Raw genomic sequence first — 56,283 nt, 5'->3', positions numbered from 1 at the left:
CCAGAGGACCAAAGCTCCTCCAGCAGATTCTTTTCACGCAGCGTGTCCATGGGCTGCCAGAAGCCGGTGTGCTCGTAGGCGCGCAACTGGCCTTCCTCGGCCAGACCGGCCAGCGGCTCGGCCTCCCAACTGGTGCTGTCGCCAGCAATGCGGTCCAGCACCTGGGGCGAGAGCACGAAGAAGCCGCCGTTGATCAGCCCCCCGTCGCCGCGCGGTTTTTCGGTGAAACCCTGCACCACGTCGCCCTCCATGCGCAGCGCGCCGTAGCGGCCCGGGGGCTGTACGGCAGTCACCGTAGCCAACTTGCCGTGCTGCTGGTGGAAGGCGATGCTGGCGCTGATGTCCACGTCGGACACGCCGTCGCCATAGGTGAAGCAGAACGCGGGCTCGTTTTTTACGTAGTCGGCCACGCGCTTGAGGCGGCCGCCGGTCATGGAGTCGTCGCCGGTGTCCACCAGGGTCACCTTCCAGGGTTCGGCGTGCTTGTGGTGCACTTCCATACGGTTCTGCGCCATGTCAAAGGTCACATCGGACATATGCAGAAAATAGTTGGCGAAGTACTCCTTGATGATGTAGCCCTTGTAGCCGCAGCAGATCACGAAGTCGTTCACGCCGTGGGCGGAATACATCTTCAGGATGTGCCAGAGGATGGGCTTGCCACCGATCTCGATCATGGGCTTGGGACGGAGGTGGGTTTCCTCGGAAATCCGGGTACCCAGGCCGCCGGCCAATATCACTGCTTTCATAGGTCTCTCCTCTCCCAGCGCTGGAACATCTGAGCATAGGCCTGCTCCACGTTGCGGGCAAAGCCCAGCTCGTCCATCAGCCGGCTATCCCGCATCTGCTGGCGTAGCGTGGCACGCTGGTGCGCCAAAGCCGGCAGGTCTGCCGCCAGGGCCACTACTTTGTCCACGTACTCGTCTTCCGTCCGGGCGATCCATTCCGGGTGGCCTACGCCCTCAAGAATAGCGCTGCCGATGCGGCCCACGCTGGGGCGGCCCGCCAGGGTCACAAACGGTAATCCCATGTACAGGGTCTCGAACAGCGTCGTACCCGAGTTGTGCGGAAAGCAGTCGAGCCCGATGTCGATGCCGCGCAGCACGTCCCATGGCGGGCTGTGGTAGCCGATATGCAGGCGCTCTGGCTCTATGCCGTGGGCCGTGAATTTGTCCACCGCCGCCTGCTGGACGCTGGCGTCGGTAAAGGAGCTGCTGTCGATGACGATATGGGCCGTAGGCAAGCGCTGCAAGATGGCGGACCAGACACGGATGGTGCGGTGGTTGATACGCACTCCCCGGGTCAGGGTGCCCAGGGTGATGTAGCCGCGTGTCAACGCTGGCAGGGGGCTGGGCTCACCGGTGGTGGTGGCAGGACGGTAGGCGGTGTAGCTGCCGGGCAGGCGCCAGGGTTGCTCGGAAAACAGGTGTTCGCAGCCCTCTGGCGCGCTGGCCTTGTCGGTCAGGTAGTAGTCAATGGCCTTCAGGCCGGTGGTGTAGCCGTAGCCCATCCAGCTCATGGATACTGGGGCCGGTTTGCGGGCGAACACACCCAGGCGGTTGCCGGCGGTGTGGCCGGCCAACTCCACCAGAATGTCGATACCGTCGGCGCGGATACGCGCCGCCAAGGCCGCATCGCTCATGCCACGCGTGGGGACCCAGTGCTCAACGTAGCCCTTGTAGCGTTGGGTGGCACCGTCTTCCTGGGTAAGTTCGGCGTAGGCGTACACGTCCACCATGCTGGGGTCGTGGTGCGCCAGCAGGGGCTCCATGAAGAAGGTACAGGCGTGGTTCTTGAAGTCGGGCGAGACGTAGCCGACCTTCAGGCGACGGCCGGCCGCCGGTGGGTTGCTGTGGGCAGGCCACTCACTGCGGTGCGGTGCACCATACCGTCGCTCGAAGTCCGCATAGACCTCGTAGATGGCCTCGGCACTCTTGTCGGCGTCGTAGTTCAACGCGAACAACATGCTGGAATACACCGGGGCGGCGTAGTCGCACAGCTCCAGGGCACGGTAAAAGCTGGTGATGGATTCCGCCAAACGCCCCTGCATGAGCAGCGTGACGGCATAGTTGGACCAGGTCGGCATGAAGCCCGGGTCCAGCGCGATGCCCTTGGCCAGGTATTCCTCCGACTCGGTCAGGCGCCGCTGCTCCTTGAGGCTGGCGCCCAGGTTGCACAGCACCGCCACTGCATCGGGCTTGATCTCCAGGGCACTGCGGTAATCGGCCTCGGCCTGGGTTTGCAAGCCCAGCTCGCCCAGGAAGTTGCCACGGTGGAAATAGCTTTCGTAGTCGCCCTCTTTGACCTTCACGGCACCACGTATGCAGGCCTCGGCCTCGGCGCCCCGGCCCTGGCGCTGCAACGCGCGGCTCAGGTGCAGCGATATCTGCACGTCGTCCGGTGTCCAGCGCAACAGGCTGCGCCAGACCGACTCGGCCTCGACAAAATTGCCGGCGTCCTGCAGCAAGGTGCCCAAAATCTGGTGGGCGGAAACGAAGTCTGGCTTCAGGCGCAGGGCCTCGCGGTAGCAAGGTATCGCCTCGACCCGGCGCCCCTGGCCGCACAGGGTGTTGCCCAGGTTGTGCTGGGCTTCGGCGTCGTCCGGCTGCAAGGCGATGACCTGGCGGTAGTAGTGCTCCGCCTGCTCCATCAGCCCTTGCTGCTCGTAGGTCCGCGCCAGGTTGAACAAGGCCTCGGTGTCGTCCGGCAACAGTTGGACGGCACGCCGTTTGGCCTGCAGCGCCTCTTCCAGTCGCTCCTGTTTTTGCAGCAAAGAACCCAGCAATTTCCAGCTGTAGCCATGCCTTGGATAACGCGCCACGAGGGCGCGGGCCGCCTGGGCGCCCTCTTCCCATTGGCCCGCATTGAAGCTGCGTACCAGTGCGTCCATGGCTTCCACGGGCGGCGTGGCCTCTACCGTGCCCGGCGCCACATCGGCCAGCCAGCGCGTGAACATCTGCGCATAGGCCTGCTCGACCTGGCGGGTGAAGCCGGCCTCGTCCATCAGGGGGCTGGCCTGCATCTCCGCACGCAATGTGGCACGCAAGCGGGCCAGGGCCGGCAGGTCGGAGGCAAGGGCCACCACCTTGTCCACATACGCATCTTCGCTCTGGGCGATCCACTCCGGCCGGCCCAGGCCCTGCAGGATGGCGCTGCCGATGCGGCCCACGCTGGGCCGGTCGGCCAGGGTCACATAGGGCAGGCCCATGTACAGGGTTTCAAACAGCGTGGTGCCGGAGTTGTGCGGGAAGCAATCGAGTCCGATGTCGATGCCGCGCAGCACGTCCCAGGGCGGGCTGTTGTAGCCGATGTGCAGGCGCTCGCGGCCAATGCCGTGGGCGATGAACTTCTGCACAGCAGCCTCTTGCACCGGGCCGTCGCCAAACGAGCGGCTGTCGATCACGATATGGGCCGTGGGCAGGCGCTGCAGGATGCGCGCCCAGACGCGGATGGTGCGGTGGTTGACGCGCACGCCCCGGGTCAGCGTGCCCAGGGTGACGTAGCCACGCTCCAGCGCCGGCAGAGCATTCACCTCGCCCATGCCGGTACCAGGACGGTAGGCGGCGTAGCAGCCCGGCAGGCGCCAGGGCTCCTCGGAGAACAAATGCTCGCTACCCACGGGCACGCTGGCCGCATCGGTCAGGTAGTAGTCGATGGCGCGCAGGCCGGTGGTGTAGCCGTAGCCCATCCAGCTCAGGGAGATGGGAGCGGGTTTGCGGGCAAACACGCCCAGGCGGTTGCCCACGGTGTGGCCAGCCAGATCGACCAGGATGTCGATGCCATCGGCACGGATGCGCTCGGCCAGGGCCTGGTCCGACAGATGGCGGGTCAGCACCCAGTGGTCTACATAGCTCTGGTAGCGCTGGCTGACGTCATCTTCACGGCCCAGGTCGGCATAGGCCCACACCTCTACCTGCGCAGGGTCATGGTGCGCCAGCAGCGGCTCCATGAAGAAGGTGCAGGAATGGTTACGGAAATCAGGCGACACATAGCCCACCTTGAGGCGGCGCCCGGGCGTGCGGTTGTTGGTGTGCGGTAGCCAGGTGGCGCGCTGCGGTGCGCCAAAGCGGCGCTCATAGTCCTGATAGCTCTCGTACACCTGCTCGGCCGTATGGCCTGCGTGGTAGTTCAGGGTGAATAGCAGGTTGTCGAAAATCGATTTGTGCTCGGGCGTCAGCGCCAGCGCGGAACGAAAGTTGGCCTCGGACTCCTCCAGCCGACCCATCTTTTGGTAGGTGATGGCCAGATTGTTGAAGGCTTCGGCGTAGGCTGGTTTGAGCTGCAAAGCACGCTTCAGCGCAATCTCCGCCTGCGAGTAATGCTCCAAATCTTGTAGCGAATGGCCCAGATTGCAGGCAGCCTCGGCGTCCTGCGGCAGCAGCTTGGCGGCCTGGCGTTTGGCATCCAGGGCCTCCACCGCGCGCCCCGACGCCTGCAACAGCGCGCCCAGGGCCTTCCAGCCAAAGCCGTGCTGCGGGTAGTTGTGCACCATGGTCTGCGCGGCCTTGATACCGGCATCGAAGTCGCGGGACTCGAAGAACGAGGTCAGCAGCTTCATATCGTCCATGCTGGGATGCGCACCCAGCGCCTTGCGGCTCTGCTTCTTGCTGGTCTTGGGCGCCGCCTCCCATTGGGCGAACATGGCCTGGTACGCAGCTTCCACATTGCGGGCAAAGCCCAGCTCGTCCATCAGCCGGCTATCCCGCATCTGCTGGCGCAATGTGGCGCGCTGGTGCGCCAAAGCCGGCAGATCCGCCGCCAGGGCCACCACTTTTTCCACGTACTCGTCTTCCGTCCGGGCGATCCATTCCGGGTGACCTATGCCTTCCAGGATGGCGCTGCCGATACGGCCCACGCTGGGGCGGCCTGCCAGGGTGACAAACGGCAGGCCCATGTACAGGGTTTCAAACAGGGTGGTACCCGAGTTGTGCGGGAAGCAGTCCAGCCCGATGTCGATGCCGCGCAGCACGTCCCAGGGCGGGCTGTTGAATCCAATATGCAGCCGCTCCGTGGCAATGCCATGGGCGGTGAATTTATCTACCGCCGCTTGCTGGACGCTGGCATCTTTGAAGGAGCTACTGTCAATAACGATGTGTGCCGTGGGCAAGCGCTGCAGTATGGCAGCCCAGACACGGATAGTGCGGTGGTTGATGCGCACGCCCCGGGTCAGGGTGCCCAGGGTCACATAACCGCGCTGCAGTGCAGGCAGGGGGCTGGGTTCGCCGGTGGTGGTGGCCGGGCGGTAGGCGGTGTAGCTACCGGGCAGGCGCCATGGCTTTTCTGAGAACAAATGTTCGCAGCCCTCCGGTGCGCTGGTGGCGTCGGTGAGGTAGTAGTCGATGGCTTTCAGGCCGGTGGTGTAGCCGTAGCCCATCCAACTCATGGATACCGGGGCCGGTTTGCGGGCGAACACACCCAGGCGGTTGCCGGCGGTGTGGCCGGCCAGGTCCACCAGAATGTCAATGCCATCCGCACGAATACGCGCCGCCAAAGCCGCATCGCTCATGCCACGCGTGGGAACCCAGTGCTCAACGTAGCCCTTGTAGCGCTGGGTGGCGCCGTCCTCCTGGGTAAGCTCCGCATAGGCATAGACATCGACCACGCGGGCATCATGGTGGGCCAGCAGGGGTTCCATGAAGAAGGTGCAGGCGTGGTTCTTGAAGTCGGGCGAAACATAGCCGACCTTCAAGCGCCGACCTGTGGCCGGTGGGTTGCTATGGGCTTGCCACTCACTGCGGTGTGGCGCTCCAAAGCGCCTCTCGAAGTCCGCATAGATCTCGTAGATCGCCTCCGCACTCTTGTCCGGATGGTAGTTGGCGACGAACAGCAGGTTGTCAAACGCGACACGGTGGTCGGGCTTGGAGGCCAGCGCGTGCTGCAGGGCGTCTATGGCCTCGTCCACCTGCCCGTGGGCATTGAAAATGCCGCTCAGGTTGTTATAGGCCTCGGCAAAGTCGGGCTGCAAGGCAATTGCCCGCTCAAAGCAGGCATGCGCATCATGGATCTGGCCGTTCGCGTTGAAGGCCAGGCCCAGGTTGTTGAAAGCCTCTGCGTAATCGGGTTTGACCGCCACAGTGGCGCGAAACACGGCGATGGACTCGGGAATCTGCCCCAACTCGAAATGCGCGCGGCCCAGGTTGCAAAGACCCTCGGCATCATTCGGCAGCAGTTGCACAGCCCGTTTCTTGACCTCCAGGGCCTCTTCCTTTTTGCCTTGCGGCTGCAGCATGGCTCCCAGCGCCTTCCAGGCAAAACCGCTTTCCGGGCAGCGCTCCACCAAGGCCCGGGCATAAGCCTCACCCTGTACATAGCTTTTCTGCTGGAAGTAGACAACCAGGGCTTTTTGCTCTGCCGGAGTGGGCTCCAACGCCACATGCGGCTCCACGGCTTCGCCTGCTGCCAGCACAGGCAGGCGCTCAAACAGCGCATTGAACATCGCACGCGACAGACCCTGGGCTTGCGCCAAAGGCAAGACCTGGCGCGCCATATCGAAATACTGGCAGCGGATCAGTCCATCGATATAGCTGAACCAGAACTGGGTGCTGGAGGCATCTACATTCAGCGCTGCCTCGAAATACGGCAGGGCCTCCAGGGGCCGCAGCAGCTGTATGGCCAGCAGCACCCCCAGATTGTGGTTGGCATCGGGGTTGAGAGGCTCATCCTGCAGCACGGCGCGGTAAGCCGCTTCGGCCTGCGCATACTCCATCCGGCGGTGCGCATCCATGGCCTGCGCCAGCAAGCCCTCGGCCACGGAGTCGTCCGTGCGCGGCAGGCTTGCGGTATCGGTGGTCGCGAGAGTCATGGTCGTGCCGCCCTGGGGCACAGGGCCTATGGGATATTCGTACCCTGGAAGAATAACCAGCACCGAGCGAATGCAAAGGCCGATTTGACGTCGTTTTGCGCCCCTTCTCCCCGTGCAAACATCTTTAAATCCGATACATTTACACACAGGGTCAAACCGCTGGCACCGGCACTATCGGCCCAGCCTATCGCCACAACGCTTGCCAACATCCAAACATGATTGTCCTCATCGGCTACGCCGTCTCCATGGGTTGCATTTTCGGCGTGTACGTCTTCCACGGTGGCAATATCAGCGTAATCCTGCATGCCCTGCCGTTTGAGTTGATCACCATTTTTGGTGGCGCACTGGGCGCCTTCGCAGTCAACAACCAACCCAAAGTGCTCAAGGCCACCATCGCCTTGCTGCCCCAGGCACTCAAAGGGTCCAAGTACACCAAGACCCGCTACATGGAGCTGCTGTCCCTGCTCTACGACATCCTGCAAAAAGCACGCAAGGAAGGGCTGATGGCCATTGAAGGCGACGTAGAATCCCCCCACGAATCTGAGCTTTTCAAGAAATATCCGACGGTCGGCAGCGACCACCATGTCGTGGAGTTCATGACGGACTATCTGCGCATGATGGTGTCAGGCAATCTGAATGCCCATGAAATCGAGTCGCTGATGGACAGCGAAATCGATACCCACCACGCAGAAGCCCATGCCCCCGTCGCAGCCATTGCGCGCCTGGCCGGCGCACTGCCCGCCTTCGGGATCGTGGCCGCCGTGCTGGGGGTGGTGAACACCATGGGCTCAGTGGGCCAGCCACCGGCTGTGTTGGGTGGGATGATCGCGTCCGCCCTGGTCGGAACCTTTCTGGGGATTCTGCTGGCCTACGGGGTGGTAGAGCCCTTGGGTGGCCTGTTGGAGCAAAAATCCGAAGACAGCGCCAAAGAATTGCAGTGCATGAAAACCACGCTGCTGGCCAGTATGCAGGGCTACAACCCCGCCACAGCCATCGAATTTGGCCGCAAAGTGCTGTTCTCCCCTGACAGACCCAGCTTTTCCGAGCTGGAAAACCATGTGCGCGGCAAGAAATAACCTGAGCAAAGACCGGCATGGCGACTGAGGGCAAAAAACTTCAACCGATCATCGTCAAGAAGATCAAAAAAGGCGGCCACGCTGTGCATGGCGGCGCCTGGAAGATTGCTTACGCCGACTTTGTAACCGCCATGATGGCGTTCTTCCTGCTGATGTGGCTGCTGGGCTCCACCACGGAGGGCGACAAAAAAGGGTTGTCAGACTACTTCACGTCCCCCCTCAAGGTGGCCATGCAGGGCGGTAGCGGCGCCGGTGCCAGCAACAGCCTTCTACCCGGCGGAGGTGCGGACTTAACCAAAACAGTAGGACAAGCTGCACGCGGCTCAGGCGACGACCCGAAGAAAAAGAAGATGGACGAAACAGCCGCCAAGGCCGAAGCCGCCAAACAGGACGCCAAACGCATGTCCACGTTGCGCGCCAAGATCGACGCCCTGATTTCCAGCAACCCCAAACTATCCGAATACCGCTCACAGATTCGCCTGGAAAGCACACCTGACGGCCTACAGATCCAGATCGTGGACGAACAGAATCGCCCAATGTTCGACAGCGGCAGCGCCCTGGTCAAACCCTATATGCGAGAAATCCTTCGGGAAATTGGCTCCGCACTGAATGGCGTAGAAAACCGCATCAGCCTGGCCGGCCACACCGACAGCACCCCTTATGGCAACGGCGAACGCGGTTACAGCAACTGGGAGCTTTCTGCCGACCGCGCCAACGCATCCCGCCGCGAACTGGTGGCGGCTGGCATGCCCGACGAAAAAATGGCCCGCGTCGTAGGACTGGCTGCCAGCAGCCTTATCGATACAAAAAACCCGTTAGCCCCCATTAACCGCAGAATCAGTATTACGATCATGACTCGCGAGGCCGAGGAAAGACTGATGGGCAATGCGACAATAGACGCAGACGTAACAAGTGCAACGCCGAAGGTTACAGACATGACATCCACTCCAGAGCCCTCGCAAGGCGTGCAGAAACCATGAAAATGCCGAGAATTGCAACCATGCGACTTTTTTTAAAACCCCACCTAGAAAGGGTCACCCGTGGCAACTGACCTGCGTTTTCTTATTGTTGATGACTTCTCCACCATGCGCCGCATTGTGCGAAACCTGCTGAAGGAGAGCGGCTACGCTGACGCGGAAGAGGCTGAAGACGGCCTCGCCGCCCTGCAAAAGCTGCGCAGCGGTATCCACTTCGATTTCGTGGTGAGCGATATCAACATGCCCAACATGAATGGCTTCGAGCTTCTGGCATCCATCAAAGGCGACGAGAAGCTCAAGCACCTTCCCGTCCTGATGGTGACCGCCGAAGCACGCAAGGAAGACATCGTGGCCGCAGCCCAAGGTGGCGCGGCGGGCTATATCGTAAAACCGTTCACCAAAGCCACCCTGGAGGAAAAGCTCACGCACATCCTCAAGAAGAATGGGTTGATCCCAGCATGACAGCGCACGAGCCCCCATCTACTGGCGGCGGAGCCATGCAGCCCGAAGTGCACCAGAAGATCGGTCAACTGACACGCCAATTGCACGACTCACTCAATGAACTCGGCTACACGGACAAACTGAAGGACAGCGTCGAGGAACTGCCCGACGCCCAAAGTCGGCTGACCTATATCGCCCGCCTGACCGGTGAAGCAGCGGAAAAAGTACTGAGCCGGGTTGATCTGGCAAAGATTCAGCATGACTTCATCGCAGCCGAAACCAGCCGCATGGGCGCTCTGATTGTGAAAGACCCGGTTGCCGCAGTAGCCACTGGCGCGGTCTACAACTTTGTAGCCGACGTAGACAAGGCCAGCAAAGAAATCGACAGCCACCTGACCGAAATCATGATGGCCCAAGACTTTCATGATCTGACCGGCCAGGTGATCGCCCGGGTTGTCAATTTGACCGCAGTGATTGAAAAGCAGTTGATCGAATTGCTGATCCAAACCGCCCCTAGCCATGCGGCACCAGTCATCACACCCAAAGCACCCGAGAAACTGCAAGGCCCGGTGGTGGACCCCGAAGCACGCACCGACGTGGTGACAGACCAATCCCAGGTCGACGACCTGTTGGCCAGCCTGGGCTTCTAAAGCCAGCCAAACTACCCGCGGGCAATTAAGCCACCTAAGGCCCGCTTATCAGGCTTTAGGTGGGAAACCGGATGCCGACAATGGGGTTTCGTAAAACCCCATTGCCATGGACTCATCCAGTCAAGACAAAAACCTACCGGCGACAGAGCGCAAGCTGCAGCAAGCGCGTAAGGACGGACAGGCGTCGCGCTCCAAGGATTTGTCGCACCTGGCCGTTCTGGGCACAGGTTCCGCCGCTGTTCTGGTGCTGGCCCCATCATTGCTGGAGCATTTGCAGCTCGCAATAGCCCAGCAACTGTCATTCAATGCCAGCACCCTGGCCAACAATGGCAGCATGGTGGACCGCTTGCAGGACATGGTCATGATAGGTATGGCCGCCAGCGCCGCATTTGCCGCCATCGTCATGGCTGCCGCCATAGGCAGCGCCATCGCCTCGGGTGGATGGATCGTCAGCCTGAAACCCCTGATGCCCGACTTCAATCGGCTCAATCCGATCTCCGGCCTGGGGCGCCTATTCTCCAAAGAACAGGTCACCGACATTCTGAAGCTGCTGGTCATTACCGCCATTTTGATTGCGGTGAGCTGGACTTACCTGAAAGACAGCCTGGAATCCGTGGGTCAGCTGATGCTGCAACCCAGCAGGCTGTCCATACAACAGCTGGCCAGCTGGATTAGTTCAGGTATGAGCATGCTGCTGCTGGTCGTTTTCGCTGTAGCCGTAATCGACGTGCCGCTACAGACCTTCCTGATGAAGTCCCGGCTGAAGATGTCGCACCAGGAAGTCAAACAAGAACACAAAGAGTCCGACGGTAACCCGCAGATGAAGGGCAAAATGCGCGCCCGTGCCCGGGAGATCGCCCAGCGCAGCAGCGTCAGTGCAGTCCCCAAGGCTGATTTCGTCGTGATGAACCCAACCCACTTTGCGGTTGCCCTGAAATACGACGAAAAGACCATGGCTGCACCGCAGGTCATCGCCAAGGGCGCGGACCTGGTGGCCATGAAGATACGGGACGTAGCCAATGCCCACGCCATTCCCGTGCTGCAGTCACCCATGCTGGCACGGGCTCTGTACGCGCATGCAGAAATAGACGGCGAAATTCCATCCACCCTATACACCGCAGTGGCCCAGGTACTGGCCTACGTGTACCGGGTGAAGGCCGCCATGCGTGGCGAAGGACAAATGCCGGACAGTTTCACCCAGCCCCATGTCCCCCCTGAGCTGGACCCGCTGAGCAAAACCATTCTGGCTGAGGCGACCACGTGAACCCGCAACTCCAGTCACTGCAGAAATGGTTCAACACCAATAAATCCCTGGTGCAAGGGGTTTCGGCCCCCATCATGGTGGTAACCATACTTGCCATGATGGTGCTGCCCATGCCCGCATGGCTGTTGGACACCTTCTTTACCATCAATATTGCCGTGGCACTGATGGTGATGATGGTTGCAGCCTACATGACGCGGCCATTGGACTTTGCGGCATTCCCCTCGGTGCTGCTGCTCACCACCTTGATGCGGCTGTCGCTCAACGTGGCATCCACCCGGGTGGTACTGCTCGAGGGCCACACCGGCGCAGGCGCAGCCGGCGCGGTGATCGAGGCCTTTGGGCACTTTCTGATCGGTGGCAACTTTGCGGTGGGCTTGATCGTGTTCGCCATCCTGGTGGTGATCAACTTTGTCGTTGTGACCAAGGGCTCCGAGCGTATTGCGGAAGTGTCCGCTCGCTTTACCCTGGACGCCATGCCCGGCAAGCAAATGGCCGTTGACGCCGACCTGAACGCAGGCTTGATCAACGAAAAAGAAGCCAAGCGCCGCCGCGCCGAAGTGGGCGAAGAAGCCGACTTCTTCGGCTCCATGGACGGTGCCTCCAAGTTTGTGCGCGGCGATGCCATCGCAGGCATTTTGATCTTGCTGATCAACATCGTAGGCGGCTTCACCATCGGCGTGCTGCAGCACGGACTGACCGCCTCCAAGGCAGCCGATACCTACATCTTGCTGGCCGTAGGCGATGCGCTGGTGGCGCAAATCCCTGGCCTGCTGATCTCCATTGCCGCAGCCATGGTGGTGTCGCGGGTGGGCAAGGACGATGACATCGGCAAGCAGATCATTCAACAGCTATTCGACTCGCCACGCGTACTGGGTATTACCGCGGGCATTCTGGCGTTCATGGGCATCATTCCCAATATGCCGCACACCGTCTTCCTGTCGATGGCGGCCGTGCTGGGCTACATGGCCTGGGCCATTGCCCATCGACCCGTCCCGCAAGACTCAACCTTGATCGTCGGCCCGCCTCCCACGGACGGCGAAGCCACCTGGGACGACCTGCAGCCGGTAGACCTGCTGGGTCTGGAGCTGGGCTATCGGCTCATCACTCTGGTAGATAAAACCCGCCCCGGCGACCTGCTGACCCGCATCAAGGGGGTCAGACGCAAATTCGCCCAAGAAGTGGGCTTCTTGCCACCGCCCGTACACGTCCGCGACAACCTGGAGCTCAAACCCAGCGCCTACCGCATCACTCTGCGTGGTGTGGTGGTGGGAGAAGGGGAAGCCTTCCCCGGCATGCACCTGGCGATCAACCCAGGCGGCATCACCACGCCGCTGATAGGCACAGCCACCACCGATCCGGCCTTTGGACTGCCCGCCCACTGGATCGACGAACGGCAAAAGGAAGCCGCACAAATGGCAGGTTTTACCGTGGTTGATTCGGAAACCGTGATGGCCACACATTTGTCACACTTGATGCAAGTGCAGGCGGCCCGGTTGCTAAGCCGCACAGAGACGCAGCAGCTGGTCGAACATGTCAGCAAACTGGCTCCCAAATTGATCGAAGAGGTGGTTCCCAAAATGGTGTCTATCGCCACGTTCCAGAAAGTCTTGCAGCTACTGCTGGAAGAGTCTGTGCACATCCGCGATATACGCACCATAGTCGAATGCCTGGCCGAACATGCCGGCAATACACAAGACCCGGCGGACTTGGCTCGCCGCGTGCGCATTGCGTTGTCGCCAGCGATCGTGCAACAGATCTACGGCCCTACCCGCGAGCTCAATGTCATCGCCATCGAACCAGGCCTGGAGCGCATGCTGGTGCAAGCCCTGGGCAACGCAGCCGGCCCGGCGCTGGACCCCGGTGTTGCCGACTTGCTGACCCGCAACGTGGCAGACGTCGCCATGCAACAAGAAGAGCTGGGTGTTCCCGCCTGCCTGCTGGTCCCGGACCAGATTCGCAATGCCATCTCCCGATTGGTCCGCCGCGTCGCCCCCCGCCTGCAGGTGCTGGCACACAGCGAAATTCCCGAAACACACACCATCCGCATTGGCCCGATTCTTAAAGGTGCACTGACATGAACATCCAACGCTTTCACGCCGCAACATCCCGCGAAGCATTGGCGAAGGCCCGTGCAGTCTTTGGGGACGGCACACTGATACTGTCGAACCGCCCCACACCCAACGGCGTGGAAGTAGTGGCAACCGCCGAAGACGCCTTGTCTGGATTGGACAAAGTGGCTGAGTCTTTAGGTCGGCCCGCCCAAATCCTGCCAGCTGCGGCCAACTCTGCCGCAACACAGGCCATGGCGCAAATCCCGGTACAGGAAGACACAGAACAGCTGGCAATGAGCACACTGTCGTTCCAAGACTATGTGCGCGAGCGCATGCTGCGCCGCCGGCATGAAACCGTCAGCGGCCCCAATGACGAGGGCTTGCCTCCAAAATCAATCCACCGCACGCAAATGGAGCCGCCCAAGCCAGCGGCAGCACCAGCACCGCGGGCCAACCACGCAGTCCCCCTGTCGACGCCTGCGTTCAGCAAGCCGAAAGCAACCCAGGCATCTGCCGTCATCAACTCCAAAGGCATCGTGGACGAACTGCAGTCCATGAAAGACCTGATTGAAGAGCGCTTCAACACCATGGCCTGGCTGGGCAAGGCCAACAGCGATCCAATCCAGTCGAACCTGATGTTGAAGCTCATCCGGGCTGGCTACTCGCCCACCCTGGCGCGAGCCGTCATTGAGCGCCTGCCCGAAGAAGCCACGGCCGCAGAAGCCGTTCGCTGGCTGATGGACGTACTGGAGCGCAATTTGCACACCGACGCAAGCGGCCAATCCATGGTGCAAGAAGGCGGCGTGTATGCACTGGTGGGCGCCACCGGTGTGGGCAAAACCACCACCGCAGCCAAGCTGGCCGCGCAATGCGTACGTATGTACGGCACCAACAGCGTTGGACTGATTACCCTCGACACCTACCGCATCGCCGCCCACGAGCAATTACGGGCATACGGACGCATGTTGGGAGTAGTCGCCCACCTGGCCCATGACCGCGCCGCACTGCAGGATCTGCTGGGCTTGCTGAGCAACAAAAAAATGGTGCTTATCGACACCACGGGATTGGCGCCCAGAGACCCGCGCAAGCGCGACATGCTGGACGTGCTGGACCTGCCCGGAGTCAACCGCTTGCTGGTGGTAAATGCCGGCGGCCATGGCGATACGCTGGACGAGGTACTCACCTCCTTCAAGACGCGCGGCATACAGCAAGCCATTCTGTCCAAGGTAGACGAAGCCGCCAAACTAGGCCCCGCACTGGACGCCATCATCCGCCACCAATTGGTGTTGCGCGGAGTGTGCAACGGCCAGCGCGTGCCGGAAGACTGGGAAGCAGCCGACGCCAAAAAGCTGGTGCGGGCATCCATGCGCTCGTCAAGCAAATCGGCATTCGATCCCAAGGCACTGGACTTGAACTTCTTCTTCTCGCCCGGCCAGTCCGAACCCGACCGCAAGGAACGGGTACATGCTTGAATCCTGCGCTGATCAGGGCGAAAGCTTGCGGCGATGGACGCCCAAGGCCGCTTGGAGCGTGATCGCCATGGTCAGCCAGGGAGATGCGTCCACCGAACTGCCGCTACTGTGGCAAGTTTGTGGCGCCTTGCAAGAGTTGCAATACCGCGTAACCGTGCTGGACGCCACCACCCAGGAATCGGAAGACAACCCTGGTTTACAGAACCTGTTGGATAGCGCACACTGGCTGGAGGACGCACCGGCTCCCAGTTTGCCGCTGCACATCGTGCCAGCCCGGCTAGGGTTGAGTCGCCTGGCACAGCTTGCCAGCCAGGAACACCCCATGCCTTTGCAGCCATTGGGCCACTTGTTTAGAAACTGCGACGTCGTCGTACTGTATGGGGCGGCCCCCTTACTGACTGCGCTGCTGATAAATAGCGAGGTGCGCCCCCTGCTGGCAGTCACTTCGCTGCGAGAATCCGTGCTGGAAGCCTATAAAAATATCAAGAATCTGTTGCTGCAAGCGCGGCTGTTACCCATTATTGTGCCGGTCATCACCTCTCCTATACAACGCGCCGAAAACCTGGCAAGAACCACGGGCCGGGTACTGCAGAAATGCGCCCAGATATACCTGGGCTGCAATACCGAATTCATGACGGTGCGCTCCTTCCAGCAACATAAACCCGTATGGGACGATGTGCATAGCCTCGTACTGCGTCTCATGGCCAATGCCGCCCCGGTCGTGCAAGGTTTGTCCATGGCACCGCGCAACAAACCATGGGTTTCAGGCACCTCCGTCATGGGAGCCCACTGATGTATACCGCCAAAGGCCACATGGACCGCGAACACATGATTCGCCAGTATGTGCCCCTGGTTCGGCGGCTGGCGCACCACATGATCGCCAAGTTGCCACCGAATATCGAGCTCGACGACCTGATACAGGTCGGCATGATCGGCCTGTCTGAAGCCTTGACCCGCTACGAAGTCGCCCAGGGCGTGCAGTTTGAGACCTTCGCCACGCAACGCATACGCGGAGCCATGATTGATGAACTGCGCGACAGCGACTGGATGTCGCGTGGATCGCGCAAAAGCCAGAAAGACATAGAACGGGCCGTTCAAAAGCTGGAACAAAGGCTGGGGCGCGGCCCCATGGAATCCGAAATTGCGGCCGAGCTCGAACTCTCGCTGCCCGAATACCAAAGCCTGCTGGGCAAGGTACGCGGCACCCAACTGGTCTATTTGGAGGACATGACCGGCGGGGGTGATGACGAAGCCAGCTTCCTGGACCGCCATGTAGCCGATGAAACAGCAGACCCGCTGCACTTGTTGCGCGATCACCGACTGCGCGAATCGCTGGTGGAAGCCATCAAGACCTTACCCGAACGCGAGCAATACATCATGAGCATGTATTACGAAAGCGATCTGAATTTGAAGGAAATCGCAGCAGTGCTGGAGATCACGGAGTCTCGCGTCTGCCAACTGCATAGCCAGTCAATTGCCCGCCTACGGGCCAAAATGCGCAGCCACTAACGCTGACTTGACTATCTAGGCCCCATTAAAAAAGCCGCTCCTGATGGGGCGGCTTTTTTAATGGACGCAAGAAGCACTCAGGTTGCCATGGCCGCATATATACGGGCCGCACCACCTCGGTAAGTTGATGCCTTTGCGCCGTTGCCATAGGTCTGCGCTTGTGCTGCCTGGGGTAACACCGCAGCCAAAGCTCGGTCCACCACCACGGCCCGGCGCAATAAATTAGAGCGCTGCTGGGACAACGTGAGCGAAACCCGCGCCAACCGCTGACGCAGCATCTGATCCAGACGGGCTGAAGCTGCAGGGCCTTGCAACAAACCTGACAGCCCCACCACTGCCTGCCTCAATGCAGAACTGGCGGACTCCAAAACCAGAGGCTCGCCAGACAACAAGGCAGCCGAAACATCTTCCAGCAATTGTTCAACCTGGGACAAACTGTTTTCCAGACGGGATGCAAACATGGTTATTGCCCCAGATGAAAAGACAGCGAATAAGCGCTTACTTGGAGGTGACGCTGAGCATTTCCTGGGCATTGGAGAGCAATTTGTCTGCAATCGCCTCCGGATCGACCTTGAAAGTCCCGTTCTTGATGGCAGCCCGCAATTCGGCCACCTTCTTGCTGTCGAAGTCGGAACTCACGCCGCGGTCGGCTGTTTCCAGGGTGCGAGCCAAGGTGGAAACGGACACGGATGCGCCTGTCGAGGGCGCCGTCTGGGCGCTCTGCTGCGCAATGCTGGCGGGCGCAGCGCTTTTGTCCTGCTCGGCCTTTTTGAGGCTGGCAGAACCAACCGCTCCCGGTAGCTCTTGTCCTGTTCCAATTTTCATCACACTCTCCAACCGCCTCAAACGTGAAGCATCGTAGCAATGGTTTCGGCAGAATCCGCATTATCTTTAGCCCTAAAAACAGTAGTCGGCGTAAAAAAGCTGATCTTGTTACATTTCAATCCGAACGGTACGGGCGTCCAGCACCATTCCAGACATCACCCGCCCACTATCCATCCGCACGCGGGCCACCTGACCCACCACACCGGCTGTCATGGCCTGGCCATCCGAAGTCACCTGAAAGCCCGCGCCTTGGGCCAAAACCCGGATTTGTGTACCTGCCTGGAACACCTGGGCCGGCTTCAGCATGGATTGGCGTATTACCTGCCCTGCACCCCAAGAGCGCGTTGCGATCTGACCCACCCACTGTTCAGGCAGGGCAGCAACCGGCGAAACATCGTCCGCCCAGTCCACCTCTGCAGCCATGGCGTCGGCCATCGTCAGCACGGCGCCCGCATTGACATTCGATTTTGCGATCCAGGCCGGGCCGAAAGCCTTCACGGTCACCGGCAAAAAAACATTCCAGCGGGTCACCCCGTCCAGACAGCGCAAGCCTATGCGACTTTTACCCCATAGACGGGTACCGGCTGGGAGGTAAGGCTCCACCTTGGCGCACGGAGCCAAACGCAAGCGCGTATCCAGCGCCCCCACGACCACTTCCATGCGCAACGACGTACCGCCCCCGGACACATCGCTTGGCACCTGGGCCACGGCAGACTCGGCCCAGCGCTGCCCCACGCTCAGCACCTCCGATTCCACCTGGGCATAAGCCCCTGCAGACCACAACAAGGCCGCCACAGCGGCGCCAACGCCACGGCGCACGCCCACCAGAGAAGAAAGAAACTGCATAACACCTCCATGCCCCGACTGGCTTCACGCGGAACACCATGCCGATTCGGTCCGCAACTTGCGGAACTATAGGCAAACACACCCAAAGACAAAGCCGGGAACTGGCCAGAAATCACCCGCTTCTTCCAGGGCTCAAAAGACTCAAGTTTTCTCATAATTTGCCCAACGCGAGAGCCGGGATGGCACCGGATGTCTCGCTTTAGCGAAAACGCGAGGTGTCGCATGTTGGACAAAATGGTGGGTGGGCTTGATTTCCAGAGCAAGGCATTGGTGCTGCGCGCTGAGCGCCAGCGCGCCATCGCCAGCAATATCGCCAACGTAGATACCCCTGGCTATGTAGCGCGCGACTTCAAGTTCAAAGACGCCATGGAGGCAGCCACATCCAGCTCCAGCCTGGTTACTGGCAACAAGACCAACGCCAGGCATATGGACATGCCGGAATTGAGCGACAGCACCATTGGAGGCGGCCAGAAACTGGGCTATAGCGTGCAAAGCCAACCCAATCTGGACAACAACACGGTGGACTTGGACCGCGAACGGGCCAACTTTGTGGACAACTCGGTCCGCTATGAAGCCACGCTGCGCTTTATCAACGGGCAGGCCAAAACCATGCTCAGCGCCATCACGGGGCAATAAGCCCAGGCCGATTCCAAGGAGTGACGCATGTCCATGTTTTCCATATTCAATGTCTCTGGCAGCGCCATCAGCGCCCAGTCGCAGCGCCTTAATGTGGTGGCCAGCAATCTGGCCAACGTTGATGCGGTGGCCGGGCCAGACCAACAGCCCTACAAGGCGCGCCAGGTGGTGTTCCAAACCACGCTGATGGGCGCCGAAAGCGCCGCGGGCGTCAAGGTAAAAGAGATCACGGAAAGCCAGCAACCCGGCCGCAAGGTGTTGGACCCGACCAGCCCCATGGCCGATGCCGACGGCTATGTCACCCACTCCAACGTGAACGCCGTGGACGAAATGGTGAACATGATTTCCGCTTCGCGCTCGTACCAGAACAACGTTGAAGTCATGAACACGGCCAAAACCCTGCTGCTCAAAACGCTGCAGATGGGTCAATAATTTTTTACAGGGAATCCAGCCATGGCCGTCGATTACTCCGCCATCAACGCCGTCAGCAGCTCCATCGCAGGCACATCCACGTCCAGCAGCAACAGCACGACGGCAGCAGCCTCCGAAGACCGGTTCCTGAAACTGCTGGTCGCCCAGCTGAACAACCAGGACCCCATGAACCCCATGGACAACGCGCAGATGACCAGTCAACTGGCGCAGATCAACACCGTGTCGGGCATACAGACGCTGAACGACACCATGAAAAGCATGGCCACGCAAATCGCGGCACTGCAATCCCTGCAGGGCAGTTCCACCATTGGCCATGACGTGCTCACCGAAGGCTCCACACTGGACATCGTGGATGGGGTTGGCAAAGGCTCGTTCGATCTGAGCTCCAACGCCGATGCGGTAAAGGTGGAAGTCAGCACCGCCGGTGGAACCGTGCTGGGAACCGTCAACCTGGGCGCCCAGGAAAAGGGCCGCCAAGCCTTCACCTGGGATGCCTCGTCCTACACCGGCACCGGCGATCTGAGCTTCAAAGTCACGGCCACCAATGGCGGAACTGCCGTTACCACGACCTCCCTGCAACGCAACAAGGTGGTGGCCGTCAGCAATGACAACAACGTTCTGAATCTGCAATTGCAGAACGGATCGTCGGTGGCCTACGCCGACGTCAAAGCCATTCTGTAAATCCAGCCCCTCTCTCACCGTACTTTCAGGAGCACTCCATGAGCTTTCAACAAGGCCTTTCCGGCTTGAACGCCTCCAGCCAAAACCTGGACGTGATTGGCCACAACATTGCCAACGCCAACACCACCGGCATGAAAGCCTCGCGCGCCGAGTTTGCCGAGCTGTATGCCTCGTCCCTGGGCAGTACCGGAGGTGTGAGCAAGGGCCTTGGGGTGGAAGTACAAACCATCTCACAGCAATTTACCCAAGGCAACATCAGCGTCACCGGCAATTCGCTGGACGTGGCCATTAACGGCAATGGCTTCTTCCAGCTGCAACTGACCGACGGCAGTACGGCTTATGGTCGGGACGGCGCATTCAAGCTGAATAAATCCGGTGAAATCATCACCAATGATGGCGCCCACCTCTTGGGACTCACCGCCGCCGCCGATGGCACCATTCCAACCGGCGGCGCCGTCGGTCCCTTGACGCTGCCCACCGGAGGCGAGATCCCAGCAGTCGCCACCTCGGCGGTCACCCTGGGCTTCAACCTCGACGCGTCGGCCGCCGTAGCTACCGGAGGACCACCACCCACAGCACTGGTTCCAGTGCTGGAAACCTACGGCACCTCCATTACCACCTACAACGCACAGGGCACAGAAATCCCAGTGAGCGTGTATTTCACCAAGACGGCAGCCAACACCTGGGAGGTCTACGCCAGCGTGGACGGTGGCACCGTCACCGACCAAGGCACGCTAACCTATGACGTGAACGGCAACCCAATCTCACCCAGTTTGACCAGCCTCACGCTGCCCACCGCCACCGGTGGCACCGTGACTGCCACACTGGACGCCAGCGCATCCACCCAATACGGCTCCAAATTCGCGGTGAATACCGCCACCCAGGATGGCCAGGCCCCCGGCACGCTGACCGCGATCACCATCGACGCCAGCGGTATCGTCCAGGGCACCTACTCCAACGGTAAGTCGCTGGCGGCGGGGCAAATCCAGCTGGCCACCTTCACCAATGTGCAGGGCCTGGCGCCGATTGGCAGCAATTTCTGGCGCGCCACTCCGTCTAGCGGCGACCCATCGGCCAAAGGTGTACCCGGCAGCGGCAACCTGGGCTCCCTGCGCGCCGGCGCACTGGAAGACTCCAACGTAGACCTGACCAAAGAGCTGGTCAACATGATGACCGCCCAGCGCGCCTACCAGGCCAATGCACAAACCATCAAGACCCAGGACCAGGTGATGTCCACCTTGGTGAACCTGCGTTAATAAGCTGGCCTGCCTGAGGACGCCCCGCCATGGACCACATCATTTACACCGCGATGACAGGTGCCAACACCGCGTCGAACCGACAAGCGGTGCTGGCCAACAACCTGGCCAACGTGTCCACCAACGGCTTTCGGGCAGAGCTGGCAACATTCCGCTCGGTACCCTTGAACGGCCCCGGCTCCAGCACCCGCGTCTTCGCTCTGGAAACCACCACTGGCCACTCGGAACTGCCTGGCCCGGTACAGCGCACCGGCCGCAACCTGGATGCCATGGCCCAAGGCAATGCCTGGTTTGCCGTGCAAGGCCTGGACGGTACCGAGGCCTACACCCGCTCCGGCGTGTTTGAGATTTCCCCTACCAGCACCCTGGTCACACCGACCGGTCTGCCCGTGCTGTCCGACGGTGGCTCCCCCATCGACGTACCCAATGGCGCAGAAATCACCCTGGGCAGCGATGGCACCATCAGCGCCAAGGTGGCTGGGCAAGCGCCCACCAACCTGGGTCGCCTGAAGATGGTGACCCCTACCACCGACGACCCACTCAAACGGGGCGACGACGGCCTGTTTCGTGCCACCTCCGGCGACCCCTTGCCCCAGGACGGCACGGCCAAACTACTGGCCGGCGCCATAGAAGGCTCCAACGTCAATGCCGTGGAAACCATGGTCGGCATGATCCAAGTGGCACGCCAGTTCGAGACCCAGATGCGCTTGCTGCAAACCGCCGAAACCAATGACAAGAGCGCCAGCCAGCTGCTGAACGTACAGGGCTGAAATGCCCGCTAAAGAGAAAGAACTGCCATGATCAACTCCCTGTGGATCGCCAAGACCGGCATGGAAGCCCAGCAAACCCAGCTGGACGTCATCTCGCACAACCTGGCCAACTCCTCCACCACGGGCTACAAACGTGCCAACGCGGTTTTTGAAGATCTGATCTACCAGAACCTGCGCCAGGTCGGAGCCAACAGCACGGAACAAAACCAGCTGCCCACCGGTCTGCATCTGGGCCTGGGTGTGCGCACGGTGTCCACCACCCGTTCGTTCGCGCAGGGTAGCCTGCAGCAAACCGGCAACACCCTGGACGTAGCGATCAACGGCAACGGCTTCTTCCAGGTCAACCAGTCGGATGGCACCATAGGCTATACCCGCGATGGCTCCTTTCAGGTCGATTCACAAGGCCGCCTGGTCACGGCCGAAGGTCTGACAGTAGCCAGCGGCGTGACCATTCCGGTCAACACCCAAAGCGTCACCATCAGCACCGACGGCTCGGTGACCGTCATGCTGGCCGGCAATGCCACGCCGCAGCCTGCAGGCAATATCACGATGGCCAACTTCATCAACCCGGCTGGCCTGGAGCCCAAGGGCGGCAATTTGTACATCGAAACCGCTGCCTCGGGCCAACCCACCACCGGCACCCCCGGCGTCAGCGGCATGGGCGTGATCAAGCAAGGCTTCGTAGAAAGCTCGAACGTGAACATGGTGCAGGAACTGGTCACCATGATCCAGACCCAGCGCGCCTACGAGATGAACTCCAAGGCCGTGCAAACCTCCGACCAGATGTTGCAAAAGCTGGCGCAGCTCTAAAACTGCGCGAGGAGTTTCACCATGCGTATCCCCTTGACTGCCGCTATCGCACTGGGCCTGCTTTGCACCGGCTGCGCAACCATACACAACTCGCCCAAGGTCGATTTCGCCGAAGCAACCACTCCGCGCGCCATTCCCACCATGTCGCCGGAATCCACGGGCCCGGCCACAGGCAGCCTGTTTTCTACCAACCGCTACCGGCCCGGTTTCGAAGACCGCCGCCCCCGCATGGTTGGCGATACGCTGACGATCCAGATCGTGGAAAACGTCACGGCCAGCCAAACCTCCACCTCCACCATTGACCGCAAGGACACCCTGGCCTCCAGCGTAACGGCACTGCCGTTTACCGGTACCGGCATGCTGGGCAAACTGGGCGTAGGCGCAGATTCGTCCAATGCGTTCTCCGGCAAGGGAGGCACCAGCAGCGCCAACACCTTTACCGGCTCCATTACTGCCACCGTGGTCCAGGTTCTACCCAACGGCCACCTGGTCGTGGCCGGCGAGAAGCAGATCGGCGTCAACGAAAACGTGGACGTTCTGCGCTTCACAGGCACGGTGGACCCGCGCTCCGTCCAACCAGGCAGCATCGTCAGCTCGGCGGCGGTCGCGAATACACGCATTGAATCCAAGGGCCGTGGCGCACAAGGCGAAGCCCAGGCATTAGGCTGGTTGTCCCGGTTCTTTTTGAACGTTCTGCCTTTCTGATGCGCCGGAAAATAGTGCTAAAGGTTTAGCCAAATCGGCCGAACCACTCTGTAGAACAGGTTGTTCGCCATGCATTTCTTCCGCCGCCAGCCAGCACGCCGTGTTTCGACATGGATGGCAGCGCTATGCATGGCCGTCGGCATGCTGGCAGCCCTGCCGGCCCAGGCTTTGCGCATCAAGGAACTGGCCGAAGTCCAAGGCGTGCGCAGCAACCAGTTGACTGGCTATGGCCTGGTTGTGGGTCTGGACGGCACCGGCGACCAGACCACCCAGATGCCCTATACCACCCAGAGCCTGGGCAGCTATCTGCAGCAAATGGGCATCACCCTGCCCGCCAGCCTGACCTCGTCGCTGCAGCTGAAGAACGTGGCGGCGGTCATTGTCACAGCCCAATTGCCCGCATTCGCCCAACCAGGCCAGAAAATTGACATCAACGTCGCCTCCATGGGCAATGCCAAGTCGCTCAAAGGTGGACTGCTGATTGCCACCCCCCTGCGCGGTGCAGACGGTGAAATCTACGCCATGGCCCAAGGCAATATGGTGGTGGCGGGCGCTGGCGCAGCCGCTGGCGGCAGCAAGGTCCAGATCAACCACCTCAGCGCAGGTCGCATCCCCGAAGGCGCCCAGGTGGAACGCAGCGTTCCCACACCTTTGCAAGACGGTGACTTCATCACCCTGGGCCTGAACTCATCCGACTTCCAGACCGCCCGCCGGGTCGCAGAAGCCATCAACAGCAAGCTGGGCCGCGGCCTGGCGAATGCACTGGATGGCCGCACCATCCGTGTGCGCGCCCCGAACGACCCGAACTCCCGCGTGAACTTCCTGGCCGACCTGGAAGAGCTACCGCTGGAGGCCTCGGCACCAGCCGCCAAGGTGGTCATAAATTCGCGCACCGGCTCCATCGTGCTGAACCAGTCGGTCACGCTAGGCCCTTGCGCCATCGCCCACGGCAACCTGTCCATCAGCATCAGCACCACACCGTCGGTCAGCCAGCCCAATCCGCTGTCCCAAGGCCAAACCGTGGTGACCGAAAAAAGCAATATCCAGATCAAGCAGGAACCTGGCATCCTGATACAGGTACCGCCCTCCCCCCAGTTGGCGGACGTGGTGCGCGCCCTGAACGCCCTGGGCGCTACGCCGCAGGACCTGCTGGCCATTTTGCAAGCCATCAAGGCCGCGGGCGCATTGAATGCGGAGCTGGAGGTCATATGACCCACATGACCTCCCTCAGGCTTCGCAGCGTTTAAGACGATGAAAGGTTGATATGTCCATCCAGCAGACATCATCCGTCGCAACCAACTCGCTCGCCGCAGACGCGAAGTCGCTGAATGCGCTGAAACTGCAAGCGGGAAAGGACAGCCCGGCGGCCATCAAGGAAACTGCCAAGCAGCTGGAATCCCTGTTCATGCGCGAGCTGATCAAAAGCATGCGCGAAGCGACCACCAAGTCCGGCATGATGGACAGCGCTGGAGAAAGCCTTGGCACCGATCTGCTGGATCAGCAGTTCTCGGTCATGATGTCCGGCCAACCCGGTGGTATCTCGGCGGCCATCGAACGCCAGCTGTCACGCCAGACCGTGCCCAGCGACAGCTCAGAGTTCAAGATGGGCCCCGCACCCAGCCCCGCTCCCGCCAAACCAGCCACCATCAGCCAAACAGAGTTTGTGGAAAAACACAACACTGCCGCCTCCGTGGTGGAGCAGGCCACCGGCATCCCCGCCAGCTATATGCTGGGCCAGGCCGGCCATGAAACCGGCTGGGGCAAACATGAAATCAAGAACGCCGACGGCACCACCTCGTTCAACCTGTTCGGCATCAAGGCTGGTGCCGGCTGGACCGGCAAGACCGCCACCGTCACTACCACCGAGGTCGTGAACGGCGAAGTGCGCAAGGTCAAGGCCAAGTTCCGCGCCTACGACTCATACCAAGACTCGTTCCGCGATTACGCCAAGCTCATCAACGACAACCCGCGCTACGCCCAGGCTCGCCAGCAAACCGGCTCTGCCCAGGCCTATGCCACCGAGCTCAAGCGCGCCGGCTATGCCACCGACCCCGACTACGCTGCCAAGCTGAACCGGGCCATCAGCACCACGCAGCAGCTGCGTCGGGCCTACGCATAAGAGAGCACCATGGCTGACCTTCTCAATCTCGGGGCGCGTGCGCTGGTTGTTAATGCATCCGCGTTGCAAACTATTGGCAACAATATCGCTAACGCCAATACGGTTGGCTATTCACGCCAGTCCGTGGTGCTCCAGACGGTCGAAGGCCAGTTTACGGGTGGTGGCTATATCGGCCAAGGCGTTGACCTGGCTACGATCCAACGTAACCACGACGAATACCTGACGCGCCAAGCGGCCCTATCCAAGTCGGTCACGGCATCTGACGTGTCCCGCGCCAACAAGCTGCTGCTCATGGAAAACGTCTTTACCGGTGGAACCAATGGCCTGGGCGCTGCGGTCAACGACATGCTGAACGCCTACTCTGACGTGGCCAGCGCGCCGACTGACCTGACCGCGCGCACCGTGGTGCTGAGTCGCACCAACGAGGCCGCCGCCCGCTTCAATGACGCTGCATCACAGCTGGACAATATCCAGAGCGGCCTTACCACCGAGCTACAGGACAAGATCACACAGATCAACACCCTGACCACCAATATCGCCGCAGTCAACGGCCAGATCCAGCGCGCCAAAGGCACAGGCCAATCGCCCAATGACTTGCTGGACAAGCGCGACAACCTGATCAACCAGCTCAACCAGTATGTACAAACCAGCCAGATCGAGGCCGACGACGGCACCGTCACGGTGCTGGCCTCCGGCAGCCAGCCGCTGGTGCTGGGCACGACCGCGGCCACCCTGAAGGTGCAGGCCGATCCGCAGGACGCCTCACGCAGCCAGGTCGCCATCGTGCGCGGCAATTCCTCCGTGGTGATGGACGAGAACATGATGGGTGGCGGCGAAATAGCCGGCCTGCTGAAATTCCAGAACACCGACCTGGCCGAGGGGAAAAACCTGCTGGGGCGCCTGGCGGTCAGCATCACCACGGTCGCCAACGCGCAGCACCAACTGGGGCTGGACCTGGACGGCAACGCGGGTGGAAATCTGTTCAGTCCCGTCTCCATGTCCAACGGCGCTGCCGCAACAGCCAACACAGGCAGCGGCACAATTGCCCTGGCGGTAGACCCTGCCAACGTAGCCAAGCTGCAGGCATCCGACTACGTGGTGACCTACTCCTCCAGCAGCACATTTACAGTCACACGCACGTCCGACAACACCGTCATCACCCCCGATGCCACCACCGGCAGCTATGACGGCCTGATGCTGACCATGGGCGGCACCGCCAACGCCGGCGACAGCTTCTTGCTGCAACCCTATAACACCGCAGCCAGCAAGATCACGGCCGCCTTCTCCTCGCCGCGCCAACTGGCCGTCTCCAGCCCGGTGCAGGCCAGCATGGGCACCACCAATACCGGCAGCCTGTCGGTGGCCAGTCTTGCGGCCAAGTCTGTGCCCATCCCCGCAGCCGTCACGCTGACCTTCACGGGGACCAACACCTATACGCGCTCGGACGTGGCCGGCACCTTCACCTACAGTCCGGGTACGGCGATTCCGGCCGACACCACCAACGCGGCAACCGGCTGGTCGCTGACCATGGCAGGCGTCGCCCAGGCTGGCGACACCGTGACCCTGGGGCCGGCCAACACCAGCTTCGCCCAGCTCAATGCCGGCAATGCCGACGCCATGCTGGACCTGCGTGACCTACAGTTGTTCGACGGCGCCAAGCTGGCCGATGGCTATGCCGCGCTGATGTCGCAGGTTGGCGTCAAAGTGCAAAGCGTGCAGTACACCGCCGACGTGTCCAAATCGATCTCCGACAACCTGGAGACATCGCGTACCGGCGTTTCCGGCGTGAACCTGGACGAAGAAGCCGCCCGCCTGCTGCAATACCAGCAGGCCTACCAGGCATCGGCCAAGATGATCCAGATCTCGCAGAGCGTTTTCGACAGCATGCTGCAAAGCATTGGCCATTGATCCCGAGGAGAGTTAGATGAGCAACAGCTTCACCCGTCTGGGCTCCGCCAACGGCTACGACCAGGCCCTGCGCAACCTGAGCAACCGCTATGCCCAGCTCTCGTCGCTGCAAGAAAATGTGACCTCCGGCAAGAAGATCCTGCGCGCCAGCGACGACCCCACCGGAGCCGGCCAGGCCGAGCGTGCCACCACCCGCATTGAACGCATCAAGACGGAAGCCCGCGCCCTGAACAACCAGGTCAGCTCCATCAGCCAGGCGGAGTCCACCCTGGGCAAAGCAAACGACCTGCTCACCTCGTTCCGCGACCTGGTGGTACAGGCCGGCAACGGCGCCAACAGCCCGACCGAGCGCGAAACTATCGCCAATCAACTCAGCAGCATCCGCGATGAGCTGCTGACCCTGGCCAACACCAAGGACAGCAACGGCATGCCGCTGTTCAACGGCCTGGGCAGCACGGCCACGCCGTTCCAGACCAGCGCCGACGGCGTGGCCCCGGACCCCGACTACAACTTCAACGGACTGCCGGGCCAGACCTCAGCCACCACGGTCGCCATCCCCTACGCACTGGATGGCCGCGCCACCTGGATGGATGTGCCGCAAGGCAATGGTGTGTTCAACATCAGCTTGGGCAGCACCAATACCGGCACCGCGTTTTCCGATGTAGGTACGGTGGTGGATGCCACCACCGCCGCCGCCCAGGGCACCGACTACACCATCAATTTCACCGCGCCCGTGGCCCCGGCCACCGGAGCCACCACCTACACGATCACCAACAACACCACTGCCACGACCTCGGCGGCCCAGACCTACACGGCCGGCCAGACCATCACCATGGGGGGCATCTCCACCGTGATACGCGGCACCCCCGCCAATGGCGACTCTTTCGAGGTGAATGCCAATGTGCTGACCGACCGTCCCAGCATCTTCAGCGTGCTGGACCGAGCCATCACCTCCATGTTTGCCAAGAACTCGGCGGGCGTCACCACCACCACCGGCGCCACCAGCACCGATGCCAACTTCAACCAGGAACAGGCCATCTCCCTGGCGCAGATCGACAACAGCCTGGCCAAGATCAGTGCCAGCCGCGGCCACGCAGGCGACCTGCTGAACCGAGCCGACCGCATCACCGACGCGCAAACCCTCAAGTCCACGCAGGCCGAGACCGACCGATCCAACGCGGAAGACATCGACATGTACGCCGCCGTGGCCGACCAGAAGAACCAGCAAACCGCCTACCAGGCCGCCCTGCAGTCCTACGCCTCGATACAGAAGCTGTCCCTGTTCAACTTCATCAGCTGAGCCCCATGCCATGAACGCCACCGTGCTGGGCAGCGTCAGCCTGGGCTACCGGCCACTGTGGGACCGGCGCCGCTCGCTGTCGGCAGTGCAGTTGCTCATAGAAGCGCGGCCCGACACCACCGTGGATGCAGGCCACCTACTCGCCGCCCTGCAGGAACAGGGCGACGCCAGCACCCCGCCCTGGCTGCTCTCACCCAACTCACCCGAGCTGCTGCGCGACCTACTGGACCAGACCAGCTCCAGCCGGCACTGGATAGAAGTGCGCGGTGACTGGCTGCAGGCCCCCGCCATCAGCGACCGCGTGCAGCGTGCGCAGCGGCGCGGCCTGCGCATGGTGTGGCGCGGCGAGGCCGATATGCTGCCCGGTGGCGCGCTGGAGCGCTGCTTTTTCACCCACCTGCTCTACCTGTCGCCCCAGGCCGCGCTCAGTGCTTTGCAAGCCGCTGCACGCAAGCGGGCCGGTGCCCAGGGCGCGCTGCACAGCCCGGTGCAAGCCGGTCAAATCTACGAAGGCATTGCCAGCCGCCTGCTGATGGAGCATTGCCTGGACCAGCAAAACGCCGCCGCGCTGCTGGGCTGGCCGGACGAAGACATCCTCTACGCCCTGCAGCACAAGGCCACCGGCCCGGACCGCCAGGCCGTGCTGCAAATGATCCGCGCCGTGGACGAAGACCGCAGCACCGAGCACATCGAAGCCCTGCTGTGCGCCGAGCCCATACTCACCTTCCGCTTCCTGGCCTACGCCAACTCGGCCTCCGTGGGCCTGCGCAACACCATCGAGTCGGTGCGCCACGGCCTGATGATGCTGGGCCTGCAGGCGCTGCGCCGTTGGCTGTATGAAATCCTGCCCGGCGCCTCCAGCGACCCGAATCTGCGGCCGGTCAAAGCATCCATCGTGCTGCGCGCCAAGCTGATGGAGCACCTGATGCACGCCGGCGCCGAGCAGGAGCTCAGCCGCGAGATCTACCTATGCGGCCTGTTCTCGCAAATCGATGTGCTGATGGGCGAGCCCCTGGGCACGGCTCTGCACCGGGTGCCACTGTCCAGCCGCATCTACGCGGCCACACTGCACGGAAGCGGCCCCTACGCCCCCCTGCTGCAGATTGCCTGCGCGCTGGAAAACGGCCACGGCACCGCCACCCGCGCACTCTGCCACCAGTTGGGCATGCCGCTGGAAGACGTGAACCGCGCCCTGCTGCGCACCCTGGCCGCGCTGAAACTCGCCGTCTGAGCTGACCCGTGCACCGAGGTGGCGCCTACTGCGCTAGCCATGGATCTAAAAAATAGATACAAAAAGCTGCTCCGGCGCAGGCATTATCTGTGCCGCAAGCTATACAAAACATAGCAGTCTAAAACGGTCCATGGCATGGGTAATGGCCAGCACCAGAGTCGAATCCCGCGACTTTGCTGGTTCCGTTTCTGTGTCAGTACGCGATCACCGACTTCCCCCGACCCCGAGGATCGGAGGCAGCTGTGGGCCTACCGATAATGACTTGGATTGCCTGTACGTCCGTACTAAAAGCCCACGTCGATACCGAATACCCGCGCCCCACCAGCTCTGCAACGAGCTCCGCGGGCAACGGCGAAGACGGCTCACCTTCAATGACGCGCTCCTGGGGCAGTTGGCGATGAAAGCGGCGGCTACGCACTGCCGTTTCCACGTCCATGCCGTAGTCATACATATTGGCAAGTACTTGGTACACCGAAGTGAAGATGCGGGAACTGCCGGGCGTGCCGACCACGTCCACAGGTTTGCCATCTTGGAGCACGATGGTGGGCGACATCGACGACAAAGGCCGCTTGCCTGGCGCGACGGCGTTGGCGTCTCCTCCCACCACGCCCAGCGAGTTGGGTTGGCCCGGCACGGTAGCGAAATCGTCCATTTCATCGTTCAGCACGAAACCTGCGCCGCGAACGACCACACCGCTGCCATAGGGCATGTTCAGCGTGTAGGTGTTGGAAACCGCGTTGCCCCATTTGTCGATGATGAAAAAATGCGTCGTGTGCATCTTGGGCGCACCCGGCTTGGCGTCTTGCGTCGGTGTAATCGCCGCAGGATTGACCTCGGCGGTGCGGGCGGCGATATACGCCGGGTCCAGCAGGCCTGCCACGGGAACATCGGTAAAAGCCGGGTCGCCCAGATACTGCGCCCTATCGGCAAACACCCGCTTCATCATCTCTGCGTTGAGGTGGATGTATTGGGCACTATTGACCGGAACACCTGCAAACAGGGTGTTGGACAGCGCAGATTTCATCCCCAGCAACTGGACCAACGCGATACCGCCAGAGCTTGGCGGCGGTGAACCCAGTACCGTCATCCCCTTCCACTGCATGGCCAAGGGCTCACGCCACACCGGCGCGTAGGCGCGCAAGTCGGCCTTGGTGATGATGCCTTTCCCGCCGTCTTGCGCCATCGCAGCCACCAGCAGGTCCGCAGTCATGTCTCGGTAGAACTCTGCCGCACCACGGGCCGAAATACGCTCCAGCGTGGCGGCAAGCTCCGGCTGCTTGAACAACAAACCCGCGGAAGCGCATGGGGCGTCTACCTGACGCTGGCTCAGTGCGCCACGGCGTACTCTTCCGTCGGCTTGTCGTTGGGATTGGCCCAGGCGGCTTTGGTCGCCTGGGAAGCTGGCAGGTTGATGGAAGCACCCGTCGGAGGAACAGACTTCATGAACCATTTGTCGTAGATGGTTGCGATCTCGCCGCTCTTCATCAGTCCGCGCAAAGTGTTGTCAATGCTTTGCTTGAAAGCGGCATCGCCTTTACGCACCATGATGGCGATGGGCTCGACCCCCAGCACCTCCCCCACAATCTTGTAGTCGGCAGGTTTGCGCGCGTTGGCGATGTTTCCGGCCAGCACCTGGGCATCCATCACAAAGGCATCGGCGCGTCCTGACTCCAGGTTGAGCAGGCTTTCAGCGTGGTCCTTGCCAAACACCTCCTGGAACTCCACACCCTGGGCACGCTGGTGCTTACGCAACACCTGCACGCTGGTCGTTCCACTGGTGGTCGCCACCTTTTTACCGTTCAGCTGGCTGATCGACTGGATGCCGGAGCTGGCCTTGACGGCAATCCGAATCTCTTCAACGTAGGTGGTGACGGCGAAGGCGACCTGCTGCTTGCGCGTCGCGTTGTTGGTGGTGGAGCCGCACTCCAGGTCGATGGTTTCGTTCTGCAGCAAAGGCATGCGGTTGGTGGAGGTCACCGGAAGGTAGCGAACCTCCAGCTTCGCAAGGCCCAGCTGCTTCTGGATGTCGGCCAGTGCACGTTGGCACAGCTCAACATGAAAGCCAACGTACTGCTCCTTGCCCAAGGTGTACGACAGCACGCCGGACGAATCCCGCACGCCCATCGTGACGGTCCCCGTCGATTTGATTTTCTGCAGTGTGTCCGCCTGCGCAGCGAATGCCGCACAGGCCGCAATAAGAGTCAGAGCCAGAGTTTTCATGGTTTTTCTCGTGGGGCGGTCGTCGGTCGGGGCTTACTTGGCGAAGAGCTTGGTGATATCGCCAAATGCCTTGATCTCGAGGGCATTGCCAGAGGGGTCCAGAAAGAACATGGTGGCCTGTTCACCTGGCTCACCCTTGAAGCGGACGTAGGGTTCAATGATGAATTCGACGCCCTCTGCCTTCAGTCGGGCCGACATGGTGTCCCAGTCCGCCATGGGCAGCACGATGCCGAAATGGCGGCAGGGCACACCATGGCCATCTACCGCGTTGCGTTGGGCCAGGCCGGTTTCGCTGGGGGCCAGGTGCGCAACGATCTGGTGGCCGTAGAAGTTGAAGTCAATCCAATCGTCGGAAGCACGCCCTTCGGGACAGCCCAGCAAACCACCATAAAAGCGACGCGCCAGGGCGAGGTCATGCACCGGGAAAGCCAGGTGAAACGGGGAGAGCATCGCAGGATTTGTTTGGGGATTTTGCATTTTTGACCTTGGTGGTGAGGAAAGATGCGCAAGTGTGAATCCCGCGTGAAAATAATAATATCAATATATATTTATCCTGAGTACAAATATTTTTTGTGATTGGTTGCAGCCGATCCATCACCCTGGAGTTGACGCATGATTCGCGAACTCAAGACCTTCATCGCAGTGGCAAGACAGGGCACATTTGCTGCGGCGGGTGAAGCCATTGGCCTCACGCAGGCGGCGGTCAGCGCACAGATGCAGCGGCTAGAGACTGAGCTGGGCTTCGCACTTTTCGACCGCACAGGGCGATCGGCGCGGCTCAATGCGATGGGACAGCAGACGCTCGACCGGGCGCAGGAGCTGATCCGCCTCTACGGCGACCTCGGCTCACGCCAGAAGGGCCGGGCGGCGGCGGTATTCGTCCGCATCGGAGCAATTGCATCGGTGCAAAGAACCCTGCTGCCCGACGTGCTGGCCAAATTCCACAAGCAGTTTCCGGATTGCCGCTCTCGCGTGATTCCGGGTTTGTCGATGGATTTGGTGAACCAGGTGGATGCCGGGGATATCGACATGGCGGTGATCATCCGCCCGCCTTTTTCGCTGCATTCGGACCTGCGCTGGACCACGCTGTCACGCGAGCCATTCCGCCTGCTGGTACCCCGCGCGGTGGAGGGCAACGACTGGTCCGAACTGCTGGCCAGCCAGCCGTTCGTACGCTACGACCGCGCCTCATTCGGCGGCAGGCAGGTTGACCGCTTCTTGCGTGCAGCACATCTGCATGTGCAGGAGGTCTGCGAGGTGGACGAGCTGGAAGCCATCGTGCGCCTGGTGGCGAATGGGGTCGGCATCGCGCTGCTGCCGCAGACCAGCACCAACCGGCGCTGGCCCGCCGCAGTGCGCGCGATCAATCTGGGGCAACACACCTTCCATCGGGACATCGGCATGGTGCACCGCGCCCGTCGCAGCATGGACGAGACCGCCCAACATCTGGCCGATCTGGTAGCTGCTGCTTACGGCGAGCCCCCATCTGGCGTCGAGGCATAAAAAGGCACTTGGGGGATGTTATGCATAACTCCCTGCTATCCGTGGCAACACGGACTCGGGCGGTCTTAATGCAAAAAGCTGGGCGGTGCGTCGTGGGACGACTTGAACTTGTCCTGCCAGCCGGCCCGCGAATGGGACTTGGCCGGGGAGTTCTTGGCACGCCGCTCCACCACGGGGCGCGACTGCTCTTCCTGCAGCCGCTTGTCCAGCTCGGCCTTGAGCTGCACCACGACCGCATCGCCCTCCCCATAACGGCTGCGCAGGTCATCCAAAAGACTATCCAAGCCAAATGCGTGTGTGGGCATAAGTCCACTCCCGTGAAAAGTAGCGGGCTTGAGTGTAGGTTGGATACCCCAGCCCATGGGTAACAAACTGCAGCCCATGCTACCGGTACCGCACCCAACTCTGCAAAACTTGATGCGCATCAAACTGCGCACATGGGTGCCCTACGCTACGCTTGAGGTCTACGAAAAGACATGGAAAAAGCACCTCTAGCGCAGGGAATACAGGCGCAATAAGCTACATAATTTATAGCAAAACCAGCCGACATACGCACCATGTCTGCCGCAGCTTAATTTTTGCCCGCAGAGCCAAATGCCACGCGCTGCACCCGGTAGCCATGCCGGGCCATCCAGGCCGGAATGCCGGTAGGGCCCACCATGTGCAGGCTGCCGACCGCAGCGAAGACAGAAGTACCCTGCCCATGCAGGCGGTCTATGGCCTGCGCCATGCCGAGGTTGCGGTCGTCCAGCAGGGCTTTCATTGTGCGGCGCTCGCGGTCGTTCGCTGGAGCGCATTCGCACCAGGCCTTGTAGGCCTGCAAAGTGGCGTGGTCGCCCTCGTCCCACATGCGGACCATGCGCAAGGTGATACGGCGCACCTTGCCAGAAGCCATATCGTCCAATTGCTCCTGGACGCCCTCGTTTCGCTCTTCTGCATTGGCGGCCAGCAGCAAGCGCACCTGGTCTTGCGGTGTTTCCAGCCCCACCACCGGCATGGCGCGCGCGTGGGCGATGGCGGCCAGCTGGACGTCTGCGCCCCAATCTCCCGAATATCCGTCGGCGCGCAGCATGCCAATGTCCAACATGGTCACCTGCATTTCCGGCGCAAACATATCGCTCAAAGCCGGGGGCAGGCAGGCTTGGGCCACCGCTTGGCGCAAACGCGCCTCCAAGGCGGGCGCCAGCATCTGGTCGGGCTGGCGCGCCAAGCCTGCCATCAGGGCCTGGATGGTGGCGGGCACAGCGTCCATTTCCAGCGCCAACTGCTGGCTCGCGTCCAGCGCGGCCTGGGTCTGTGGACCTGGCCGGGCCCAATCGGGTTTGCCTATATGCATGGTGCCGTACAGGTAGGAGGTGTGGCCGCCCTTGCTGATACGCCACAGAAAACCACGGTCGCGCGCCGGGCTGTCTGGCATGGCCACCAGGGGTGGGTAGCGGCTGGCACAGTCGGCGGGCGGTTCGCCTGCGCTGGACGGCTGGGCCCAGGCCAGCAGCGGAGCCATCAGGCAGGCCGCCAAAGCGGCACAAAGGATACGGGGCAGCGGAAGGCTTAAAGACATCGCGCCAGCATATCAAGCGCCATTGCGCACCCGCTCGAACACCCGCCAAAAGGCCGCGTCCTGCGTGCTGGCGAAGTTAATGCGCATCAGGCTGCTGGGCGGGCGCGCCAGATGGAACAGCCCACCCGGCGCCAGCATGTAGCCCACGTCCAGCATGCGCTGCGACAAGGCGTCGGTATCCACCCCGGTATCCACCCAGCCGAACAGGCCCGCGGGTTCGGACGCAAACGTGCAGCCCGCCGCCAGCGCCAGGCGCACGCTGCGGGTGCGGGCCTGGTCCAGCCGGGCACGTACGCGCTCGGCATGGCGGCGCAGCTGGCCCTGGTCTATGCACCAGGCCAGCGCCTTTTCCAGCAAAGCCGGGGTGGTCAAGGTGGCCAGCAGCTTGGTGTCCAGCAGGCGCTCGACCAGCGCCTCGGGCGCAGCCAGGTAGCCCACGCGCCAGCCCGGCGCCAGAATTTTGGAGAAACCACTGGCGTACAGCGTGCGCTGCAGGCCGTCCAACACGCACAGGCGGGTGGCGTGCTCGGGCGCCAGGTGGCTGTAGGTGTCGTCCTCGACGATGTAGAAGTTGTGTGCATTGGCCAGCGTCAGCACCCGGTGCGCTGCGCCCGGCGTCAGGCAGTAGCCGGTGGGGTTGTGCAGCACGCTGACGCTGACGAACAACTTCGGGCTGTGTGCCTCACAGTAGCGCGCCATCACCGCCAGGTCCGGCCCCTCGGCGCTGCGCGGCACCGGCAGTATGCGCATGCCCATGGCCGCCAGCCGGGCAAACTCCACCGCCCAGCCTGGCTCCTCCACCATCACATAGTCGCCGGCGCGCAGCAAAGCGCGGCTAACGATGTCCAGCGCGTGGGTCGCACCCACGGTGGTGATGATCTGCTCGGGCGCGGCCGGTATGTGCAGGCCGGCCAGCTTTTGCGACAGGGTCTTGCGCAGGCCCAGGTCGCCCGCCGGCTCGCCGTAGCGCAGGGTGAAGTCGGCCGTGCCGGCCGCCACGCGGCGCACCGCGGCGGGCATGAAGTTGTTGACCAGCCAGTCGGGCGGCAGCACACCCATGCCGGGCTGGGGCTTGTCGCTGTCGCCATGGAACATGCCGCGCATCAGAGCGGCTGCATCAATGGGCCGGCGTGCCACCCGGCTTGCTCCTGAATCCGTAGCATCTGGCGCAGATAAATCCTGCGCCTGCGCCGTTTCTCGCACATAAAACCCGCGGTTTTTGCGGGCCTCCACCAGGCCCAGGGCCAGCAGCCGGTCGTAGGCCGCCACCACGGTGGAGGCGCTGACCTGGTGCTGCTGCGCACACTGCCGCACCGAGGGCAGGCGTGCCCCGCCGGCCAACAGGCGGCTGCGTATGCGCTCGGCGAAATGGCTGGCGAGCTGCTCGGTCAAAGACTGGGATGCGGCTTTCATGAGCATGGAGAGCCCCTTTCCAAAGACGGTGGCAGACAGCAAACCCAAGTCTGTGCTGCTTTTTCTATCAATACAGTTCAAAAACTGACGCCACAAAGTGTACTGCTAGTGTGCTGGTATTGCCACTACATTGAATGTCCACTCCGGGCCTAACCACCATGTCCACCCTGCACAGCACCGTACTGCACACCGCACCTACCCCGCTCAGTGCCGCCGAGCGCCGCGGCCTGTGGCTGGGCCTGCTGGGGGTGGTGATTTTTGCGCTGACCCTGCCGATGACACGCTTGGCCGTGGGCACGTCGGCCGACCCGCAGATGTCCGGCGTGTTCATCGCCATGGCCCGCGCCGCAGCCGCTGGGCTGCTGTCCATCGCCTTCCTGCTCGCCACACGGGCACCGCTGCCGCAGCGCGCGGACTGGTGGCCGCTGGCCCTGACCGCCTCGGGCGCGGTGTTCGGCTTTCCGCTGCTGACCTCCATTGCCATGCGGCATGTGGAAGCGGTACACGCCAGCGTGATCGTCGGCGTGCTACCGCTGACCACCGCCGCCGCCGGTGCGCTGCTGCACCGCCAGCGCCCGTCCAAAGGCTTCTGGCTGTGTGCTGCCCTGGGCAGCGCGCTGGTGGTGGGCTTTGCGATGCTGCGCTCGGGCAGCGGTTTGTCCATACAGTCCGCCGATGTACTGCTCTTGCTGGCCATGTTGTTCGGCGCCGTGGGTTATGGTTTTGGCGGCCTGCTGTCGCGGCGCATGCGGGCTGACCACGTGATCTGCTGGGCCCTGGTGATCTCGCTGCCGCTGACCGTGCCCGGCGCGGCGTTCACCTGGCCAGCGGCCGCGCTGCAGCCCACCAGCTGGCTGGCATTTGGCTACCTGGCGGTGTTCTCGCAGTGGCTGGGCTTTTTTGCCTGGTACCGCGGCCTGGCGCTGGGCGGTACGGTGCGCGTCAGCCAGGTGCAGCTGGTGCAGCCGTTCTTGAGCATGCTGTTCGCCGTGCCGTTGCTCGGTGAGCGCCTGGATACGGTAACGGTGGGTTTCGGGCTAGCCGTCATCGCCGTGGTCTTCATCGGCAAGCGCATGCCGGTGCGTTGATTGTTGAAAGAAGCTTTATGACAACCCAACTCTTCTTTGCGCTGACGCTGTTTGCCTTCGTCAGCTCCATCACCCCCGGTCCGAACAATCTGATGCTGCTGGCCTCGGGCGTGAACCACGGTTTTCGTGCCACGCTGCCACACATGGCCGGGGTGTCGATCGGCTTCTTTATTCTGCTGGCTGCGGTCGGCCTGGGTCTGGGTCTGCTGTTTGAACAAATACCGCAGCTCTACCTGGTGCTGAAGTGGCTGGGCACGGCCTATCTGCTGTACCTGGCCTGGGGCGTGGCCACGGCCGGCGCGCCCAAAGACGCCGAGGCCAGCCACCCCATCAGCTTCTGGGGCGCGGCCGGTTTTCAGTGGGTCAACCCCAAAGCCTGGGTGATGGCGGTGGGCGCTTTCAGCAGCTATGTGCCAGCCCACAGCAGCCACGCACTGGTCGTAGCTGCGGCCGCCTGGTTTGCGATTGTCGGCATCCCCGCCATCAGCCTGTGGGCCTTCTCGGGCAGCCGGCTGCGCCACTGGTTGCGCATACCCCACTACCGGCGACTTTTCAACGGTTTGATGGCAGTTTTGCTGGTCGCTTCGCTCGCACCCATGCTGTCCTAGCCGACAATCCCTTTCCAACTACGCGTAAAAACCTGCCGCGCTGTGCGGCACCTTGAAAGAGCACCATGAGCATCCCCGCGAACCCCTGGCATCTGGCCGCCCGCACCGAGAAAATGAACTCTTCGGTGATCCGTGAAATCCTCAAGGTGACTGAACGCCCCGGCATCATCAGCTTTGCCGGCGGCCTGCCCTCACCCAAGACCTTCCCCGTGGCCGAGTTCGCCGCCGCCTGCGAAAAAGTGCTGCACGAAGACGGCCGGGGCGCGCTGCAATACGCCGCCAGCGAAGGCTATGGCCCGCTGCGCGAGATCGTCGCCGCCCAGCTGCCCTGGAATGTGGAAACCTCCCAGGTACTGATCACCACCGGCTCGCAGCAAGGCCTGGACCTGCTGGGCAAGGTGCTGATCGACCCGGGCAGCAAGGTGCTGGTGGAGACGCCCACCTACCTGGGCGCGCTGCAGGCCTTCGCCCCCATGGAGCCCAAGGTGGTCAGTGTGGCCAGCGATGACGAGGGCGTGGACCTGGACGACCTGGCCCGCAAGGCAGACAACGGCCGATTCTTCTACGTGCTGCCCAACTTCCAGAACCCCACCGGCCGCACCATGACCGAAGCCCGCCGCGCCGCCTTGGTGGAACGCGCCGCCGCCCTCGGCCTGCCCCTGGTCGAAGACAACCCCTACGGCGACCTGTGGTTCGACGCGCCGCCGCCCGCGCCGCTTACCGCCCGCAACCCAGACGGCTGCGTCTACATGGGCTCGTTCTCCAAGGTACTGGCGCCCGGCCTGCGCCTAGGCTATGTGATCGCCCCCAAGGCGCTGATGCCCAAGCTGCTGCAGGCCAAGCAGGCCGCCGATCTGCACAGCCCCAGCTTCAACCAGCGCATGGTGGTGGCGGTGATGCAAGACGGCTTCCTGGCCCGCCACGTGCCGACCATCCGCACGCTGTACAAAGCCCAGCGCGATGCCATGCTGGCCGCCATGGAGCGTGAAATGCCCGCCGGCGTGACCTGGAATACGCCCGACGGCGGCATGTTCCTGTGGGCCCGCCTGCCCGAAGGTATCCACGCCGTGGACCTGCTGCCCAAGGCGGTGGACCAGGGCGTGGCCTTTGTGCCCGGCAGCGCGTTCTACGCCGACCAGGCCGACCCACGCACCCTGCGCCTGTCCTTTGTGACGGCCAGCGTGGAACAAATCAATATCGGCATCAAGGCCCTGGCCGCGGCCATTCGCGCCCTCTAAACTCACACCCAATCCCCCTCTCCCCCGGCGGGGGGGACTGGGGGACACCACCGACAGCCACTCTGAAACACCCGCCATGTCCGCACTACAACGCCCTTTCCAGCAAGTCGATGTTTTCACGCCCACCCCCTACCAGGGCAACCCCCTGGCGGTGGTGATGGACGGCACAGGTCTGAGCGAGGCGCAGATGCTGCGCTTCGCCAACTGGACCAATCTGTCAGAGACCGCCTTTCTGCTGCCACCTACGCCCGAGGGCCGGGCCGCTGGCGCCGACTACCGGGTGCGCATCTTCAGCCCCATCGACGAAATGCGCTTCGCCGGCCACCCCACGCTGGGCAGCTGCCACGCCTGGCTGCAAGCTGGCGGCCAACCCCGGCAGAGCGGTGTGGTGGTGCAGGAATGCCAGGTCGGCCTGGTGCGCATCCGCCGCCGCGACAGCCGCCTGTTCTTTGCCGCACCGCCTTTGAAGCGCAGCGCACCCAGCCCCATGCTGCTGGCCCAGCTGGCCGCCGCCCTGGGCTTGAAGGCGCGCGACGTGGTGGCCGCGCAGATGCTGGACAACGGCTCGCCCTGGCTGGGCCTGCTGCTGGACAGCCCGCACACCGTGCTACAGCTCAAGCCCGACCAGCTGGCGCTGAAGAACCTGGGCCACAAAGTTGGCGTGGTGGGCATCTACCCCACGGAAGACGCGGCCCCACCGCTGATAGTGCGCTCCAACCGCGAGGCCCGCGCCTTTGGCAAGACGGCCCCGGCCAGCGCGCCCGAGCCGCATCTGGAAGTGCGCGCCTTTGGCGCCCCGGTGGGCATCCTGGAGGACCCGGTCACCGGCAGCCTGAACGCCAGCCTGGCCCAGTGGCTGATCGCCGACGGATACGCACCCGAGGAATACCTGGTGTCCCAAGGCACCTGCCTGGACCGCGCCGGCCGCATCCACATCGAACGCGATGCGCAGGGCCAGGTGTGGGTCGGCGGCGAGTCGGTCACCTGCGTGAACGGCAGCGTGTTGCTCTAGCCAAACGCTAGGTTTTTAATAGCTGCTTGCGCAGGCAATACCTGCGCTGGCGGCCTTTTTTCTTTATGGAGCCTGCCATGCCCACTCGCCCGTTCCAGCAAGTCGATGTATTCACCGCAACGCCCTACCAGGGCAACCCGCTGGCCGTGGTGCTGGACGGAGCGGGCCTGGGCGACGCCGAGCTGCAGCGCTTCGCCAACTGGACGCATCTGTCCGAAACCACCTTTCTGCTGCCGCCCACCGAGGCCGGCCGGACGGCAGGAGCCGACTACCGGGTGCGCATCTTCGATCCGGTAAGCGAGCTGCGCTTTGCCGGCCACCCCACGCTGGGCAGCTGCCACGCCTGGCTGCAGGCCGGTGGCAGGCCGCAGCAGCCGGGCCTGGTGGTACAGGAATGCCAGGTCGGCCTGGTGCGCATACGCCGCGACGGCAGCCGCCTGCAGTTTGCCGCGCCGCCTATGCAACGCAGCACGCTGGCCCCAGCGCTCATGGCGCAAATCACTGCGGCCCTCGGGCTGAAACCCCAGCAGCTGCTGGTCGCGCAAATGCTGGACAACGGCCTGCCCTGGCTGGGCCTGCTGCTGGACAGCCCACAGACCGTGCTGGCGCTGGAGCCCGACCACACGGCGCTGAAGAACACAGGCATCTGTGTCGGCGTGGTCGGCATCCACGCGGCCCCGGCCGACCCGCTGCTGGAGGTGCGCGCCTTCGCCGCCGCCGTCGAAGTGCCCGAAGACCCGGTCACCGGCAGCCTGAACGCCAGCCTGGCCCAGTGGCTGATCGCCGATGGCTTTGCTCCCACGCAATACCAGGCCGCCCAGGGCACGCGCCTGAACCGCCAAGGCCGGGTGCACGTCTACCAGGACGCGGACGGCCAGGTATGGGTGGGCGGCGAATCCGTCACCTGCATCGAAGGCCGGGTACTCTTTTAGTCAACGCCGCAGGGCTGCGCCCACCTGGCGCGCGGCCTGGTCAATCACGGCGGGGCTGAAGGGCGCAAAGCCCATGACCAGGCCCTGGCCCACCGGGTGGCTGCTGGTGTAGCGCCCCAAGGGCGCAGCCTGTATCCCGATGGGGGCCAAACGGCGCAGGGCCGTGGCTTCATCCATGTCCACCAAGCGGCCCACCACGTCCAGCCCGGCCTGCACCGTGGGCAGCTCGATCAGCCCCCGCCAGTGCGAGTGGGCCGCCTGCTCCAGCGCTGCAGCCCGGGCTGCGTAGAGCTTGCGCATGCGGCGCACATGGCGGTCGAAATGGCCGTCGGCCATGAAGTCGGCCAGCACCGCCTGGGCCAGACCATTCGCATGGCGGGAGGTCAGCGAGGCGGCGCGCTGAAACGGCTCGACCAAGTGCGTCGGCAGTGCCACATAGGCCAGGCGCAGGGCCGGGAACAGCAGCTTGCTGAAGGTGCCGGCCAGCACCACATGGGCGTCTGCGCCCGGCAGGCCTTTCAGCGCCGGAATCGGCTTGGCGACGAAGCGGTATTCGCTGTCGTAGTCGTCTTCGAAAATGCAGGCCTGGTTGGCTATCGCCCAGCGCAGCAGCGCCAACCGCCGCTCGGGCGACAAAGCCACGCCCAGAGGTGCCTGGCGCGATGGCGTCACATAGGCCAGGCGCGCCGTGGGTGCCAGGCTCAGCCCGTCGTCCACCCGCAGACCATCCGCGTCCACCGGCACATCCACCACCTGGGCACCAGAGGCCAGCAGCACCTGCCGCGCGCCGGGGTAACCAGGGTCTTCCATCCACACCGCGTCACCGGGCGCCAGCAGCAAACGCGCACACAGGTCCAGCGCCTGCTGCACGCTGCTCAACACCACGATCTGCGTGGCCGACACCGCCACACCCCGGGCAATCGCCAGGTGTGCGGCGATGGCCTCGCGCAGCTCGGCCAGGCCGGCGGGGTCGGCGTCCCACAGCGCGTGCAGCCGGGACGGGCGCAACTGGCGCGCATGCAATTGGCGCCACAGGGTCATGGGGAAAGCGCTGACATCGCACCGGTGGGGCGCGAAGGGCAACGGAGCCCCACCACCACCCAACGGAAACGGCGGCTCCAAGTGGGCCACGCGCTGCAACCATGGGCCGGACGGAGGCGTCGGCTTGGCGGCCGGTAGCGGGCTGCGCCGTCGGGGTATCGGCCCGACGCGCAAGGCCAGGTCCGGCAAGGCATGGCTGACACGCGTGCCGCTGCCAGGCTGGGCCAGGAGGTAGCCCTCGGACACCAGCTGACTGTAAGCCGCCTGCACCGTGCCACGGGCCAGGCCGTGCTGCAGCGCCAGGCTGCGCGTGCTGGGCAAGATGCTGTCGGCCGGCAGCCGGCCATCGAGGATGGCCCGGCGCAGCGCGCCGTGCAGCCAGTGCTGCAGGCCTTCGCCAGGTGCGGGCGTACCCAGTGGCAGGTCGCCGATCAGCGGGGCCTGCGTATGTTTTCCGGCCATGGCGTGGTGAAAAGTGGACTAATCATTTTTATAAATATTGGCCTAATGCTTGGACCAGTGTAGTTTGAGAATGGGAACTCTTCGTTCAGTCACCCTCTAGGAAACAGCATGTCTAGCCACCCAACCCGCATCAGCTACCCCGATTTCGAACGCCTGGCCCCGAAGGCCGTCACCGCCTTGTACGGCCTGGGTACCGCCTCCCACGGCGGCCTGGACGACCAGTTGGTCGAGTTGCTGGAGCTGCGCGCCTCGCAGATCAACGGCTGCGCCTACTGCGTGCAATACCACCTGGGCCTGGCGCGCAAGGCCGGCCTGCCGCAGACCAAGATCGACATGCTGCCGGTATGGCGCGAGGCGGGTATTTACTCGGCACGCGAACTGGCCGCGCTGGCCTGGACCGAGCATCTGACCGACGTCAGCCGCCAGGGCGCCCCCGATGCAGCCTGGGCTGCGCTGCGCGAGGTCTTCAGCGAAGCAGAAGCCGCGAACCTGTGCGTCGCCATCGTCGCGATCAACGCCTGGAACCGCGTCGCCATCGCGCTGGGCTTTGCCCCCACGGCTTGATGTCCACCACCGATGGCCTGTTCGAAATTGCGGACGATGCAGCCGTGCATGCATGGCTGCTGCGCAACGCCCTGCCCTTGTGACAGCTCAGCCACCCCTGTTTTCAACCAACGATCGTCTACGCCATGCACTCCGTGAAATCCATCCTCCTCGGCCTGGCCTTGGCGCTGCCGCTGGCCTCGATCGCACAGGCCCACGACAGCGAGCGCGCTTCCAGCGTCCAGCCCATCTTCAACCAGGCCATCACGAATATCGCCGGCAAAACCATGATTGCAGTGACGGTCGATTACCCGGCCGGCGGCGGCTCGCCTTCGCACAGGCATGCGGCTTCGGCGTTCATCTTTGCGTACGTGGTGCAGGGTGCGATCCGCAGCCAGATCGACGGCGGGCCGGTGCGCATCTACCGCGCGGGTGAGAGTTTTTACGAGACACCGGGCCAGCACCACGGCGTCAGCGAAAACGCCAGCAACACCCAACCGGCCAAGCTGCTGGCGGTATTTGTGGTGGACAGCGATGCCAAGGATCTGACCACACCCGATTGAGCCTGTAGCCAGGAGAACTAAAAACCAAAACCCACGCCAAGCGGGCCAGGGCTTTGCGTATAGTGTGCGTGCACAAACGACACACGATAGGCCCAGATGCAATCCGTCCATGGCGACCGAATGCTTGTCACCGGTGACAAGCGCCATACCAAGCACCTGCTGGGCCAAGCGTGCTATGGCGAAATGAACAGCGTCTGCCATCCGGCCTGCAGCGCATGAGCATGAGCACGACAGCGTTCGACCTGTCGGTCGTCGTCAGCACCTACAACCGCGCGGCGGACCTGCGCCGCATGCTGGACGCTTTGGCCTGTAACCACACCGACGCAGACCTGCGCTGGGAGGTACTGGTGGCCGACAACGCCTCCAGCGACGACACCGCCGCCGTGCTGCAGGACTTTGCCGCCACCGCCCCCATGGCCGTGGTCACTCTGTATGAGCCGCGGCGCGGCAAAGCCTATGGCCTGAACCAGGCACTGGGTCTGGCGCGCGGCGAGTTGCTGGCCTTCATCGACGACGACATCCTTGTCGCCGACGACTGGGTGGCCACGGTGGTGGCGCATTTCCGCACGCACCCGGCTTCTCACTGCATAGGCGGGCGGGTCGAGCTGCACGATCCGCTGGACGCACCGGTCACCATCAAACGCTCCCTGCAGGCCAGCCGCACTGGGCTCACCGGGTTCAGCCCGGACAACATTCCCATCATCGGCTGCAATATGGCCTTTCGGGCCGACTGGCTGCGTAGCCTGGGCCGCTTCGACACCAATATCGGACCCGGCAGTGCTATCGGCGTGGCCGAAGACCTCGACATGCTGTACCGCGTAGTGCGTGCCGGTGGGCTGATCGAATATGTGCCCGGCCTGCTGGTCCAGCACAACCATGGTCGGCGCTCTGCGGAACAGTTGCGGGGGCTGTACGCCGGCTATTACGCCGGACGAGGCGCGTTCTATGCCAAATACATATTGCGCCGTGATGCCCTGGTGATGCGCTGGGCCTACTGGGAGGCCCGCAAGCTGCTGCGTCCGCACACAGAGCCGATGCGCCAGGGCCTGTACCGCCGCTCCCGCCTGCATAGCCTGCTGCAGCTGGGCCGCGGGGCGCTGCGCTACCTGCGATTGGCGCAAAACAAAAGCCAAGCCTGACCTGGCTGACGCATCCTCCTTCTTTAGGAGAAATCCAGCCGCCCTGCGGTGGCGCCTGGATTGACATTGCCCGCGCCCAGGTGAACCATCTTGGCCGCGGTACGCGCATGCGGGCTGCCGCCCCACCTCCTCCACCGAAAGAACACCATGGACAGACGCGCTGCCGCCCAACAGGCCAAACTGGTTTTGTACGCCTTCGACATGTGCGAGGCCAACTGGAGTCAGCTGACGCCGCCGCCCGATCCGCGCATCGCCCCCGACGGTTGGACGCTGCGGGCCTACATCTCCGGCGCCGACGTGTCTCGCCAAAGCGGGCTCACCTCCACCAGCACCGTCATGGGCATGGGCGATGTGCACTGCTACGGCTTTGTGGCGCAAGATGCCGGCGGCAACTTCGCGGTTGCGATACGCGGCACCAAGAGCCTGCCCGAATGGATAGACGACCTGGACTTCTTGATGGTGCCCCACCCCGTAGGCGGGCTGGTGGACCGCGGCTTCTACAACATCTACCAAAGCATGCAGCTGCATGTGCTGGGCGGCGGCCCGGGCTGGTCGCCCCTGGCCAGCGGGATGAGCGCCCTGGTGGGCGCCAGCCCGGTCACGGTGCTGGGCCACAGCCTGGGTTCGGCCATCAGCACCTATCTGACACTGGACCTGCGCCGCCTGGGCCTGAACGCCAGCGCCTGCCTGTTCGCATCGCCCAAAACCGGCGACAGCAACTTCGTCAACGCCTTCGAGCAGAACGTGCCCAACTACGACGTGTTCAACTACGCGCACGACCTGGTGCCCCAGCTGCCGCCCTTCGACATACTGCACTGCTCCAAGTACCACGACCTGCTGCAGGCCAAGATCTTCAACGACGACTTCTCCATGGCCAAAATCTGCCAGGACAAGGCCTGCTTCCACCACCTGGTCTGCTATATGGCCATGCTTGACTACCCCACGTACACCGAGGTCATGGCGAATATGCCCACCGACGACGACATTGCCTGCGCCAAATGCGTGCTGGGCAAGAACGCCTGAGCTGCATGCCGCTATCAAAAAAGAAGCTGCCTGCGCAGATGCCACCTGCGCCAGGGCCATAAAATCCTTGAAACCTGTGGGGTCGCCTGCACGGGCACTGACGGAGGCGCACAATCGGCGCAGCATCAGCTTCATGCCCCGCATGCCCAAGACCTTTTTGCCCTCCTTGCGCACTCTGTACCGTCTGCGCCGCAGCAGCCTGGCGCTGGCCCTGGCCGGCTGCGCCGGCGCCCAGGCCGCCCCATCCGACCAGGCGCTGCAAAACTACTTCAACGACCCCTTCCTGCAAGTCACCTCGGCCATCACCAGTTGCCCGCCCCAACTGGGCCCGCGCATCAGCCTGGCCGAGATGCAGGCCGAAACCCATTGGCGCGCCGAGCGCGGCACCAGCTGCTACCGTTCCGGCCGCTGCCGCCTGCCCAACGCCTATCTGTACGACGCCGAAATCATCCCCCGCGCGGCCAAGGCCATCCTGGCCGACGGGCGCTTTGCCGACTCCAGCATCTGGGTGCTGGGTCAGCGACGCTGGGTCTGGCTGCAGGGCTGCGTACGCAGCCGCGAAGCAGCCCAAGCCGTGGAGCAGTTGGTGCGCGGCATCGACGATGTGGAAGCCGTCATCAACGAGCTCAGTGTGCTGCCCGCCCCTTGAAGAAAATCTGCCCGCAGCGCACATTCCACCTGCGCCAGAAGCTACCAAAACCATAGCAAACACCATGTGCCTGATTGCATTCCAGTGGCAGCCCGACGCCATAGCCCCGCTGACCATCGCCGCAAATCGCGACGAGTTCTATGCCCGTCCCGCCCTGCCGCTGCACCGCTGGGCCAACAGCCCCATCGTCGCCGGCCAGGACCTGCAAGGCGGCGGCACCTGGATGGGCCTGCACACGCCCAGCGGCCGGCTGGCCGCGCTCACCAACTACCGCGACCCCAGCCGGCACAACCCCAAGGCCCCGTCGCGGGGTGGCATCGTCACCGCCTTTTTGCAGGGCCAACAAACGGCCGAGGAGTTTGCGCAAGCCCTGGCCGCCGAGTCCGACGCCTACAACCCGTTCAATCTGCTGCTGTTCGACGGCCAGCAGCTGCACGCGTATGAGAGCCGGCACCGCAAGCACTTCGCACCCGAGCCCGGTGTCTGGGCCGTATCGAATGCCGACTTCCACACCCCCTGGCCCAAACTGGTCCGCCTGCACCACGGATTCGCCCAGGCCCTGCAGCAGCACCGAGCCGCCGAGTCCAACCACCTCAGCCCCGCCCTGGAAACCGAGCTCTGGCCCCTGCTGACCGACACCCGCCTGGCCGATGATGCGGACCTGCCGCACACCGGCATCCCCCTGGACCTGGAGCGTGGCCTATCGGCCGCCTTCATCCACCTACCGCACTACGGCACGCGCGCCAGCACCTTGGTGCACTGTGCGCGGGGCCAGGTGACGTTGGTGGAGCGCAGCTTTGGCGTGCAAGGGGTAAAAGCTATGGCGGGCGAGGTACGGGTGGTGTGCAATATCAGAACCGAGGACCGGCCAGTTCTATGAAAGTACGGCGCCGTCCGCCGGGAATGTGCCGGACAAAAGCTCAGAGTCGGTCAGTGTGCGCCCCTGCCACACCTTGACCTGGCTGCCACCGGCACCTAAGGCCATTTCATGGAAAGCGCGTATTTCTACCTGCGTCAACCCGCCCGCCGGATCGCCCAGCGGGTGCATCACCACGCGCGGCGCCATCGAGAACCATGTGCTGCGATTGACACGGAAAAAACAGGCTTTGAGCAGCTGCTCGCCCACCGTGAAGTCACCCACCAAGGTCCGAGGATGCCCAAACGGGTTAACGATTTTCACCGTTGGCTCCGCAGCCCGCATGCGTGCTTCGGCCCCTATGCCAACAATCTTAGGTTTGGGCACATGGGCAATGGCCACTTCTGGCACTTCAGAAAAATACTGGCCTGACTTGGGGTTGCGTACAGACAAGCGATCGGGTGACAACTGGACATACAGAGTGGAAGAGAAAAGCGACGCGAGAATGCTCATGGATGGACTTCAAGAAAAAGCATGACAGCTGCGGGCGTTACTAGGCCTGCAAAACGGCAGGCAAAAACGACAAACCACTATAGCCCGGTGCCTCACAGCCACTTCCCGCGCGCCTGCATCTTTCCTTAAAAAGGCGGAGACTGGCATCACCTTCTTTTTATATATATTTCGAGGCAAGTTGAGGGGTATAGAGCGCTCCTGATACCCACGCCCCCGACCGGGGACGCTGGCACCGCGCATCAATGAATTAAACCGGATAGCCCACAACTGCATATAAAACCTGCACCAACAGCTACGAATAAAATAGCAGACACACCGCGAAGCCATCCACGCTTCAAGCTCTCACTCCATGCAGCACACCACCTATGACTGGCGCAGCATCGCCGCGCTGAATGCGGTCTCCACCTTTGCCCAAGTCGGGCAATTCGGCATTCCATTCGTGGTGCTGCCGCTGTGGCTGGAACAGCAAGGCGCGACGGCCTTGCAGCTCAGCCTGTATGCCGCATCCCTGTGGCTGGGGCAGCTTCCGGGGCTGGGCGTGGCACCACGCTTAACCCGCCAGTTTGGCGCGCGGCCCACCATTCTGGCGGCGCTGCTGTGCTCCATCCTGGCCCTGGGTGCCATCGCGCTGGGCATGCCGACGCTGTGGTTGCCAGCGGGTTTGCTGGCCGGCTTTGGACAGGGGCTGCGCTGGATTGGGCTGGAGCCTTGGCTGTACCACATCGCGCCCAGCCATGCGCGCGGGCGGCTGGTGGGCTTCCATGAAACCCTGATTGCACTGGCGCCCATCGTGGCTCCGGCCATGTCGGGCTGGTGGGGCATTGAGGGTCTGGCGCCCTTGTGGCTGGGCATGGGCTTTCTGCTGATGGCGGCCCTGCCCTTGCTGTGGGCGCACGAGGAGCGGGCATCCACTTCCAACACCTCCGCGCAGCCCCCCAAGGCAACGCCGTTTTGGCAGCTGCCGCGCGAAAAGATCTTTCTGCTGGGCCTGGGCGTGGCCTTGTTTGGAGGCATGTCGGAGTCGGCATTCATCGGCCTGTTCCCGGTGTTTGGTACGGCGCAGCAACTGGATGCAGCGCAGATCGCCAGCCTGTTGGCCAGCTTCGGTCTGGGCGGTTTGTTGATGCAGTACGTGGCCGGCTGGCTGGCCGACCACCGGGGCATGGCCTTCGCCAGCTTGTGCTGCTGCATCGGCACCGCCGTGGTCGCGCTGGCGCTGACCTATGCGCTGGGCCCGCTGCTGCTGCACACGGCGGTGTTCTGCCTGGGCGGCCTGGTCACGGCCTACTTGACCCTGGCACTGATCGCCAGCGCCAAGACGCAGGGCGGCAGCATGGCGCGCAATATGAGCGCGGTGTCCATGGTCTACACGCTCAGCGCGGTCGTCGGCCCATTGGCGGCAGCTGCTGCCATGCATGCCGTGGGCGGCAATGGCCTGATGTGGGTGATGGCCGGGTTTGCGCTGCTGATGGCGGTGTATGTGGCCCGTGTGACGTCGGGCCAGCGACTTACCTAGTCCGCCGGCTTACTCGCCCAGTGTGTACAGCGCCGACCCGTCGCCGTTGTCCTTCACCAGCCAGATGCCCGGGTGGTTCGCCAGGTAGCGGATGCCACCACTGCCGGAGCTGAAGGCCATGCGCACGCCGGGCACGGGCTGGATCTTCCAGTTGTTATCGGCCTGCGGGTTGACCTGGCCGCCGGGCGTCAGCGTGCCCATGAGCTGCAGGTATTCCACCAGCACCTGGCGGTTTTCGTCGGGGGCGTCCAGCACCACCTTGGCGGCGCCCAGGCCGGGGAAGTTGCCGCCGCCGAACGCGCGGTAGTTGTTGGTGGCGACGATGAATTTGGCCGCCGGGTCTATCGGCTTGCCGTCGAAGCGCAGGTTCTGCACCCGGTGTGCGCTGGCGGCCGCCAGACCACCCTTGGCGTCATAGCGGGCGGGCTGGGTCAGGTCCAGCTCGTACGCCACACCGTCGATGGTGTCGAAGTTGTAAGACGGGAAAGCATCGTTGACCAATGGCTGCTGCGGCGCGCCTTTGGGGTCGATCTGCAGGAACTGGCCGGCCGACATTTCCAGCCATTCCCGCACCTCCGCGCCAGTCAGCAACATGGCTTTCAGGGTGTTTGGATAGATGTACAGGTCGGCCATGTGCTTGATGGCCAGCGGGCCGGCGGGGATGTCGGTGTAGTAGCTCCAGCCCTGGCGGCCGCCGGACTTGAACGGCGCGGCGGCCGACAGCACGGGGTACTTTTCATAGTCCGTGCCCTGCATGGCGCGCTTCACATAGGCGGTCTGCGCGTTGGAGACGATCTGCACCGAGGGGTCGTCGCTGACCTGGGCAAAGTAGCTGTAGATAGGTGCGCTGCTGAAGGCCACCTTGTTGCGCACATAGTCCAGCGTCTGCGCGTGCTCGGTGGCTATGGTTTGCTCAACCATGGGGTCGGCAGCAGCCAGCGACTGCTTGGCAGCGCGGTCAAAGATGGGGCGGATGGACGACTGGCTGTTCACCACCTTCCAGCTGCCGCCGCTGTCGTCCAGTGTGAAGTCCACCACGCCCAGGTGGTCGCCCCAGCGGCCCGGCATGACGGCAGCCACGCCGTGGATGGTGCCGCGCGCGGCGTCCACGGCAGGGTAACTGGCGAAGGCCTTGCTGGGGAATTCAGCATGCGCGTGGCCGAACAAGATGGCGTCTATGCCCGGCACCTCGGCCAGCTTGGACACCGCGTTCTCGGCCAGCAGGCCAACCTCGCCCTTCTCAAAGCCGCTGTGCGGAATAGCCACCACCAGCTGCGCACCTTTGGCGCGCATCTCGGGCACGTATTTCTGCGCCGTGGCCACGATGTCGCGCACTACCACCTTGCCCTCCAGGTTAGCCTTGTCCCACTGCATGATCTGCGGCGGCGCAAAGCCGATCACACCGATGGTGATGGAGTGCTTCTTACCCTCGGCATCGAGCAGCTCGCGCTTCAGCAGCAGGTAGGGGGTGAATGCATGCTGCTCCTGTGCGCCGTTGTCGAGGTATATGTTGGCATTGACATAGGGAAAGTTGGCACCCTTGAGCGAGCGCTGCAGGAATGGCAGGCCGAAGTTGAACTCGTGGTTGCCCAGGTTGGCCGCGTCATAACCCAGCTGGTTCATCACCTTGTAGGCAGGGTGGGTCTGGCCGTCTTGCAGCGGGTGCACCTTGGCAATCACATCACCCATAGGACTGCCCTGCAGCAGGTCGCCGTTGTCGAACAGCAGGCTGTTCGGCGCCTCGGCACGCGCCGCCTTGATGAGGCTGATGGTGCGCGCCAGGCCGTACTGGTCGGTGGGCTTGTCCTGGTAGTAGTCGTAGCTCAGCAGGTTCATGTGCACATCGGTGGTCTCCAGGATGCGCAGCTGCAGCTCCGCCGCCCCCACGGTGCTGCCCCATCCCAGCGCGAGGCCGGCGACGATTCCTACAGTACGCATCTGTGTTACTCCTGATTGCATAGCGGCTTGTGCAGGTGGAACCTGCGGTGCATGGCATTTTCATGTGAATGATTGAAACTTGTACAGGCCTCGGCGCCTAGCTTAAAACACTGCCACTACACTGCCGCTCTTTTCTTCGCATCCGCAAAGAATGCCAACGCCCGTAACCCATGACTTCCCTCGCACTGCCCCGATTCTCCCAACTGGCCGCCCTTCTAGCTGTGGCCGTCACCCTTGCATGTACCGCAGCCCGTGCGGAAGATGTGTTCAGCGACAACTTCACCCGGGACTACAAACCGGTAGAGAAGCTGGCAGAGCTACCTGATACCAGCACAATGGGCGGTTACCCGATTTTCCGAGGTGGGCGCACGTGGCGGGTCGTAGCAGGCTCGTCGACGGAAAACAATATCCGCGTCCGCCTCGGCTCGTTGACTGCCATTAGTCCTATCGGCAATGCCTTCTTCGCCGAAGCCCATACCTTGGTCAATCTGAGTCAGGCCAACGCCTACTTCCTTGCCGAGCCCTGCAAGGGCAGCCATCTGGTGGCGGTCAACCAAGGCGGTCGCCAGTTCGACAACTGCATGACGATCGACACGGTATTCAGTGCGGTCGGCAAAGAGAGCCAGACACTGCTGGATATCCGGGTGCGGAATTCGCAGAACGGCTCGCGCATCTACGGTCTGGAGCTGTTTTTGAGCCTGAAGCAGCTGGGCTTTCCCGACTCCCAACCCAGCGACTGGACCGAACAGAGTCTGGCGGCCGACCCGGTGAAAAAAGAGTTCATCACCAAACTGTCCGCCTGGGCGCAAAAGCTGCAGATCGGTGTGAACCTGGCGATTGGCTACGACAAACCGCAAGACGCCTTCGCCGCCGTGCCACCACTGGCGGACGTGCTCGCGTTGGCACCCAAGACGACACCCTAAGAAAATCGGTCCATGCACATCCGACTAGACGACCTCCAAGGCCCTGAAATCCACGCGCTGCTGGAAGAACATATGCGTGGCATGCATGCCCTGTCGCCGCCCGAGAGCGTGCATGCACTGAACCTGGACGGCCTGCGCCAGCCAAACATCCGCTTCTGGACGGCCTGGGACGGCGCCGACCTGCTGGGTTGCGGCGCCTTGAAGCAACTGGATGCCGAGCACGCCGAGATCAAATCCATGCGCACCGCCGAGCAGCATCTGCGCAAAGGTGTGGCACGTGCGCTGCTGGCGCATATCGTGGAACAAGCCCAGGCGCTGGGCTTGCGGCGCCTCAGTCTGGAGACCGGCCCCGTCCCCGGCTTTGCCGCCGCGCACAGGCTGTACGCAGCGTTTGGCTTCCAGGAATGCGGGCCGTTTGCCGACTACAAGCTGGACCCGCACAGCGTGTTCATGAGCCGTCTGCTATAGCAAATGCTATTTAAAACATAGCACCTTGTGCAGCATGCATCTGCATCGAGAGGGCTTTTTTCAACATCACACCAAACGAAAGGTGCCCACAACCGCAGCCAGTTTGCTCGCCTGTGTTTTGAGACTGTCTGCCGCAGCACTGCTTTGCTCTACCAATGCGGCATTTTGGAGTGTGACTTCGTCGATTCTGTGGACAGCGTTGCGTACTTGACTGATGCCATCGTGTTGCTCGGCACCTGCGTTGCGTATGTCCAGAATAAGCTGGCTGACGGTTTGCGCCTGAACCACAATTTGCTCTATCGATACGCCAGCTTCGTTGACCTGGCGCATGCCTGCATCGACCTTCTCAACGTTGTCACCGATCAGCTTTTTAATGTCCTTGGCCGCCTCGGCCGATCGCTGAGCCAGCAAGCGGACTTCGCTGGCCACCACGGCAAAGCCACGCCCTTGTTCACCTGCACGGGCCGCTTCAACCGCGGCGTTCAGTGCCAAGATATTGGTTTGGAACGCGATGCCGTCGATGACGCCGGTGATGTCACTGATGGTTTTCGACGAGGCGGAGATACCCTTCATGGTGGCCACGACCTGTGCCACAGCCTGCCCGCCCTCCACCGCTGCAGATGACGCCTTGGAGGCCAATTGATTGGCCTGTTCTGCGGTATTCGCATTGTGCTGAACCGTCTCGGCCAGACGCCCCACGGACTGGACCGTCTGCTGCACATCGCTGGCTTGCTCTTCGGTGCGAAAGCTTAAATCCAGATTGCCGGAAGCAATCTGTGCGCTACCGGAAGCGATGTGCTCACTGCTTTGCCGGACCTCTCCGACGATGGTGGCAAGGCGCCCGCGCATGGTTGCCATGGCAGACATGACGCTGTTGCTATTTTCCCCATGCACCGGAACATGCATGCTCAAATCTCCGTCTGCAATAGCCAACGCAATCCGCGCAACATCGTCTGGCTCTCCGCCCATCTGCATCGCAATGGAACGCACCACGGCAACAGCAGCGGCCACACCGCAAATCAATGCCAGCAGGCAGCCCCCGATGAGCAGGCTTATCGACCGCGCATAAGTTTTCGCGCTGCTGTCGGCCAGTTCGTCTGCGGTTGCGGACTTCAGTTTCCACTCATTGTCGATAGCGGTGGCAGTCGCTCGGTACAGCCGCTCCGACCGCCCTGTAAAAAGGCGCCGTGCTTCTTCCGTTTTAGCTGGGTCCTCTATGGATTCGCGAGAAATGCTTTTTAACTTGTCCCAGTAACCCATGGACAAGGTCGCTGCATTGGCCACACTCTTCCAGAGCGCCCGGTCCTCGTCACTGGAGAGCAGGCGTTCATGCTCGGCCAGTGCTGTTTTGAATTCGCCGTACTCGTGGTCAATGCTGGTTTCCAGTACCGCCATGTCATCGGCCGTCGCAGCCATCAGGTGCTGTGCCTCCAGCATGCGGATGTTGGCTATCTTTTCCTGCCACAACCTCACCGCTTTCAATGACGGCGTAGTGGTAGTTGTGTAGTAATTGAGAGCTCCGTTAACCGACTGAATCTGTGCTGCCGCTACGACTGCAATACCCACGATCAGAATCAGCAAGATGCCAAATGTCGACGCCAGCCGATACCCCAACTTCATTCTTTTTAACTTCATGACCGTCTGAACTTCCTTGGTTATCTAAACAACACGAGGGAAATAGGCATATAGCTCTGGCCGCCGTGCAAATACACCGATGCTCAGGGCTGCACTGCTTCGGCAAAACGCTTTTCAATGGCTGCGCCATGCTTGATCCAGAAATTAGGATTGAACGCCAAGGCTTTTCGCAGGTTGCCCGGTGCCGATGGCAGCTCACTGCCAAGCATCGACAAATCAACCAACGCCTGGTGGGTGGAGGTACTTTGCGCACGGCGGCCGGTGTCGTATTTCAATATGGCATTCATATTGGTCGGGCCGTATGGAATTTCACGAGAAAAGGCCAGTTGCGCATCTTCTGTGGTGGCGTAAGCAATGTATTGGCGGGCCAGGTCTTTCCGAGGTGTTCCTTTAGGGATGACCCAATAGTCCAGCTCGTAGATAGCCCCTGGCCAAGCGATCTCAAGCCTGGATGTTGGATCTTCACGATTGGCCACTGCGATGCGTCCATTGAAAGCAGTAGACATCACGACCTCACCCGCAGCCAAGCGCTTGGGGGGCTGTGCACCGCTGGTCCACCAGACGATGTAGGGCCTGAGCGCATTGAGCTTTTTGATGGCGCGTGCAAGGCCGGCCTCCGTGCCCAGCTCCCGGTACACCTCGTCACGCGGAACGCCATCGGCCATAAGTGCGAACTCAAGGTTGTAGCGCGGGCCAGCACGCATTCCTCGTTTTCCGGGGAACTTGGCAACATCCCAGAAATCCTGCCACGATTTGGGGGCATCTTTGAACCGGGTCGGGTCGTATGCCAATACCGTTGACCACACGAATGCGCCCACTCCGCAGGACTGAACACTTCCCGGAAGCAGTTGTGGAGCATGTGGCAAAGTGGACTGGTCCACGCTTTCGAATAGCCCCGCCTCACAACCAGCCAGCAAATCTGTCGACTCGACTTCCACTACATCCCAATCGAACGCCCCCTTTTTCAGCATGGCGCGGATGGTGCTCAACGACCCGTCATATTCCACTGCCGTTGCCACCACATTGTTGCGCTGCGCAAAAGGTCTTTGAAATGCCACAGCTTGTGCATTGGCATTGGCTCCGCCAAAGTTGGCGATGGTGAGCCCCGCGGCGTGGGCAGGCAATAGATTTGCACTTGCTGCACAAGCAACCGCCAGGGCTAAGACACGCACAAAAATCGGACGCAAAAGGAACCGGTACATACGCAAACTCCAAGAGATTACGGAACCAACGCGCACCGGGAATACCCACTATGCGCGAGAAGATGCGGTGCCAAGCAAGTCTCTGCACAGCCCAACACCGCCCTCGCTAAACCAAGCTGTGAACAGGCACAGGACATGGCCAGCCAGCGCGTCGCGCCACCTATGACGCCAGCACAGTTAGTGGTTGATTGCAGGGGATGGCTAGCTTGCGAACGTGCATCCCCTCTGTTCCGTACAGCCACCATCGATGGCAGGCACGGAAACATTCGCCACCGGCTCATGCCAGTGGCAGGATGCAAATGGCAAGCCGGAACTTACTTATCCAGCCCGCCCAGGCAGATGTACTTGATCTCCATGAACTCTTCCAGCCCGTACTTGGAGCCTTCGCGGCCCAGGCCGGATTGCTTGACGCCGCCGAAGGGTGCTTCGGCGGTGGAGATCAGACCGGTGTTGACACCGACCATGCCCGACTCGATCTG

The 56,283-nt window shown here is 62.4% G+C and carries 53 protein-coding genes (2 of these 53 cut by a window edge); 36 read left to right on the top strand and 17 right to left on the bottom strand.

Annotation, left to right across the window (positions count from 1 at the left end; all coding sequences use genetic code 11):
- A protein-coding gene (gene rfbF, locus AC07VY_RS17455; RefSeq protein WP_495098486.1) for a glucose-1-phosphate cytidylyltransferase crosses the window boundary here: on the bottom strand, nucleotides 1-746 show its 5' portion. Its footprint begins 25 nt before the window's first position; 746 of the gene's 771 nt are visible here — the first part of the coding sequence; the start codon lies at nucleotides 744-746; its stop codon lies off the left edge, out of view.
- A complete protein-coding gene (locus tag AC07VY_RS17450) occupies nucleotides 743-6,799 on the bottom strand; it encodes a tetratricopeptide repeat protein (RefSeq protein WP_495098487.1) in 6,057 nt (2,018 codons plus the stop codon). Before AC07VY_RS17450 ends, rfbF begins: the two co-directional genes overlap by 4 nt.
- 215 nt (nucleotides 6,800-7,014) lie before the next feature.
- Here AC07VY_RS17450 and motA point away from each other — a divergent pair, with 215 nt between their 5' ends.
- From motA to AC07VY_RS17405, 9 genes are all read left to right on the top strand, one after another.
- A complete protein-coding gene (gene motA, locus AC07VY_RS17445; protein WP_495098488.1) occupies nucleotides 7,015-7,875 on the top strand; it encodes a flagellar motor stator protein MotA in 861 nt (286 codons plus the stop codon).
- 17 nt (nucleotides 7,876-7,892) lie between these two features.
- Nucleotides 7,893-8,855 carry a flagellar motor protein MotB gene (gene motB, locus AC07VY_RS17440; RefSeq protein WP_495098489.1) on the top strand — a complete coding sequence of 321 codons (963 nt, stop codon included), beginning with the start codon at nucleotides 7,893-7,895 and terminating at the stop codon, nucleotides 8,853-8,855.
- Nucleotides 8,856-8,915: 60 nt separating this feature from the next.
- Nucleotides 8,916-9,314 (top strand): chemotaxis response regulator CheY, encoded by a 399-nt coding sequence (gene cheY, locus AC07VY_RS17435; RefSeq protein ID WP_495098490.1) that lies wholly within the window; start codon nucleotides 8,916-8,918, stop codon nucleotides 9,312-9,314.
- Nucleotides 9,311-9,943 carry a protein phosphatase CheZ gene (locus AC07VY_RS17430; RefSeq protein ID WP_495098491.1) on the top strand — a complete coding sequence of 211 codons (633 nt, stop codon included), beginning with the start codon at nucleotides 9,311-9,313 and terminating at the stop codon, nucleotides 9,941-9,943. Before cheY ends, AC07VY_RS17430 begins: the two co-directional genes overlap by 4 nt.
- A gap of 106 nt (nucleotides 9,944-10,049) precedes the next feature.
- A complete protein-coding gene (locus AC07VY_RS17425) occupies nucleotides 10,050-11,207 on the top strand; it encodes an EscU/YscU/HrcU family type III secretion system export apparatus switch protein (RefSeq protein ID WP_495098492.1) in 1,158 nt (385 codons plus the stop codon).
- On the top strand, nucleotides 11,204-13,285 hold the full coding sequence (gene flhA / locus AC07VY_RS17420) for a flagellar biosynthesis protein FlhA (protein ID WP_495098493.1): 2,082 nt from the start codon (nucleotides 11,204-11,206) through the stop codon (nucleotides 13,283-13,285). The genes AC07VY_RS17425 and flhA overlap by 4 nt, the downstream gene beginning before the upstream one ends.
- Nucleotides 13,282-14,730 carry a flagellar biosynthesis GTPase FlhF gene (flhF, locus tag AC07VY_RS17415; protein WP_495098494.1) on the top strand — a complete coding sequence of 483 codons (1,449 nt, stop codon included), beginning with the start codon at nucleotides 13,282-13,284 and terminating at the stop codon, nucleotides 14,728-14,730. The genes flhA and flhF overlap by 4 nt, the downstream gene beginning before the upstream one ends.
- Nucleotides 14,723-15,523 (top strand): P-loop NTPase family protein, encoded by an 801-nt coding sequence (locus AC07VY_RS17410; protein ID WP_495098495.1) that lies wholly within the window; start codon nucleotides 14,723-14,725, stop codon nucleotides 15,521-15,523. Before flhF ends, AC07VY_RS17410 begins: the two co-directional genes overlap by 8 nt.
- On the top strand, nucleotides 15,523-16,239 hold the full coding sequence (locus AC07VY_RS17405; RefSeq protein WP_495098496.1) for an RNA polymerase sigma factor FliA: 717 nt from the start codon (nucleotides 15,523-15,525) through the stop codon (nucleotides 16,237-16,239). Before AC07VY_RS17410 ends, AC07VY_RS17405 begins: the two co-directional genes overlap by 1 nt.
- Nucleotides 16,240-16,316: 77 nt before the next feature.
- Here the strand turns inward: AC07VY_RS17405 and AC07VY_RS17400 are convergent, their stop codons facing one another.
- The 3 genes from AC07VY_RS17400 to flgA all read right to left on the bottom strand — a co-directional run bounded on the left by AC07VY_RS17400 (nucleotide 16,317) and on the right by flgA (nucleotide 17,910).
- Nucleotides 16,317-16,700, bottom strand: coding sequence for a hypothetical protein (locus tag AC07VY_RS17400; RefSeq protein WP_495098497.1), 384 nt, complete (start codon nucleotides 16,698-16,700; stop codon nucleotides 16,317-16,319).
- 37 nt (nucleotides 16,701-16,737) lie between these two features.
- Nucleotides 16,738-17,064 carry a flagellar biosynthesis anti-sigma factor FlgM gene (flgM, locus tag AC07VY_RS17395; RefSeq protein WP_495098498.1) on the bottom strand — a complete coding sequence of 109 codons (327 nt, stop codon included), beginning with the start codon at nucleotides 17,062-17,064 and terminating at the stop codon, nucleotides 16,738-16,740.
- A gap of 108 nt (nucleotides 17,065-17,172) precedes the next feature.
- Nucleotides 17,173-17,910, bottom strand: a complete 738-nt coding sequence (gene flgA, locus AC07VY_RS17390; RefSeq protein WP_495098499.1) for a flagellar basal body P-ring formation chaperone FlgA — start codon at nucleotides 17,908-17,910, stop codon at nucleotides 17,173-17,175.
- A gap of 222 nt (nucleotides 17,911-18,132) precedes the next feature.
- On the opposite strand from flgA, the gene flgB reads away from it, so the two are divergent.
- The 12 genes from flgB to AC07VY_RS17330 all read left to right on the top strand — a co-directional run bounded on the left by flgB (nucleotide 18,133) and on the right by AC07VY_RS17330 (nucleotide 29,758).
- Nucleotides 18,133-18,546 carry a flagellar basal body rod protein FlgB gene (gene flgB, locus AC07VY_RS17385; RefSeq protein ID WP_495098500.1) on the top strand — a complete coding sequence of 138 codons (414 nt, stop codon included), beginning with the start codon at nucleotides 18,133-18,135 and terminating at the stop codon, nucleotides 18,544-18,546.
- Nucleotides 18,547-18,573: 27 nt separating this feature from the next.
- Nucleotides 18,574-18,978: a flagellar basal body rod protein FlgC gene (gene flgC, locus AC07VY_RS17380; RefSeq protein WP_495098501.1), complete on the top strand. Its 405-nt coding sequence runs from the start codon at nucleotides 18,574-18,576 to the stop codon at nucleotides 18,976-18,978.
- A 21-nt stretch (nucleotides 18,979-18,999) separates the two neighbouring features.
- A complete protein-coding gene (locus AC07VY_RS17375; protein ID WP_495098502.1) occupies nucleotides 19,000-19,659 on the top strand; it encodes a flagellar hook assembly protein FlgD in 660 nt (219 codons plus the stop codon).
- A gap of 38 nt (nucleotides 19,660-19,697) precedes the next feature.
- Nucleotides 19,698-20,915: a flagellar hook protein FlgE gene (gene flgE / locus AC07VY_RS17370; RefSeq protein ID WP_495098503.1), complete on the top strand. Its 1,218-nt coding sequence runs from the start codon at nucleotides 19,698-19,700 to the stop codon at nucleotides 20,913-20,915.
- A gap of 29 nt (nucleotides 20,916-20,944) precedes the next feature.
- Nucleotides 20,945-21,685 (top strand): flagellar basal-body rod protein FlgF, encoded by a 741-nt coding sequence (gene flgF / locus AC07VY_RS17365; RefSeq protein WP_495098504.1) that lies wholly within the window; start codon nucleotides 20,945-20,947, stop codon nucleotides 21,683-21,685.
- A gap of 27 nt (nucleotides 21,686-21,712) precedes the next feature.
- Complete coding sequence (flgG, locus tag AC07VY_RS17360) at nucleotides 21,713-22,495, top strand: flagellar basal-body rod protein FlgG (RefSeq protein ID WP_495098505.1); 783 nt, start codon at nucleotides 21,713-21,715, stop codon at nucleotides 22,493-22,495.
- 21 nt (nucleotides 22,496-22,516) lie between these two features.
- A complete protein-coding gene (locus AC07VY_RS17355; RefSeq protein ID WP_495098506.1) occupies nucleotides 22,517-23,200 on the top strand; it encodes a flagellar basal body L-ring protein FlgH in 684 nt (227 codons plus the stop codon).
- A 114-nt stretch (nucleotides 23,201-23,314) separates the two neighbouring features.
- On the top strand, nucleotides 23,315-24,412 hold the full coding sequence (locus AC07VY_RS17350) for a flagellar basal body P-ring protein FlgI (RefSeq protein WP_495098585.1): 1,098 nt from the start codon (nucleotides 23,315-23,317) through the stop codon (nucleotides 24,410-24,412).
- A gap of 52 nt (nucleotides 24,413-24,464) precedes the next feature.
- Nucleotides 24,465-25,319 (top strand): flagellar assembly peptidoglycan hydrolase FlgJ, encoded by an 855-nt coding sequence (gene flgJ / locus AC07VY_RS17345; RefSeq protein WP_495098507.1) that lies wholly within the window; start codon nucleotides 24,465-24,467, stop codon nucleotides 25,317-25,319.
- Nucleotides 25,320-25,328: 9 nt separating this feature from the next.
- Entirely contained in the window at nucleotides 25,329-27,227 is a 1,899-nt protein-coding gene (flgK, locus tag AC07VY_RS17340) for a flagellar hook-associated protein FlgK (protein WP_495098508.1), read from the top strand.
- A 16-nt stretch (nucleotides 27,228-27,243) separates the two neighbouring features.
- Nucleotides 27,244-28,527 (top strand): flagellar hook-associated protein FlgL, encoded by a 1,284-nt coding sequence (flgL, locus tag AC07VY_RS17335; protein WP_495098509.1) that lies wholly within the window; start codon nucleotides 27,244-27,246, stop codon nucleotides 28,525-28,527.
- A 10-nt stretch (nucleotides 28,528-28,537) separates the two neighbouring features.
- Nucleotides 28,538-29,758, top strand: a complete 1,221-nt coding sequence (locus tag AC07VY_RS17330; RefSeq protein WP_495098510.1) for an EAL and HDOD domain-containing protein — start codon at nucleotides 28,538-28,540, stop codon at nucleotides 29,756-29,758.
- Between the two features lie 193 nt (nucleotides 29,759-29,951).
- Here AC07VY_RS17330 and AC07VY_RS17325 read toward each other — a convergent pair whose 3' ends face one another.
- From AC07VY_RS17325 to AC07VY_RS17315, 3 genes are read right to left on the bottom strand one after another with little or no spacing between them, the layout of a single operon-like run.
- The gene (locus tag AC07VY_RS17325; protein WP_495098511.1) at nucleotides 29,952-31,046 is read right to left on the bottom strand and encodes a gamma-glutamyltransferase family protein; all 1,095 of its coding nucleotides are present in this window, start codon (nucleotides 31,044-31,046) and stop codon (nucleotides 29,952-29,954) included.
- Nucleotides 31,047-31,084: 38 nt separating this feature from the next.
- Nucleotides 31,085-31,978, bottom strand: a complete 894-nt coding sequence (locus AC07VY_RS17320; RefSeq protein WP_495098512.1) for an amino acid ABC transporter substrate-binding protein — start codon at nucleotides 31,976-31,978, stop codon at nucleotides 31,085-31,087.
- Nucleotides 31,979-32,011: 33 nt separating this feature from the next.
- The gene (locus tag AC07VY_RS17315) at nucleotides 32,012-32,428 is read right to left on the bottom strand and encodes a VOC family protein (protein WP_495098513.1); all 417 of its coding nucleotides are present in this window, start codon (nucleotides 32,426-32,428) and stop codon (nucleotides 32,012-32,014) included.
- Between the two features lie 162 nt (nucleotides 32,429-32,590).
- On the opposite strand from AC07VY_RS17315, the gene AC07VY_RS17310 reads away from it, so the two are divergent.
- Complete coding sequence (locus tag AC07VY_RS17310) at nucleotides 32,591-33,481, top strand: LysR family transcriptional regulator (protein WP_495098514.1); 891 nt, start codon at nucleotides 32,591-32,593, stop codon at nucleotides 33,479-33,481.
- Between the two features lie 65 nt (nucleotides 33,482-33,546).
- Here the strand turns inward: AC07VY_RS17310 and AC07VY_RS17305 are convergent, their stop codons facing one another.
- The 3 genes from AC07VY_RS17305 to AC07VY_RS17295 all read right to left on the bottom strand — a co-directional run bounded on the left by AC07VY_RS17305 (nucleotide 33,547) and on the right by AC07VY_RS17295 (nucleotide 36,461).
- On the bottom strand, nucleotides 33,547-33,786 hold the full coding sequence (locus tag AC07VY_RS17305) for a hypothetical protein (protein ID WP_495098515.1): 240 nt from the start codon (nucleotides 33,784-33,786) through the stop codon (nucleotides 33,547-33,549).
- A gap of 266 nt (nucleotides 33,787-34,052) precedes the next feature.
- Complete coding sequence (locus AC07VY_RS17300) at nucleotides 34,053-35,042, bottom strand: TraB/GumN family protein (RefSeq protein ID WP_495098516.1); 990 nt, start codon at nucleotides 35,040-35,042, stop codon at nucleotides 34,053-34,055.
- A 12-nt stretch (nucleotides 35,043-35,054) separates the two neighbouring features.
- Complete coding sequence (locus tag AC07VY_RS17295) at nucleotides 35,055-36,461, bottom strand: aminotransferase-like domain-containing protein (RefSeq protein WP_495098517.1); 1,407 nt, start codon at nucleotides 36,459-36,461, stop codon at nucleotides 35,055-35,057.
- 152 nt (nucleotides 36,462-36,613) lie between these two features.
- Between AC07VY_RS17295 and AC07VY_RS17290 the strand changes: the two genes are divergently transcribed.
- The 5 genes from AC07VY_RS17290 to AC07VY_RS17270 all read left to right on the top strand — a co-directional run bounded on the left by AC07VY_RS17290 (nucleotide 36,614) and on the right by AC07VY_RS17270 (nucleotide 41,333).
- Nucleotides 36,614-37,543 (top strand): DMT family transporter, encoded by a 930-nt coding sequence (locus tag AC07VY_RS17290; RefSeq protein WP_495098518.1) that lies wholly within the window; start codon nucleotides 36,614-36,616, stop codon nucleotides 37,541-37,543.
- A gap of 17 nt (nucleotides 37,544-37,560) precedes the next feature.
- On the top strand, nucleotides 37,561-38,151 hold the full coding sequence (locus AC07VY_RS17285; protein ID WP_495098519.1) for a LysE family translocator: 591 nt from the start codon (nucleotides 37,561-37,563) through the stop codon (nucleotides 38,149-38,151).
- A gap of 65 nt (nucleotides 38,152-38,216) precedes the next feature.
- Nucleotides 38,217-39,389, top strand: coding sequence for an aminotransferase-like domain-containing protein (locus AC07VY_RS17280; protein WP_495098520.1), 1,173 nt, complete (start codon nucleotides 38,217-38,219; stop codon nucleotides 39,387-39,389).
- 76 nt (nucleotides 39,390-39,465) lie between these two features.
- Nucleotides 39,466-40,401, top strand: a complete 936-nt coding sequence (locus AC07VY_RS17275) for a PhzF family phenazine biosynthesis protein (protein WP_495098521.1) — start codon at nucleotides 39,466-39,468, stop codon at nucleotides 40,399-40,401.
- 77 nt (nucleotides 40,402-40,478) lie between these two features.
- The gene (locus AC07VY_RS17270; protein WP_495098522.1) at nucleotides 40,479-41,333 is read left to right on the top strand and encodes a PhzF family phenazine biosynthesis protein; all 855 of its coding nucleotides are present in this window, start codon (nucleotides 40,479-40,481) and stop codon (nucleotides 41,331-41,333) included.
- On the opposite strand, the gene pdxR is transcribed toward AC07VY_RS17270, so the two are convergent.
- The gene (gene pdxR / locus AC07VY_RS17265; protein WP_495098523.1) at nucleotides 41,334-42,836 is read right to left on the bottom strand and encodes a MocR-like pyridoxine biosynthesis transcription factor PdxR; all 1,503 of its coding nucleotides are present in this window, start codon (nucleotides 42,834-42,836) and stop codon (nucleotides 41,334-41,336) included.
- 108 nt (nucleotides 42,837-42,944) lie between these two features.
- Between pdxR and AC07VY_RS17260 the strand changes: the two genes are divergently transcribed.
- The 6 genes from AC07VY_RS17260 (at nucleotide 42,945) to AC07VY_RS17235 (ending at nucleotide 47,633) form a co-directional block, all read left to right on the top strand.
- On the top strand, nucleotides 42,945-43,400 hold the full coding sequence (locus AC07VY_RS17260; protein ID WP_495098524.1) for a carboxymuconolactone decarboxylase family protein: 456 nt from the start codon (nucleotides 42,945-42,947) through the stop codon (nucleotides 43,398-43,400).
- Nucleotides 43,401-43,525: 125 nt separating this feature from the next.
- Entirely contained in the window at nucleotides 43,526-43,942 is a 417-nt protein-coding gene (locus AC07VY_RS17255) for a cupin domain-containing protein (RefSeq protein WP_495098525.1), read from the top strand.
- 221 nt (nucleotides 43,943-44,163) lie between these two features.
- On the top strand, nucleotides 44,164-45,081 hold the full coding sequence (locus AC07VY_RS17250) for a glycosyltransferase family 2 protein (protein ID WP_495098526.1): 918 nt from the start codon (nucleotides 44,164-44,166) through the stop codon (nucleotides 45,079-45,081).
- A gap of 147 nt (nucleotides 45,082-45,228) precedes the next feature.
- Nucleotides 45,229-46,104 (top strand): lipase family protein, encoded by an 876-nt coding sequence (locus tag AC07VY_RS17245; protein ID WP_495098527.1) that lies wholly within the window; start codon nucleotides 45,229-45,231, stop codon nucleotides 46,102-46,104.
- Between the two features lie 133 nt (nucleotides 46,105-46,237).
- Complete coding sequence (locus AC07VY_RS17240) at nucleotides 46,238-46,753, top strand: BON domain-containing protein (RefSeq protein ID WP_495098528.1); 516 nt, start codon at nucleotides 46,238-46,240, stop codon at nucleotides 46,751-46,753.
- A 64-nt stretch (nucleotides 46,754-46,817) separates the two neighbouring features.
- Nucleotides 46,818-47,633, top strand: a complete 816-nt coding sequence (locus AC07VY_RS17235; RefSeq protein ID WP_495098529.1) for an NRDE family protein — start codon at nucleotides 46,818-46,820, stop codon at nucleotides 47,631-47,633.
- Here AC07VY_RS17235 and AC07VY_RS17230 read toward each other — a convergent pair.
- Nucleotides 47,628-48,122 carry a rod shape-determining protein gene (locus AC07VY_RS17230; RefSeq protein WP_495098530.1) on the bottom strand — a complete coding sequence of 165 codons (495 nt, stop codon included), beginning with the start codon at nucleotides 48,120-48,122 and terminating at the stop codon, nucleotides 47,628-47,630. The two genes, AC07VY_RS17235 and AC07VY_RS17230, sit on opposite strands and share 6 nt — an antisense overlap.
- A 349-nt stretch (nucleotides 48,123-48,471) precedes the next feature.
- Between AC07VY_RS17230 and AC07VY_RS17225 the strand changes: the two genes are divergently transcribed.
- Nucleotides 48,472-49,638, top strand: coding sequence for an MFS transporter (locus AC07VY_RS17225; RefSeq protein WP_495098531.1), 1,167 nt, complete (start codon nucleotides 48,472-48,474; stop codon nucleotides 49,636-49,638).
- A 9-nt stretch (nucleotides 49,639-49,647) separates the two neighbouring features.
- On the opposite strand, the gene AC07VY_RS17220 is transcribed toward AC07VY_RS17225, so the two are convergent.
- Complete coding sequence (locus AC07VY_RS17220; protein ID WP_495098532.1) at nucleotides 49,648-51,576, bottom strand: bifunctional 2',3'-cyclic-nucleotide 2'-phosphodiesterase/3'-nucleotidase; 1,929 nt, start codon at nucleotides 51,574-51,576, stop codon at nucleotides 49,648-49,650.
- A 170-nt stretch (nucleotides 51,577-51,746) separates the two neighbouring features.
- Between AC07VY_RS17220 and AC07VY_RS17215 the strand changes: the two genes are divergently transcribed.
- Nucleotides 51,747-52,499, top strand: coding sequence for a hypothetical protein (locus AC07VY_RS17215; protein ID WP_495098533.1), 753 nt, complete (start codon nucleotides 51,747-51,749; stop codon nucleotides 52,497-52,499).
- 12 nt (nucleotides 52,500-52,511) lie between these two features.
- A complete protein-coding gene (locus tag AC07VY_RS17210; RefSeq protein ID WP_495098534.1) occupies nucleotides 52,512-52,967 on the top strand; it encodes a GNAT family N-acetyltransferase in 456 nt (151 codons plus the stop codon).
- 66 nt (nucleotides 52,968-53,033) lie between these two features.
- Here the strand turns inward: AC07VY_RS17210 and AC07VY_RS17205 are convergent, their stop codons facing one another.
- From AC07VY_RS17205 to AC07VY_RS17195, 3 genes are all read right to left on the bottom strand, one after another.
- Nucleotides 53,034-54,602, bottom strand: a complete 1,569-nt coding sequence (locus AC07VY_RS17205; RefSeq protein WP_495098535.1) for a methyl-accepting chemotaxis protein — start codon at nucleotides 54,600-54,602, stop codon at nucleotides 53,034-53,036.
- A gap of 83 nt (nucleotides 54,603-54,685) precedes the next feature.
- Nucleotides 54,686-55,804 carry an ABC transporter substrate-binding protein gene (locus AC07VY_RS17200; protein ID WP_495098536.1) on the bottom strand — a complete coding sequence of 373 codons (1,119 nt, stop codon included), beginning with the start codon at nucleotides 55,802-55,804 and terminating at the stop codon, nucleotides 54,686-54,688.
- 314 nt (nucleotides 55,805-56,118) lie between these two features.
- Nucleotides 56,119-56,283 carry the end of an NAD-dependent succinate-semialdehyde dehydrogenase gene (locus AC07VY_RS17195; protein WP_495098537.1) on the bottom strand. 1,305 nt of this gene lie beyond the right edge of the window, so 165 of the gene's 1,470 nt are visible here — the last part of the coding sequence; the start codon falls outside the window, past its right edge — the gene reads right to left on this strand; it ends in the stop codon at nucleotides 56,119-56,121.

This window comes from Rhodoferax sp. GW821-FHT02C08, from assembly GCF_059421805.1.
The sequence above is the reverse complement of the archived record's forward strand: the minus strand, read 5'-3'. Positions and strand labels throughout refer to the sequence as shown.

Coding starts and splice junctions, on each gene's coding strand:
- AC07VY_RS17235 (WP_495098529.1), top strand. CDS start 46,818: ATGTGCCTGATTGCATTCCAGTGGCAGCCCGACGCCATAGCCCCGCTG.
- AC07VY_RS17450 (WP_495098487.1), bottom strand. CDS start 6,799: ATGACTCTCGCGACCACCGATACCGCAAGCCTGCCGCGCACGGACGAC.
- flgC (WP_495098501.1), top strand. CDS start 18,574: ATGTCCATGTTTTCCATATTCAATGTCTCTGGCAGCGCCATCAGCGCC.
- AC07VY_RS17300 (WP_495098516.1), bottom strand. CDS start 35,042: ATGTCTTTAAGCCTTCCGCTGCCCCGTATCCTTTGTGCCGCTTTGGCG.
- flgF (WP_495098504.1), top strand. CDS start 20,945: ATGGACCACATCATTTACACCGCGATGACAGGTGCCAACACCGCGTCG.
- motA (WP_495098488.1), top strand. CDS start 7,015: ATGATTGTCCTCATCGGCTACGCCGTCTCCATGGGTTGCATTTTCGGC.
- AC07VY_RS17305 (WP_495098515.1), bottom strand. CDS start 33,786: ATGCCCACACACGCATTTGGCTTGGATAGTCTTTTGGATGACCTGCGC.
- AC07VY_RS17330 (WP_495098510.1), top strand. CDS start 28,538: ATGAACGCCACCGTGCTGGGCAGCGTCAGCCTGGGCTACCGGCCACTG.
- AC07VY_RS17245 (WP_495098527.1), top strand. CDS start 45,229: ATGGACAGACGCGCTGCCGCCCAACAGGCCAAACTGGTTTTGTACGCC.
- AC07VY_RS17225 (WP_495098531.1), top strand. CDS start 48,472: ATGCAGCACACCACCTATGACTGGCGCAGCATCGCCGCGCTGAATGCG.
- AC07VY_RS17400 (WP_495098497.1), bottom strand. CDS start 16,700: ATGTTTGCATCCCGTCTGGAAAACAGTTTGTCCCAGGTTGAACAATTG.
- AC07VY_RS17375 (WP_495098502.1), top strand. CDS start 19,000: ATGGCCGTCGATTACTCCGCCATCAACGCCGTCAGCAGCTCCATCGCA.
- AC07VY_RS17255 (WP_495098525.1), top strand. CDS start 43,526: ATGCACTCCGTGAAATCCATCCTCCTCGGCCTGGCCTTGGCGCTGCCG.
- flgL (WP_495098509.1), top strand. CDS start 27,244: ATGAGCAACAGCTTCACCCGTCTGGGCTCCGCCAACGGCTACGACCAG.
- AC07VY_RS17205 (WP_495098535.1), bottom strand. CDS start 54,602: ATGAAGTTAAAAAGAATGAAGTTGGGGTATCGGCTGGCGTCGACATTT.
- AC07VY_RS17230 (WP_495098530.1), bottom strand. CDS start 48,122: ATGAGCATTCTCGCGTCGCTTTTCTCTTCCACTCTGTATGTCCAGTTG.
- AC07VY_RS17215 (WP_495098533.1), top strand. CDS start 51,747: ATGACTTCCCTCGCACTGCCCCGATTCTCCCAACTGGCCGCCCTTCTA.
- AC07VY_RS17295 (WP_495098517.1), bottom strand. CDS start 36,461: ATGCTCATGAAAGCCGCATCCCAGTCTTTGACCGAGCAGCTCGCCAGC.
- AC07VY_RS17350 (WP_495098585.1), top strand. CDS start 23,315: ATGGCAGCGCTATGCATGGCCGTCGGCATGCTGGCAGCCCTGCCGGCC.
- AC07VY_RS17250 (WP_495098526.1), top strand. CDS start 44,164: ATGAGCACGACAGCGTTCGACCTGTCGGTCGTCGTCAGCACCTACAAC.
- AC07VY_RS17285 (WP_495098519.1), top strand. CDS start 37,561: ATGACAACCCAACTCTTCTTTGCGCTGACGCTGTTTGCCTTCGTCAGC.
- flgM (WP_495098498.1), bottom strand. CDS start 17,064: ATGAAAATTGGAACAGGACAAGAGCTACCGGGAGCGGTTGGTTCTGCC.
- AC07VY_RS17410 (WP_495098495.1), top strand. CDS start 14,723: ATGCTTGAATCCTGCGCTGATCAGGGCGAAAGCTTGCGGCGATGGACG.
- AC07VY_RS17355 (WP_495098506.1), top strand. CDS start 22,517: ATGCGTATCCCCTTGACTGCCGCTATCGCACTGGGCCTGCTTTGCACC.
- flgE (WP_495098503.1), top strand. CDS start 19,698: ATGAGCTTTCAACAAGGCCTTTCCGGCTTGAACGCCTCCAGCCAAAAC.
- AC07VY_RS17320 (WP_495098512.1), bottom strand. CDS start 31,978: ATGAAAACTCTGGCTCTGACTCTTATTGCGGCCTGTGCGGCATTCGCT.
- AC07VY_RS17270 (WP_495098522.1), top strand. CDS start 40,479: ATGCCCACTCGCCCGTTCCAGCAAGTCGATGTATTCACCGCAACGCCC.
- AC07VY_RS17405 (WP_495098496.1), top strand. CDS start 15,523: ATGTATACCGCCAAAGGCCACATGGACCGCGAACACATGATTCGCCAG.
- flhF (WP_495098494.1), top strand. CDS start 13,282: ATGAACATCCAACGCTTTCACGCCGCAACATCCCGCGAAGCATTGGCG.
- AC07VY_RS17260 (WP_495098524.1), top strand. CDS start 42,945: ATGTCTAGCCACCCAACCCGCATCAGCTACCCCGATTTCGAACGCCTG.
- AC07VY_RS17315 (WP_495098513.1), bottom strand. CDS start 32,428: ATGCTCTCCCCGTTTCACCTGGCTTTCCCGGTGCATGACCTCGCCCTG.
- AC07VY_RS17275 (WP_495098521.1), top strand. CDS start 39,466: ATGTCCGCACTACAACGCCCTTTCCAGCAAGTCGATGTTTTCACGCCC.
- AC07VY_RS17200 (WP_495098536.1), bottom strand. CDS start 55,804: ATGTACCGGTTCCTTTTGCGTCCGATTTTTGTGCGTGTCTTAGCCCTG.
- flgJ (WP_495098507.1), top strand. CDS start 24,465: ATGTCCATCCAGCAGACATCATCCGTCGCAACCAACTCGCTCGCCGCA.
- AC07VY_RS17310 (WP_495098514.1), top strand. CDS start 32,591: ATGATTCGCGAACTCAAGACCTTCATCGCAGTGGCAAGACAGGGCACA.
- flgA (WP_495098499.1), bottom strand. CDS start 17,910: ATGCAGTTTCTTTCTTCTCTGGTGGGCGTGCGCCGTGGCGTTGGCGCC.
- motB (WP_495098489.1), top strand. CDS start 7,893: ATGGCGACTGAGGGCAAAAAACTTCAACCGATCATCGTCAAGAAGATC.
- AC07VY_RS17425 (WP_495098492.1), top strand. CDS start 10,050: ATGGACTCATCCAGTCAAGACAAAAACCTACCGGCGACAGAGCGCAAG.
- AC07VY_RS17210 (WP_495098534.1), top strand. CDS start 52,512: ATGCACATCCGACTAGACGACCTCCAAGGCCCTGAAATCCACGCGCTG.
- pdxR (WP_495098523.1), bottom strand. CDS start 42,836: ATGGCCGGAAAACATACGCAGGCCCCGCTGATCGGCGACCTGCCACTG.
- flgK (WP_495098508.1), top strand. CDS start 25,329: ATGGCTGACCTTCTCAATCTCGGGGCGCGTGCGCTGGTTGTTAATGCA.
- flgB (WP_495098500.1), top strand. CDS start 18,133: ATGTTGGACAAAATGGTGGGTGGGCTTGATTTCCAGAGCAAGGCATTG.
- AC07VY_RS17240 (WP_495098528.1), top strand. CDS start 46,238: ATGCCCCGCATGCCCAAGACCTTTTTGCCCTCCTTGCGCACTCTGTAC.
- AC07VY_RS17290 (WP_495098518.1), top strand. CDS start 36,614: ATGTCCACCCTGCACAGCACCGTACTGCACACCGCACCTACCCCGCTC.
- AC07VY_RS17280 (WP_495098520.1), top strand. CDS start 38,217: ATGAGCATCCCCGCGAACCCCTGGCATCTGGCCGCCCGCACCGAGAAA.
- flgG (WP_495098505.1), top strand. CDS start 21,713: ATGATCAACTCCCTGTGGATCGCCAAGACCGGCATGGAAGCCCAGCAA.
- AC07VY_RS17220 (WP_495098532.1), bottom strand. CDS start 51,576: ATGCGTACTGTAGGAATCGTCGCCGGCCTCGCGCTGGGATGGGGCAGC.
- AC07VY_RS17430 (WP_495098491.1), top strand. CDS start 9,311: ATGACAGCGCACGAGCCCCCATCTACTGGCGGCGGAGCCATGCAGCCC.